Origin of the sequence: Fodinibius saliphilus (assembly GCF_005869845.1) — a bacterium.
Classification (GTDB): domain Bacteria; phylum Bacteroidota; class Rhodothermia; order Balneolales; family Balneolaceae; genus Fodinibius; species Fodinibius saliphilus.
Genome location: NZ_VAWF01000001.1, coordinates 1,384,115 through 1,441,785, shown reverse-complemented (window position 1 = coordinate 1,441,785; position 57,671 = coordinate 1,384,115). Strand labels below are relative to the sequence as shown.

The window sequence follows — 57,671 nt, the reverse complement described above, 5'->3', positions numbered from 1 at the left end:
AGGACACCTACTTTGCCACCTTCGATAAAAAACACACTACGTAAACTATTTAAATCATTAGCCGGTTACGGTTTTATGGGGTTTGAACAAATTATAATTTTATCAGTATTAGCATTCGCTTTCATTGCATTGGCATTTGATGTGTGGAGTCCTGATGCTGTGTTGGTAACAGCTTTGGCTATTGCTACCGCCAGCGGCGTGATTAGCTTGGAGGAGGCTTTCCTTGGTTTCGGAAATACAACGCTGGTAGCCTTGGGTAGCTTATATGTAGTGGGGACGGGACTTCGAGAAAGTGGGGCTTTGGATCAGGCCAGTGAATTTATTTTAGGTAAAAAAACCAGAAGTGTACAGCGTATATTGTTACGGTTATGCCCCAGTGTTTCTGTTTACTCGGCCTTTCTTAATAATACCCCTATTGTGGCAATGGGAATACCGGCGATACGGAGCTGGGCAAAGAAGAAAAATATCCCGGCTTCAAAACTGTTAATGCCTCTTTCTTATGCTGCTATTTTAGGAGGAATGTGTACGCTGATCGGTACCAGTACAAACTTGATTACGCATGGCTTATTACAAAGTCATGGATTCGAAGGGTTTTCTTTTTTTGAACTGGCATGGGTAGGAGTACCTTGTGCTATATCCGGACTTATTTATTTGGTTTTTGTTTCACCTAAGTTGACACCGGCTCGCCGAGATATTCGATATCAGGAAGAACTAAAGCGAAAGCTTTTGGTAGAGCTTGAAATAACCGATGGGGCAGAGGTTATTGGTAAGGAAGTTGGAGAAGCAGGTCTCACAGTATTTCCGGGATTTTATTTGTCACGTATTAACCGAAATGAGCAAGAGATTGCACCGGTACCCGAAAATGAAAAGCTGCGGGCGGGAGATCATCTTTTTTATGCAGCTGAAGGTGGTATCGCTGCAAAAAAGCCGAACCTGACCGGTTATCCCGGGCTTCGGCTTGCATTTCAACCGCCCCGAACTATAAGGCGCGATGAAAAAGACCGAGAGTTGCACCAGGTAGTTGTTAAGGAAGGATCACGATTGGTAGGCGCTACCGTGGGGGAGGCCAAACTGCTTGAACGATTTGGAGCTGCTGTAACAGGAGTCCGGAGAAAGGGAGAACGTATTGATGAGCCTTTGGGAGAGTTCGTATTGCATCCCGGCGATGTATTGCTTCTTGATACCGGTCGCGGTTTCCGGGGTGCCTATGAAGGTACGGAGGATTTCTTTCTAACCAGTGAAGCTGGTGGTGAAGTTCCCGGTGATGTATCGGAAATTAAAGAAGAACGCCCCGGTGGAAAGGATTTATATATTTCTATTGCTGTGTTAGTCGGTATCATTGGTCTTGTTGCTTTTGGATTTATGCATATAGCCCTGGCAGGAGTGTTGGGGGTTGCCGTTTTATTGGCTTTTAATGTTATAGAGGCCGGTGAGGCACGGCAATCTATCGATTGGACGGTACTAATTGTAATAGGTTCGGCCTTGGGCTTAGGTAGAGCCATGGAAGTGAGTGGTACATCGGTAATAATTGGGCAGGGATTAGTGGATTTGACGAGTATCTATGGTCCCAGGACGGTTCTTGCCGGGGTTGTTATAGTGACGGTAATACTGACGGAGCTTATTACCAATAATGGGGCTGTTGCCCTTATGTTCCCCATTGCCCTATCGATAGCTGAAACCCAGGGATTAGCGGCGCGTCCGCTCTTTATTGGGATTACACTAGCGGCCTCCATGTCTCTTTTAACGCCCATCGGTTACCAGACAAATCTGATGGTTTATGGACCGGGTAATTATAAGTTTACCGATTTCTTTAAGGTGGGTTTTCCGCTACAGCTCGTACTTTGGGCGGTCGTAATTATTTTGGTTCCGGTGTTTTGGCCGATGTAGGCGAAGGCAATTTTAGATAATGAATGTTGAGGATTGACGGTGGATGGGTTATTCAACGTCCGAGAGCCCCATTTTTTATCCACCCATCTTGTCATCCTGAACTTGGTTCAGGATCTCCCTGATAACAATTCGCTTAGTATCAAAAAGTAGCCGTCACGCATCATTGCCACGTCGTCCCGCCAATTCACTGTATTCCTCGCAATGATGGGCGCTAATGAGGCAATGAAGTGTCCTCATTGTGGCGCTAAGTAATGTGAACCGAAGGAGGTGCAGCTATGTATCCCGAAGTTTTATGTAGTGGCGGGGATGGCCATTTTTACCTTGTTCTAAAGCTATGTATTGGAAAAAACTGCTGGGGGAATCGTAGATTTTGTACTTGTTAACATACTTATTCATAGGATTGCTCTATTCCGGCAGTTGCTTTCCCCAAACCTTTTCCGCGATTCGCCCCAGACCCCGTTTGAAAACGCTATTATCTGAATAAAGTTGCCCCAAACGACATTAGAATTGTGAGCGGAGGGCAAAGCAGGCGGTTGGGTATTTTGTACCGGTGATAACCTTGAAATAATTTATGAGTGCCAAGGATCATCAAGGCTGGAAAGAAAAAGGTACTGTTTGTTACTGTTTTTCAGTGACAAAAAAAGTAATCAACGTAGAACGTGGTACAGCAAAAAAGTCACCGGATTAGAATTCGTTATGGGAATTTTTGTAGACCTATTAAAAGCTCATGAAAAGGTTCGCTAAGATCTAAAGAGTAAGGCAAACCTTTCGGCCTTAGGCGCTTATCATTTGTAGATTTGTAATTTGAAAGCACATCACAATTCTTTTTCTTTGTGCTCAAGAGAAAAAAAGACTTTACAACAGTTATAGCCATGACACTAGCCGGCTGGACGGTAATAGCCGTCATTTTAATATGCATTGTATTACTCATCAGTACGCGTATAGCGGCTGATGTCGTTTTTATAGGTGGACTGACGGCGCTAATAGTTACGCAGACTGTTCCAGCATCTGAGGCTCTTGTCGGTTTTTCAAACCAAGGGATGCTCACTGTAGCAGCCCTGTATGTGGTAGCTGCAGGCCTTAAAGAAACAGGGGCTATCCAATATGTAGTGGAGACGATAGTCGGCCGCTTCAACAGTATCCGCCGTACCCAGCTACGTATCATGGCACCGGTTATGGTTGTCAGTGCTTTTCTTAATAATACTCCCGTTGTTGCTTCTTTTATCCCGGCCTTGGAGGATTGGGCCCGAAAAAATCAAGTTGCTGTTTCCAAGTTACTCATCCCGTTGAGTTATGCTGCTATTTTGGGAGGGGCGTGTACCCTTATTGGTACCAGTACCAATCTTATCGTTAATGGCTTGCTTATTGAAGAGGCTTCGACACAGACGATCGGAATGTTTGAACCCGGCCTCATTGGGTTACCCTGTGCTATTGTTGGTTTTTTGTATCTCGCATTTTTTGGGGATAAACTACTTCCTGAGCGTGGTTCGGGCTACGATACCTTTAAAGATCCGCGAGAATATACCATTGAGATGATTGTGCAAGGAGACAGTCCGCTGCCCGGCAAAACGATTGAAGAAGCGGGTCTTCGCCACCTTCCGGAGCTATTCTTGGCCGAAATCTATAGGGATGGACATATTATTGCAGCCGTTGACCCTGAACAGGAATTGCGGGCTAATGATCGGCTCATTTTTACCGGGGTTGTGGATTCTATTATTGATTTGCAGCAGATCAAAGGGTTGACCCCGGCCACGGATCAAATATTTAAGCTCAACTCATCACGTCGCGAACGTCTATTAATTGAAGCCGTTGTTTCTCCGAGCCATCCGGTTAACGGCCAAACAATTAAAGATGGAGGATTTCGCAATATGTATGATGCGGTGGTGTTGGCTGTATCACGCAGTGGAGAACGGGTGAAAGAGAAGGTGGGAGACATTCGGTTAAATACCGGTGATACGCTGCTTTTAGAGGCGCATCCTACCTTTTTGGATCAGTATAGAAACTCTAGTGATTACTATCTAATAAGCGGAATCAGTGATTCTAGTCCACCTGACTACGAAAAATCGGGTTATGCATGGGCTATTTTGGGCGGGATGGTTGCTTCTGTCGCTTTTGGGTTGCTCTCCATGTTTCAGGCTTCTTTTTTAGCAGCCGGACTAATGGTAGCGTCTCGATGTTGCAGAACAGCTACAGCTAAAGACTATATCGATTGGTCAGTTCTGCTGGTTATTGCAGCTTCATTAGGGTTAGGAAATGCTTTGCAGGAAACCGGTGCTGCCTCGGTTTTAGCTGAAGGGTTTTTAAGCTATGCCAAGGGTAGTCCGTACCTGGCGCTGGCAGGAGTATACCTATCCACTTGGGTACTTACCGAAATGGTGACCAATAATGCAGCTGCGGTGCTGATATTTCCGATTGCCATATCGATGGCTGCTTCCTTTGGGGTAAGCTATATGCCCTTTGTGATGACTATTATTATGGCGGCCTCGGCCAGTTTTTCGACGCCAATTGGCTATCAGACAAACTTGATGGTATATGGTCCCGGGGGATATAAGTTTACCGATTTTACCAAGATTGGTTTACCATTAAATTTGATGGTAGCCGTAATTACAATATCTTTGGTGCCTCTGATTTGGCCGTTGTAGGAAAGCCAGTGTTGGATGTTGAAGGTAAATGTTGAGGGTTGGAAGTCGGGTGACTGGGGACTCCCCGCCATGGCATAACTAAAATGAACGTATTTTAAAATTTTTAAAAACATAAGTATGATGTTAAAAGAGATTATTGGAATAGCACAAGAGGCCGGCGAGGCGATGTTGAAAATATATAATGATGCGCAGGATGTAGAGATCAGCCGGAAGGATGATGACTCTCCTTTGACGAAAGCGGATTTGGCTTCACATCATATTATCGTTGATGCATTAAAAGAGCTGGATCCCGAAACGCCCATTATATCGGAGGAGTCCGGCGTGCCCGCATATGATGAGCGTAATGGCTGGGATACCTTCTGGATCGTGGATCCCCTTGACGGTACCAAGGAGTTTATCAAAAAGAATGGGGAATTTACGGTGAACATCGCCCTTATTGATGATGGTATTCCTGTGATGGGGGTGGTGTATGTTCCGGATAAGGAAACGCTGTATTATGCTGAAAAAGGAAAAGGATCCTTCAAGCAAGTTGGAACCGAAGCCCCGGAGCCTATTTACTCAACAGCCAGTACATCAGATGATGAACTTATAGCGATGCAAAGTCGATCGCATGGATCCGGAAAGCTGGTTGAACAACTGAAAGAAAAGGGGTTAAATGTAGTGAAAACAATTCCAGCCGGAAGTTCCCTTAAGTTTTGCCTGGTGGCCGAGGGGAAAGCGGATATCTATCCGCGTATGGGACCTACGATGGAGTGGGATGTTGCTGCGGGTGATGCTGTATACCGCTATTCGGCGCGAGAAGGTTCTCATTCATCACCCTTAACTTATAATAAAGAAGATTTGAAGAATGGCAGCTTTTTGATTGGCCTAAAAGATAATGTTGAATTTTGAGTTTTGAATGTTGGGTGGTAGGAAATGGTGAGTTTTGGATGGTGAATGTAAAGGCTTCTTAAAAATTTGTAAGCCTTGTTTCACTGAATGGTCTTACTACTGATACTAATAGTTAAATCAGTATAATAAGTCCATGAATAAGCCAAATGTAATTAAGGAAAAAAGTTTTAAATTTGCCCTCAAGGTAATTACTCTTAGTCAGCTTCTTGTAAGTAAAAATGAATTTGTCATATCAAGACAGCTTTTAAAAAGTGGAACTAGTATAGGTGCTAACGTTGAAGAGGCTGGAGCAGCTCAGTCAAAGAGGGATTTTATTGCTAAAATGGCAATAGCATCCAAGGAGGAAAGAGAAACCAAATATTGGTTACGTCTACTTAAACATGGTGAGTTCTTAATATTTGATGCAGAACAACATTTGAAAGAAATTAATGAGATTATAAATATACTGACTTCAATAGTGAAGACTTCTCAACAAAATCTGAAATAAATTCAGCATCTAAAATTCAACATTCATAATTTTTAATGATCTGTGGTCGTTCGTTGTCGGTTCATCGTCTGCAGTCATAATACCAACTTAACGCTTAAAACTTTTAACTTTACACTATGAGTGTACAACAAGAAAACAGCTTAAAACCCACCGTTCTCTGGTTTACCGGACTTTCGGGATCAGGCAAGAGTACTATATCTGAAGAAGTATATGCACAATTGAAAGAGCAAGGATATGAAGTGGAGCACCTGGATGGGGATGCGGTACGGGAAGTCTTTCCCAAGACCGGCTTTTCTAAAGAAGAACGGGATGCTCATGTGAAACGTGTTGGGTTTATTGCCAGTTTGCTACAAAAGCACGGCGTCTTTGTAGTTGCCTCCTTTATTTCACCCTACCAGGATGCTCGCGACTTTGTCCGTGATATGTGTGAGGATTTTACTGAAGTTCATATCTCTACGCCCCTTGAGGTGTGTGAAGAGCGAGATGTGAAAGGGCTATATGAACAGGCCCGCAAAGGGGAGATCGATAACTTTACCGGTATCAGTGATCCCTATGAAGAGCCTGAAAATCCGGAGATTGAAATCGATACGACCAATATTTCTGTAGAAGAGGGCGTACAGATGGTATTTGACTATTTGGAGTCACAAGTAGATTCATAGAGCATGTTGCGTGCTGAAGGTTAAATGTTGAGAGTTGAAGGTTGGATGTTGGGTGGGTTATTCCACGCCCCAGATCCCAATTAAAAACTATAAAAAAGCAGTCATTCCGAGCGGAGCCTAGCGAAGTCGAGGAATCTCCTTGAATAGATTCGCGTAATATCTAAAGAGCAAGAAAAATCCCCTCTTGGGAGGTGTGCTGAGGAACGAGGCGGGGTGGGTTCTGTAGATAGTAATAACTGTTTTGTTACTTTTTTTAATGATGGTCCGATAGTAGTCTGACCAGCAAATCTGGAAAAAAATATCTGTAGAATGGGGTATTGCAAAAGGCGGAAAAAAAGGGGCTGTTTGTTTTGTTACTGTTTTTCAGTGACGAAAAAAGTAACCAAAAAAGTCACTGGCTGAGAATTCTGTACCCGGCTCCAAACATGCGGCGGAAGTATTTTAATGGTCCATTACGATCGCTGCTTTTTTAGAGGATAACACCGGTATGAAATACTCCTGGCCGCCTTCTGTTTTCGGCACAGAATTCGTTATGCCGGAGGGAAACAAGCAACGTAGTTCCCGCGATTCGCCCTGGCCCCCGTTTTAAAAAGCCCCATTATTTAAATAAAGGTGCCCAATATGACATTAGAATTGCGAGCGGAGGGCAAAGCAGGCGGATGTGCATTTTGTACCAGTGATGATATTTGAAATACTTTATAAGTGTATCGGACCATCAAAATGCGCGCCTGCTGCCGGCCGGAGCTGTCCCGCAATTTGTAGTCTTGATCTTTTACGAGTCTTTTGGATCAAGCCAAAAGGCGGAAAAGAAAAAGGGGCTGTTTGTTTTGTTACTGTTTTTCAGTGACGAAAAAAGTAACCGGCAGAGAATTCTGTACCCGGCTTCGGCCTTCGGATGGGATAATTCTAATGGTCCTTCCCATTGAGAAATAGTATTAAAGAAATATACCGGTGTAGAATTATCCTCCTCATCCTACGGCCTCCACACAGAATTCCTTATGCCGGATGGGGACAAGCAACGCTTTCCCAAGCCTTCAACCCGGAATCCCATTTTTTAAAAAATTACCTTGTCATCCTGAACTTGTTTCGGGATTTCTTGGATTAGATTAAAATAGCATCTAAAGGAAAGGGAAAACACAACTCCCCAACGCCGGATAACATTTTTTGTCCCATATAATTTAAAAAAAGGCAATAAGAAGTAGTCATTCTTCATACTAATCCTTAACTTTAGCCGCTTTAGTACATCTGTCTAACATTTGAAAACCCAAATATGCATTTATATAAGTTAAATCATATCCGACAGCTTGAGTCGGAAGCGATACATATCATGAGAGAGGTCGCCGCGCAGTTTGAGAACCCGGTGCTGATGTTTTCCGGGGGTAAAGACTCCATTACGATGGCGCGATTGGCCCAGAAAGCCTTTTGGCCCGGAAAGATTCCCTTTCCTTTTTTACACGTAGATACGGGCCATAACTTTGATGAAACCATAGAATTCCGGGATAACCTGATGGATGATCTGGGCGTTGAGCTTATTGTAGCCCATGTCCAGGACATGATCGACGAAGGATTGGTTAAGGAAGAAAAAGGACCCAACCCCAGCCGCAACAAATTGCAGATCCCCACTTTGTTGAAAGCCCTGGAAGATCATGACTTTGATGCCGCTTTTGGTGGGGCTCGCCGCGATGAAGAGAAGGCGCGTGCCAAAGAACGATTTTTCTCACACCGTGATGAATTTGGGCAGTGGGATCCCAAGAATCAGCGTCCGGAGCTGTGGAATTTGTATAACGGACACAAAAGCCCGGGCGAGCACTTTCGGGTATTCCCGCTGAGTAACTGGACCGAAATGGACGTATGGCAGTATATCGCCGCCGAAGGTATCGATATCCCCAGCCTGTACCTGGCGCATACCCGCGATGTTGTGGAGCGTGAAGGTACCTACCTGGCGAAGTCGAAGTTTATTACGCTGACCGAGGAGGAAGAGTATGAGGAGAAGCAAGTACGGTTCCGTACTATCGGAGATATGACCTGTACCGGAGCCTTCAAATCGGATGCCGATACCATTCCGCAGGTTATTGAAGAGGTGGCCTCTGCCCGAATTACAGAGCGCGGTAACCGAACCGATGACAAGCGGGCCGAAGCGGCTATGGAAGAGCGCAAAAAACAAGGCTATTTTTAGAAAAGTTCAGTAATAAGTGTTAAGTGTTAAGTTTAAAGTGTTATGGCGTATCAGTCATTTGAAGATTTACAGGTTTGGCAACGGTCAACACGGTTGTCGGTTGATCTAACCAATCACCTAGTAGATTGCAAGGACTATGCGTTTAAGAACCAAGTTCTGAGATCGGTAATCTCGATACCTTCAAATATTGCAGAAGGTGCTGAACGTCAATCCGACAAAGAATTTCGTTATTTCTTAAATGTAGCGAAAGGTTCTGCGGCGGAACTTAGAACACAATTGTACATTGGAATGGAAACAAAACTCATTGATAAAGAACTTTCGAAAGAGATGATCAAAGAACTGAAAGAGCTTTCCTCAATGATGCAGGGATTAATTTCTAGTCTAGACGAGAAACTTAATACTTAACACTTCCGACTTTAAACTTTTATTGAAGTGACAAATAATTTTAAAATTTATCATTTGTAATGAGTAACAAAGAGAACGATGCCCAAAAGTATCTCGACATGGACCTGCTGCGTTTTACTACGGCAGGGAGTGTTGACGATGGAAAAAGTACCCTTATTGGAAGACTGCTGTACGATTCAAAATCGATCTTTGATGATCGAATGGAGGCCATCGAGGAATCCAGTAAGAAGAAGGGAGACGAATATACCAACCTGGCGCTACTCACCGATGGACTTTCGGCTGAGCGTGAACAGGGTATCACCATCGATGTAGCATACCGCTACTTTTCAACGCCCGAACGTAAATTTATTATTGCCGATACACCGGGACACGTACAGTACACTCGAAATATGGTGACCGGTGCCTCTACCGCCAATTTAGCTGTGATTCTGGTAGATGCCCGAAACGGCGTTATCGAACAGACCTGTCGTCATGCCTTTATCGCATCCCTGCTGCAGATCAAGCATATCGTGCTCTGCGTAAACAAGATGGACCTGGTGGACTACAGCGAAGAGCAGTTCGACAAGATTAAAAAAGAGTTCAAAACGTTTTCCTCCAAGCTGGACGTACCCGAGATTCACTACATTCCCATCAGTGCACTTTACGGAGATAATGTAGTAGAAGAATCAGATAATATGCCGTGGTACAAAGGATCTACCTTACTGTATACCCTGGAAAACGTGCAGGTGAGCGGTGATTATGACCATGTTGACAGCCGATTTCCCGTACAGTGGGTCACGCGTCCACAGTCTACCGAATACCCTGACTACCGGGGCTATGCCGGACAGATCGCCGGGGGCGTCTTTAAACCCGGGGACGAGATTATTGCCCTGCCATCCGGTTTCACATCCGAAATTAAAGAGATCCACACCTTCGAGAACGAGGAGGAGGAAGCCTTTGCACCCATGTCTGTAACGATGACCCTCGAAAATGATATTGATATCAGCCGGGGCGATATGATTGCCAAACCCGACAACCAGCCAACGGTAGGTCAGGACATTGATATGATGGTCTGCTGGCTGAACAAAGAGCCGCTCAATCCCAACGGGAAGTATGCCATCAAACATACTACCCAAGATGCCCGTTGCATTATAAAAGAGGTAAAATACAAGGTGAATATTAATACCTTGCACCGTGTAGAAGGGGATAAGGAGATCGGCCTTAATGATATCGGACGTATCAAAATTCGTACTACCAAACCTCTTTTCTACGACAGTTACAAGCGTAACCGTAGGACGGGGAGTATCATTATTATTGATGAATATACTCATGAAACGGTGGGCGCCGGGATGATTCTGTAAGGATAATTGACTGGGGACGGTAGACAATATGTAGGCCGTACTGCCAGTGCGGCCCTTTCACACTTTGATGATTTTTATAAAGTTATTTCGATCTATCCCCCCTGTTTAAAAGCAGTGTCATTACGAGGAAGAGTGTTTTCCTCTGACGACGTAATCTCCCGATAGCATTAAGTTATTGTACACCCGTTTTTTGATCGACCAAAAAACGGAGTGTTTCTAAACAAGTAACGCTTTCCCGTGATTCGCCACAGACCCCAATTTAAAAACTATAAAGAAGCAGTCATTCCGAGCGGAGCTTAGCGTAGTCGAGGAATCTCCTTGAATAGATTCGCGTAGGATCTGAAAGGCAAGACTCCTCCTTGTGGCTCTGTTTAGTGGTAGGGTTGCCAGTGCAAATCGAAGGAGGAATAGGAGGATGTTAGCACTATCTTCTCTGTCCATTTTTTGTCAGCATCCGACGGTGGTCGGACCAGCAGAGCTGGAAGAACTCACGTAGAATGGGGCACAGCGAAAAAACTGCTGGGGGAATCGTAGATTTTGTTCTGGTTAAAGCAGTGAGATTGGCTACTGCTCTATCTCGGTAGTTGCTGCTGTCACGCTTTTCCCGCGATTCGCCCCAGACCCTCGATTTTAAAACCAACATTTAAAAGCAATATCATCCTGAATTTGTTTCAGGATTTTCCTGAATAAGCTCGAGAAGTATTTAAATGGCAGGGAAAAGTCCCCCTTTTGGCATTATCTGAATGAAAGGCGTTGGAGGTACCAGAAGGGGGTAAGGGGGATGATACGCAATGTTTGTCGATAGGCTTAAAGCCATCTTCAAGAGATTGTTCATAAGTGATTGAGGGGGCAAATCTTTTAGATGCTACGCGAGCCTGGTGGGGGGAGATCCTTCGGCTGGGCTCAGGATGACACTGCTTTTTTAACGAAATGGTTTAAGGGGCATATCTTTTAGCGCTATTTTCCCGGGATTTAGAATGTAGGCCGTGCTTCCAGCGCGGCCATATCCACATTTGGACCAGTTGCCCTCCGCATTGGTATTCTTGGGTTAATTGCTTGATAGTAAGTATGGAACTTATGCACTCAGAATAACTACAATTAACCTATAAGTTTTCAGTAATTTGCTTTTTGAATACCAATACGAATCATTTATCTTAGCGCCTCATTTTATTAAGAGGTTTTTATTACCCCTTCAGTTTTTAAATCATAGAGTGACAAACAGATGAAACTAGCAGTAATAGGCACCGGCTATGTAGGGCTGGTCAGCGGCACCTGTTTCGCCGATTCCGGCAATGACGTAACCTGCGTAGATATTGATGCGAAGAAAGTAGAAGAGCTTAAAGAAGGGAATGTCCCTATCTACGAGCCCGGACTGGAAACAATTTTTGAACGCAGCATCCGCGAGGGACGCCTGCGGTTTACCACCGAAATGGAACAGGCCGTAAGGGAAGCCGATATTATCTTTTTGTGCCTGCCCACCCCGCCGGGCGGCGACGGCCAAGCCGACCTGTCGGCTGTGATGACCGTAGCCGAACAGATCGGCCCGCTGCTGGAGGACTATACCGTAATTGTGAACAAATCGACCGTGCCGGTAGGCACCGCCGACCGCGTGCGCGAGGCCATTGCCGAATCGGCCTCTGAAGAACTCTTTGATGTGGTCTCCAACCCCGAGTTCCTGCGCGAAGGCGCCGCCGTCGAAGACTTTATGAAGCCCGAACGCGTGGTCATCGGGGCCGACAGCGAGCGGGCCGCCGAGACCATGAGCACCCTCTACGAGCCCTTTGTACGCTCGGGCAACCCTATTATTACGATGGATCCGCGCAGCTCTGAGCTGACCAAGTATGCCGCCAACGCCATGCTGGCCACCAAAATTACCTTTATGAACGAAATTGCCAATATCTGCGAGCGGGTCGGCGCCAATGTCGACAACGTACGCCGCGGCATCGGTACCGACTCGCGCATCGGCAAGCGCTTCCTGTTTGCCGGCATCGGCTACGGGGGCAGTTGCTTCCCCAAAGACGTGCAGGCGATCCACCACACGGCCGCCGGGCACGGCTACGACTTTAAGATTGTGGACTCGGTCATGGAAGTCAATAACTGGCAGAAAACCTCGATTGTGCGCAAGATGGAGGACTATTTTGGCACCGACGACTTCAGCGGCATGACCTTCGGGATGTGGGGTTTGAGCTTTAAGCCCGAGACCGACGACATCCGCGAGGCCCCGGCGCTGTATATTGCTGAGGAGCTCGCAAGCAAAGGCGCCAGCCTGATCGCTTATGACCCCGAGGCCATCGCTACCTTCAAGCAGGCGACCAGCCAGGACGTGCTCGAGGCCACCACCTTTGTGCACAACCAGAAAGAAGCTTTAGATGACATTGACGCGCTGGTGATCTGCACTGAGTGGAACGAGTTCCGGCGACCCACGGTCGACAACTTTGCCGACGAAATGAAGCAGCCGGTCATTTTTGACGGACGCAACCTCTATGACCTGGACCGGGCCCGCAAAGCAGGCATCACATACATCAGTGTGGGGCGACCGGCAGTACACCAGCAAGAACTGGAATTCGCAGAGTAGATTGTTAAAGTGTTTAAGAATCTGTTGAATTGTTGAAGGTTTGCTCTGCGTCTAAGACTATAGAGGGTGGCGAGGCAAAGTGATTCTAATGCTACAACTTGAATACTTCTACAATGGAACGGTGTCATCTTTTATATATGCCGCCGTATAATCTGTTTAAATCTATGCAGAATTGTGGCTGATTAACCGGTAATATTCCGGTTGCGTCGCTGCACATTCTTGAGTATAATTGGTACTCATTTTTGAGGGTTTCGGACGCTTCCAATGGGAGTGACGTGGCGAAGCTGTAGGTTGGAGCGTTTAGATCTGCAACTTATATGTTATGTACTCTAAGTCTTGAGAAACTCAACATCGATAATTTAACATTTGTACAGTGCTCGACGCACTTATTTCCAGTCAGTTACGAGTAAAGCTTCTGCTGAAATTCTTTATAAATCCCGAACTAAGATCTTATTTAAGAGGATTGTCGGGAGAGTTTGAAGTCTCTACAAATGCGGTGAGGCAGGAACTGAACAATCTGGAAGAAGCGGGAATAATTTCCGCCGAAAAGGATGGGAACAAGAAAATGTTCAGCGTAAACCGTGATTATCCGCTTTATAGTGAAGTGCGGACCCTGCTGATGAAAACCGTTGGCATAGAACAGGTGATGGAAAAGGTGCTCAGCCGACTGGGAGAACTTAAGAAGGTATATTTGACCGGATCTCTGGCTGAGGGATTGGATGCCCCGACCATAGATCTGTACCTTATCGGTGATGTGAACCGGGAGTACCTGCACAAGATGACAAAGAAAGCCGAAGAATTGACCGGTAAAAAAATCCGCATGGCGGTCTTTACCGAGAAGGAATGGGGCCGGGAGCTAATTGAAAACGAAACGCACGTATTGCTATTTGAACGAAAATAGTTATTAAGAGGGTTTTGCGAACCTATTTCCATCTTGTCATTCTGAACTTGTTTCAGAATCTCATATGCAGTTGTTCGCGTTTAAACCAAGACCCTAAACTGAATTCAGGATGACAAGCTAGGTTTTGCAAAGCCTATATTAAATTAGTCACAGAAACAAATTGTTTATGACGCCTTCAAAAGGGAAAAAAAGATGGATGGCCGTTTATACTGCTCCAAGAGCGGAAAAAAAAGTGTGTGAGCGCCTGGAAGAAAAGGATATTGAAGTATATCTCCCCCTGCAAAAAGAACAGCGTCAGTGGAGCGATCGTAAGAAAATTGTGGAAACCCCCATTATCTCTTCCTACGTGTTTGTGAAATGTACCGAAGCCCGGCGTAGAAAAATATTGCAGACATACGGCGTGCTCAATTTCGTCTTTTACCGGGGCAAACCGGCTGTAATCCGTGATGAGGAGATGGAGCTGATGTGGAAGTTTCTAGCTGATTATGATTATATTGATCTAGAGGTAAAGCAGCTGGAACGGGGACAAAAGGTTACCGTAGAAAGTGGTCCGTTAAAAGGAAAAGACGGAGAAGTGGTCTACACCAAAGAGAACAGAGTTTGCATACAGCTTGAAAGCCTCGGCTTGCAAATACGGGCCGAAGTGGAAGGAGTGATGCTGAATGAGAAATGAAGGGTTGAAAAGACTGTTAAAGGTTGAAGGGTATAAAAGGTTGTTAAATGTTATACATTGAAAAAGTTGGTTACAGGTTACACGTTGAAAGTTACAGGTTAGTTTATTAGCATCATCCCCAACATTCAACCTTTAACTTGCAAACTGCAATATTAAAAACCTTCAACATATTTAAATTTATGGCGACTGTTGAGCGTTTTGAAGATTTAAAAATTTGGAAGCTGGCCAGAGAGCTGGTTCGTTTAGTTTATGAAGTAACCAACAAAGATGATTTTTAGTGTTTAGGTTGGGGGTTTAGGTTAAGAAAGCCTCTCAACCTCAATCTCAACCTTAATCCTTAGAAAATGGTTAAGAGCTTTCGTGATATGGAAGTATGGAAGTATGGAAGAAGGCTATCGAATTGTCCTTTCAGGTTTTTGAATTAACAAAATCGTTGCCTCGATCTGAAGACTACGGATTAATCTCGCAGATAAGACGATCGGCAAATAGTATTTCATCAAATATATCCGAAGCTTTTGGAAGAAAAACTAAAAAAGATAAGCGAAATTTTTATATTGTCGCTCGCGGTTCGGCCTTCGAAACACAAAGTCATCTGCTGTATGGCGGGAAAGTAAAATATTTTGATGAACAAATAGTTGATAAGCTGATTGAAGAATATGATGATTTAATTCACCAATTGAACAAGATCATGAAGAGCTTGAACTGAGTATTAAGGCTCAGGTTAAGTGTTAAAGTTAAGGTTTAGATTAAGGTTAAGGCTGAGGGTTTTCTCAACCTAAACCTCAACCTTAATCCTGAATACAATCGAATAACGTTTTATTGATCAGAAATTAGAATACAAATTACTAATACAGAACAAAGCTGAGCAAAGATAAGCCACATAACGATCATCACGACCCCAAGCCCCAGAAAGGGCAACAGTCTCACAATCCATCACCCCAAGGCTATTACGGACAGCCGCCCGAATACGGCTATCAGCCCATTGAAGAAGATGAAATTGACCTCATAGAACTGGCACAGACCTTCTGGGATGCCCGTATGAAAATTATAAAAATTACCGGGGCTTTTTTGGTGCTGGGACTTTTCATCGCCCTATTCAGCCCCAAAGAATACTCCACCTCTGCTACGATGATGCCGGAAATGCAATCTGCCCAAAGCGGGGCAAGCGGTTTGTTGCAGCAGTACGGGGGTATGCTGGGAATCAGCGGTAGTCAATTGAGCGGGGGACAAGAAGGAACGATCCCCCCGCAGCTCTATCCGAATATCGTACAGAGCCTGCCCTACCAGGTGGAGCTGATGAATACGGAAGTCCACTTTTCTAGGTATGATACGACAGCTACGGTGTATGACTTTTTTACGAATATTCATTCTCCTTCGATATTAGGATATGTCAAGCAGTTTACCATAGGCTTGCCCGGACAGATTATCGGGCTTTTTAAGTCGGAAGAACAGGATATAAACCCGTTGCCAAAAAAAGTGGATCGCGATTCAGTATTAAGACTGAATAGAGAGCAGATGGAAACGGTAAAAACGCTGCGGGAACGATTATCCATATCAGTGGACCAGGAAACGGGTATTTTAACACTAACCTCGGAATTTCCCGATCCACAGGCTGCCGCAGAAATCGGTCGTGTTGCTATTACTTTGCTTAAGGAGCAAGTGAAAGAATACCGAACCCAGAAAGCGCGACAGAATCTACAGTTTGTACAGGAGCAGGTAGAGGAAGCCCGCAAGCGTTTTGAAGAGGCGCAGCAACGTTTGGCGGAATTTCGTGACAGCAACCTGAACCTGGCGACAGCCAAGGCACAGAGCCGCGAGCAGGAATTGCAATCACAATATGACCTGACGTTCAATCTTTACAATTCTCTTTCACAACGACAGGAGCAGGCGAAATTAGACCTGCAAGAGGAAACGCCGGTGCTTTCGGTATTGCAGCCGGTGAGCGTTCCGTTAAATGATAATACTTCAGGTCTTCTTATTTTGATTGTATCCGGAATGCTGGGGGGGATTGTAAGTCTGGGTTGGGTACTGATTGAAAATTGGTGGAAGCATGAGCAAGTGCGGTTAGAGTCGTAAGTATTAAGTAGAACGCTTTAAGTCTAAAGTTTTTAATAAAGTGTTATCCTGACCCCCGATGTGTCGGGACGGGTTTTGTTTCAGGATCTGTAACTCTCCCTACGAAGGGGGTACCCCCGAAGGCGAGGAGGGATGTTTAAAAACCGGAATTGGAAATTAGATAAAACAAATTTTGTCAAGCACTGATACAAATCATTCATCAAAAACTGTCCTCGTCACAGGCGGAGCAGGCTTTATTGGTTCTCATTTGGTCGATAGGCTAATTGAGCAGGGTGACAATGTAATCTGTGTAGATAACTTTGATCCCTACTACGATCGCACCATCAAAGAAAACAACATTCGCGAGCACCGGAAACACGAGAACTACTGGCTGGTGGAAGAAGATATCCGAAATCTTGATGCGCTTCGTGAAAAAATTACTGAAGATATAGATGTGATTGTACACTTGGCAGCGAAGGCGGGGGTACGCCCCTCGGTAAAAGACCCGGTGGGGTTCCAGGAAGTAAACGTGATGGGGACGCAAAACATGCTGGAATTTGCCAAGGAGCGGGACGTCAAACAGTTTGTGTTTGCGTCTTCCAGTAGTGTATATGGTACCAATGAAAATGTGCCGTGGTCGGAGGATGATCACGTGCTAAAGCCTATTAGCCCGTATGCCAGCACGAAAGTAAGTGGGGAGTTGATGGGGCATGTCTATAGCGAACTCTATGATATGCGATTTTTGGCCCTTCGCTTTTTTACGGTGTATGGTCCTCGGCAGCGGCCGGACTTAGCGATCCATAAATTTCTACGGCTGATGAGTGATGGAGAGCAGATTACGCTTTATGGTGATGGCAGCAGCCGGCGTGATTATACCTATATTGATGATATTATAGATGGGGTGATGGCTGCTATTTCTTATGATGATAGCATGTATGAAATTATCAACTTGGGCAATAATCGAACGATACAGCTCTTGGAGTTGGTAGAAGCCCTTGAGGAGGCCTCTGGTATTGAAGCGGATAAAACCCATGCTCCGGAAGTTCCTGGTGATGTAAGACAGACATGGGCAGATATTTCAAAGGCCGAGCAAATGCTTGACTATAGACCAAGTTATGATTTACATAACGGGCTGTATAATTTCGTTAAGTGGTACAAATTATACAAAGAGGAAAATATAAGATTGTCATAGGTACTTAAGTGAGTAAATTTAGGATCTACTTCCGCTCGTCAAGTACAGCCTTTATTTCTACAATTGTAACAAAAGTTTCAGCTTTTGTTAGTGTTTGGATTCTTAATCAGGTACTTACAAAGGAAGCATATGGGAATTATGAATTCGCCTTTTCTCTGATAAGTATTTTGCTGATTTTAGGATCAGCAGGCTTTCAACATATTGCTATGTATCGTCTTTCAAGGATTGATGCACCACCCGAAAGTTTGGAGGGAGAGAGTTTAGCAGGGAAGCTGCTAAAATATAGCCTCATGTCTAGTAGTTTGGTTAGTTTGATCGTGGTTGGCGTAGCATTTATATGGAGCGGCTTAGAAAATAGCTTTTGGATAGTTGGGTTGACTTTATTAATTCCGCTTAAAGCTCTGCATGGTATTTATGATGCGTGGTTTAGAGCTCGACAGCTCATTGCTGAATCAATATTATACTATGAAATGCTTCCGGCCATTGCGAAAGTATGTTTTTTATGTATTTGCTGGCTGATTTGGCCCAATATTTATGTAGTTGTTGGAGCTATTTTGCTTAGTGAATTTTTGCCATTAACTGTTCGATATATAATGACTCCTTTAAATCTCTTTAGAGTTAATAAAGGGTCTGTTTTAACACTTTGGGATTTTAAATATGCTGGGCAATTAGCTATTACTACTGGTATTAGCAAAACAGTTAAGTATGCGGATATTTTAATGATGGGTATTCTTGCTACTAGTACACAAGTTGCTGAATACGTAATAGCTTCGAAGTTAGCATTTATCCTATATTTAGCACACGGTATTAATAATAAAATTTTAACACCCAGAATAGGTAATTTCTTGAGCAATCAAGATTTTGCATCAATTCATGAGGAGTATCACTATAGTAGAATTTTGACATTATCTTGCTCATTTTGTGGAGCAATTGTCTTTACATTATTCGGATATCAAATATTAGAATTATTTGGTGAATATGGGAATTCATACTCGACTTTGATGATTTTGTGTTCCACATACCTTTTGACAACAAGTTTTGGAATGTCAGGGGGGTATCTTAATATCGCTGGTTATTCAAACTTAACTCTTTATACAACTATATTAGTTCTTATCATTAACATTGGATTAAATTATTGGCTCATTCCTATTTTAGGGTCAGATGGGGCAGCAGTTGCAATGTTGGTATCTTTTGGGGTTACCAATATAATAACTTCTTTTCTTATCCTATATAAAGATGGAGTTAAAACTTATTCTATAAGTTTAACAATACATACTTTTTTTGCAGTAGTTATTTTGTTGTTTAGGGGTTTTATGATTTTCAATATTGTTATTACAACTTCTGTATTATTATTAATTCTTGTTTCTTTGTTATACTCAGAGAGAGATTTTCTAAGAAGGTTAATCAGTAATTTTAATAAATATTTAACATTCCAAAATGGAAATTGATGTTTTTCATATAGGTCCTCAGAAATCTGCCACAACATGGGTTTATAAATGTTTAAAAGAACATAATGAGGTTTTAGTACCTAATAATGATTCTATTCATTATTATGATATGTATTTTAATAATGGCAAAGAGTGGTATGCTTCATTTTTTCAAAAACAAAATTCAAAAAAAATAGTAATAGACCCTACTCCATCCTACATTAGATCACCTTGGGCACCTCGTCGAATAGCTGATGATTATCCTAAAGCGAAGTTTATTGTTTGTTTGCGGCATCCAATTGATCGCGCTTTTTCTCATTATTGGCATGAGAAAAAAAAGCAAAAAATTGCTTTTGAATTCAGTGAAGTATTAGAAAATTATGACTTGTATTCCTCTTGGATTGAACCGGGGCTATACGCAGAACATATTGAAAGATACCTTCAATATTTTAATGAGGATCAATTTCTTTTTTTAGATTTTCGAGATCTTAAAAAAGACCCAGAAAATTATTTAAAGTCCATACTTTCTTTTTTAGAAGTTGATAAAAACTTTAAACCAAGTTTCTTGGACAAAAAGGTTAATATAGCTTCTGGTAAACAGACACCTATAAACCAAGGATGGCTACATTTAAAGACTAGTTTAAGAGATTCTTTTATTGGTGGGGGATTACGCAAATTGAATTTAGATATTGTTGCTAGAAAATTAGAGCAGACACCATATCTGGGAAAAATTTTAAAGGATAAAGATGAATATGAAAAAGGTATTTCACCTGAATTACGTTCTGAACTACTCGAGATGATTGAGCCAGAAATTCAACGCTTAGAAAAGTTAATTGGTTGGGATCTTGTTCATTGGCGAAAATGAGCAACAGCCGTTAAAAGAATGTGTAATGATAGAAGTTTCTATGTTCCATCATATAATAAATGATTTGGATATTTTTTTGGGTCCGCAAAAGTTATATAGTGTTACTTCTCAAGAGTTAGAAAAATATTTAAAACACAGGTCTGATTATCAAAATACTGTAAATAATTTTGATATCGAAAATGATAAAGGGAAACTTATAACCTTTGATGATGGCTATAGAAATAACCTAGAGGCTTTACCACTGCTAGAGAAATATAATGCAAAAGCAATTATATTTATTACAACTGGTTTCATTGATAGAGAGGCGTATCCTTATGAAATTGAGTTGGCCCAAGCAATTGAAAAGTTTGATAGTCTTAGATTAAGAGACATTTCTGAAGTGTCATTAAAAAATGAGGAGCGTAAAGTACAAGTATATAACCGGTTACGTGAACCTCTAAAGAAAAGTACTTTTGAGGAAAAAGAAAGGTTCATGAATGAGTTGGCAGAACTAAACAATTACAAAAGAAGATCCTGTCAAACAGAAAGATTTCTATCCTGGGATGAGATTGTTAGGCTTGATGAAAACCCTTTAATAACGATTGGAGCACATACTATCACTCATCCAGTATTAACAGAACAATCAATGTGGACGGTCTATTATGAGATGCGCAAATCAAAAAAAAGAATTGAGGAAAAACTGGGTCACAAGATTTACCACTTTTCTTATCCCTATGGTGCAAATAACTTTGTCGTAAGGAATTTGGCTAGGCTTTCTGGATTTAAGTATGGCTTTACCACCAAAAAGAGACTTATAAAAAGAAGACCGAACTTAATGGCCCTACCCCGAATTGAAATTAAGAACCTATTAAAACAGTTAGGAAATTGACTGATATGAGAGTGTTAGTAGGGACATTATTTTCTGGTGAAAATGAATTTAGACAGTGTAAAGATTCCCTGCAAGATCAGGTTTTTACAAATTGGGATCATGTTGTTTATAAAAATCTACCCAATAAAAAAGCCCATGAAACGCTTTATAGAAAGTTTATGGACGAGGCAGAAAATTACGATCTGTTTGTAAAGCTTGATGCTGACATGGTTTTTATGAGTGAACAGTCACTATCCAAGATTGTTGGTACTTTCCAAAATTATAAACATTTAGATCATGCATTACTGGGGGTAAAAGATTGGGCTTCTAATTCAATAATTGATGGATTGCACATCTTTAGTAATCGTGCCACTTGGACTAAAAACGATGAGAATTTGTTTGTTGATCCAAGTCCTAAAGTCCCCGGGAAAAAATTTTATACTCATAATGAACCCGCACCTTTGGTTGTACATAGCCCTAATCCATCTAAGAATCAAGCTTTTAGATTTGGTTATCATAGAGCTTTAAAGCTTTTGCAAACTGATAGAGTTGGTTTTAGCTTTTTAAGTTCAAGAATGCAGTTCAAACTTCTTTCTAATATTTGGCATCAATATTACATTAAGAGAGATGTAATACGTGGAATTATATTATTTGGGGCTGATTATGTAATTAGAAATGAAGCATCTCCAGATCTTTATAGTAATGACAAAGAAACACTATATCAGATATTTGAAAATGAATATCCTGGTAAACAAAAAGTGTTCAATGATTTAAAAAAGAATTGGGCAAACTGGTTAAAGAGATATAAGATTTATCTAAATGAAGTAGGTTTAAGGAGTGTTTTAGGTTCAGCATTAAAGGAAATCCCCAGAAAGAGTTTGAAAAATGTGTATATGAAAGTTAGCCCAAGATACATTTAGTTATTCAATTTTAAGATGTTTGAAGTTTATTAACCCTTTCTTTTAGTATTTATTTTTAAAAAAGTATAAAGTTACGAATGAGTAAGCTAATAGTTTTTGCCTGTTTTTGGAACGAAAAAGAATGGATTGATTTATCCTTAAAACAATTAAAAAAACTAAATCCGGATGAGGCAATTTTATGTGATGGTTGTTTTGATATGGATAAACCAAAACATAGTACGGATGGTACTTATCAAAGGATAAAACAAGAGGTGAGGCAAAATGAAAATTATAAATTAGTAGATCCAATAAGGGTGAGTTTTTTAAAATATCCACAAACCTTGTTGAAAATTTTAAGTAATGATGAGCATTTTAATAAGTTCATTTATCCATATTGGTATATATTGTTGAGTTTGTACCAATATTCAAACTACAGGGTTAATCAGGCGTTAACCTTTAATTATATGGCTACGGTGTCTGGTTTATGGAAGGTTGGTAATTGGGTGACTACTTATGATTGTGATCAATTTTATAGTGATAATATGATTGAGAATTTCAACAATATTGATAAATATGAAGAATATAATTTATTGACAGCCAATGAACTAACATTTTTTGAATCATTTAGCAGGTATACTGAAGACTATGAACATAGGAAGCGTAGCAATATGCCTCATAGAATTTTAGAAGATACGTTTTTTATACCTACTAGAAGAATAGTTTTTTTTGAAGGGTTAAAGAAAAAGATTTATGAAGAGAACACTAATTCATATCATTTAGGAAATTATTTTCATTATAAATTTGATAGATCTGGGAGATTAGCTGAGGCTTACGAACTCGGAGATAGACAATATGAAAAACCAAATTTTAATGAATATAAATTTAAGGAAATTCAGAAAGAAGAACATCCGACAATAATAAGAGAAGAAATATCTTAAATATTTAAATCCAGATATTTCTCATTCGAAGTAAATAATTATCCACTCTATACAACAGGTATAAAAAGAAAAAAATGCTAATTTTTTGTGAAGGAAAATAAGGCAAGACTTTACTTAATATTTACATATATACTTATCTTAGCTGGATCAGTTGTTGATTTAGGTACGGGATATTTTACAGAGTTTTTGAATTATAGTGCTTTAACACCTGGGGTTCTTTTTCGAGGAGGTGTGGTCTTACCTGTTTTCTTGCTTTGGTGTTTAAAAAGCAAATCAAGTTCACTGATCCCCCTTTATCTTGGTATGCTTTGTGTTTTAAGTGCAGTTTTTTTGGGCTTGTCTGCAGGATTACAAACTAGCTTAATCTCAAAAATTAGCGGTTTGTTAAAGGTAGTTTACCCATATCTTGGATTAGGTGGTCTTATTTATATTCATAAATACAAAAGATATTTCCATACAAATGAAATATGGACTTTAGGGTATTATTATGGGGTTATAGTGATTATTGGTATTATTTTCTTTACTTATGTAGGATTAGGAATCCAAAGTTACTCTCATCAACTATACACTTCTTCTGGTTTATATGGGGCAGCAAATGATACTGGACTAATCTTATTAATAGCGTTTTGTTTTTTTCTTTATTACAACATTAGCTTTCAAAGTTTCAAAGTATCAAAGTTAATTGTTATATCACTTCTTTTTTTATTTTCTGCTTTTCTTATTAATACGAAAGCGCTTTTTATAGGTATACCTGTAAGTTTTATAGTAATAATGGGATATAGTATCTTTGCAAAAGAGGTAAAGAGTGCAAGTTTCAAAGCAGGTATTTTTTTAATTACTGCACTATTTATAGGAGCAGTTTGGTATATAGTTCAATATTTACAAGACCTTGGGTTGACTTATACTCTAAGTCGAATTACCGAATTAGCAAGTGGTAATTTTGGATTTAGAAATTATGCTTTTGGTATTGAACAAATTCAAAACTTTTCATTAACTGAACACTTATTTGGTTCACAAAGGAACTTCTTAATTATAGAAAGTGATTTGATTGACATTTACGGAAAGTTTGGTATGCTTTTTTGTCTTACCGCATTTGGAATACCTCTATTCTTTCTCTGGAAAATATTTAAACACTTTTTGATAAAAAGATCTTTGCAAGACTTAGTGCTAGTGATTGGCCTTTCTTTTTACTTACTCCATGGAGTAATTGCTGGTCATGCTTTAGTTAGTGCACAGGTAAATAATATAATTATACTAGTTTATTTTTTAATTTGGCTAAGATTAAAGAGGTAAAATATTAGTAGTAGAAATATGAGAGAAAAAATTCTTTTGATTGGTCCTATACCTACAGAATTAGGTAGTAATGATTCTGGTGGTGTGGCAATTGTGGTCTGGAATTTGGCAAAAAGTTTAATGCGTAGAAATAAGAATGTTTCTATTGCTGCTACTGGGAGATATTTTAAAGGATATCAAAAAAGAGAGGGGATAGAAATATATGGAATTGGTATATCTATTAGGGCTTTATTTGTAACTATATGGAATTTGCTCGCTAATCTCCCAGTCTTTAAAAGAATATCTATAAAACAGGGTATAAAACTGTTGTACTCTATATATTTTTTATCTTATATAAGGAAAAAGGTAGACTATGATATTATTCATGTACATCATGTTATTAATGAAATACCAAGAGCTGCCAAACTATTGGGTATTAGAACAAAAATAGTTGCTACTATACATAGTTATCATTCAATCATAATGGAAGAGTCAAAACAGAAAATTGACCAAGAGAAGTTGATGATAAATGCACAAATGGATTGCATAGATCATCTGACTCATGTATCAAAATCAGTTAGAAGGCAAGGTAGAGATTTAGGAATAAAATGGAGTTGTAAAGATGATGTTATATATAATGGTATTGAATTGGATAAGTTGAAAAACATAAGCCGTACGAAAAATGAAAACTTTATTTGTTTTGTAGGATCATTGATTAACAGAAAAGGAATTTTTGAACTAATAAATAGCTTTAGCCTTTTAGACAAATCATCGCTGGATCTTAAGATAATAGGAGATGGGGAATTTAAGAAGGAAGTTGAAAATGTAAAGAATAGTCAAATCCAATATCATGGTATACTTAGGAATAAAGAGGTAATTGATTTAATAGGAAAAAGTAGAGCACTAGTAGTTCCAAGCAAGAGTGAAAGTTTTGGTCTAGTGTATTTAGAAGCACTATCTGTAGGAACACCAGTCATTGGATATGCTGCTGTATTAAAAGAGTTTAAAGAGTATTTAGATTTGGATAATAAATTGAATGATTGGTTGATAGAATATGACTATAAAGAGCATGATTGCAATGAATTGAAAGAAAAGATAAGAACAGTTATAAAAGTCAAAGACAAGACTAATTATAAACATCAAAAAGAGGTTATTACAAACTTAGTTCGTAATAACCTTTCTTGGGATGTAGTTTCAAACGAATATGTTAAATTGTACAAAGGTTTAAGTAGTGGGTAATAAATCATTAGATTTATTTATAATAGGAATGCCTAGAAGTGGTACCAAGTTGTTGAGAGGGTTACTAAATAATCATCATGATATTTTTATACCTGAAGTAGAAACTCTTTTCATTCCCAAACTTTTAAATAAATATGGGTCTCAAATTCTTTCAGAATCGCAGGTTATTGATGTTATTTCTGAGATAAAAAAATCATTATTCTTTTTTTATTACGAAAAAAGGCATGATTTTAATTTCGAAGCACTAAAAGTAGATAGGGTAAACATTAAAGAGTTTATCGACTATTTGTTTAATGAGTTAGCAAGTCAAAGAGGTATAAGCGCTTCTATTTTAGGTGATAAGTCTCCTAACTATATCAATCACATTGAACTATTGTTGCAATGTTATAAATCTGCCAAGTTTGTCCATATTGTAAGAGATCCTCGCGATTATGTATTATCTATGGAAAAAGCTTGGGGTAAGAACAAATACCGTGCCGCTTACCGCTGGAAAAAAAGGGTAAGAAATATAATAGATTTAGAAAATGAGGATCGAATAATGGAAATTAGGTATGAAGATCTAATTTCAAAACCTGAAGAAACTCTAGAAAAAGTTTGTCTTTTTTTAGGTGTCCATTTCCAAAGTGGTTTAGTTCAACTTGAGAATTCAATTGAAAATTTAGGATCTGCTAAGAGAGCTAGCATAAAGGCTTCAAATTCAAAAAAATATTTGGACCAGCTATCACCTCAAGAAATTCAAGAAATTGAAGAATATTGTCATCCTATCTTAAAGGAGTATTACAAAAATGAGAATAAAAATATATCCGAAAAAATTCCTGGTAGACTTACAGAAAAGTATTGGGAAATTTACGATGGGATTAATTTATTAAATTTCAATATAAAAACTCATGGTTTAATAAGAGGAATAGAAAAAATTTTAAAAGCAAATAAGGCAAAGTAAAAATATAGCCTATTTGTAGTAGGTAATATTTTTTAGATAAGTATGGATGTTATTAGTTCTTTCAAAAAAGTTAAAAATTACTGTGAAAATGAAGAATTTAAAGGATGGGATCCTTATGATGGGTTAAACTCAAAAATATTTCAGGCTACGCCGTTAAAAAAATCCAAGTTCGCTCGTCTGGCATGGATACAGTTTTTTAAACGTAATCCCATCAATCTTCGTCCATTAGTAAATGTGCCTAAAGAATACAATCCCAAAGGGTTAGGGCTTTTTTTGACAGGTTATTGCAACTTATACCAAATTGCATTATACGGGAATGTAAGGTTTGGCACACAAGATGAAATAATAGAGAAGATAAATCACCTTGCTAATCTGTTAATACAGTTACAGTCTGAAGGTTATTCTGGATCTTGCTGGGGATATAATTTTGATTGGCAGGCTCGTGGTGGATTGTACTTTCCCGCCGAAACGCCCAATGTAGTGGCCACTACTTTTGCAACTTATGGTTTGTTAGATGCCTATTCCATTTTGGATAAAGAGAAAATTAAGAATACTGCTGTAACTTCGGCAGAGTTTGTTATCAATGATTTAAGCAGAACCGAAAAGAAACAAGGATTTTTATTTTCTTATGCTCCAAAGTTTGGAAATAATACCGTATATAATGCCTCACTATTGGGCAGTAAGCTGTTAGCAAGAGTTTATTCTATAACCAACGAAGAAACTTATAAACACGCAGCAAAACAATCAGTGATGGCTTGCTGTAATGCCCAAAATGAAGATGGTTCGTGGTATTACGGGGAATTGCCTATTCAAGATTGGATTGATAGTTTTCACACCGGTTTTAATCTAGAGGCATTGTGTGATTATCAGAAATATACGGAAGATAGATCTTTTGAGGATAATTTAAAAAAGGGATTTCAATATTATTTGGAAAATTTCTTCTTAGAAGATGGGACACCAAAGTATTATCATAATGAGGTATATCCGGTTGATATACATTCACCGGCCCAGTTTCTTATTACTTTGGTCAAAACAGAACGATTTGAGGAACATAAAGAATTAGGCGAACGAGTTTGCAATTGGACTATTGAAAATATGCAGGATGAGGATGGATATTTTTATTATCAGATTAAGAGATTGTTCAAAAATAAGATACCCTACATGAGATGGAGTCAGGCGTGGATGTTCTGTGCTTTATCATATTATCTAAAAAATGAATATGTGGATGGTTGAAGAAGTATTATTGAATGGATATAAAATCTACCCTTTTGATAGCAAAGACCATTTTTTAGATCATCTAGAAAATGGGAACTTCGGTAATATTCTGGTAGCCCTTAATGCTGAAAAGTTGGTAAAGGAAGATCGTGAACTAAAAGTATTAGTAAATAACAATATTGGTTATCCAGATGGAATTGGGGCTGTTTGGGCTTTAAAACGGAAAGGGCATAATTCTGAGAAAATACCCGGGGCAGAATTTTGGCTTGATATCATCCAGAGACACTACAATGATAAAACGTTTTACTTGGTTGGAGGTAAACCAGAGGTAATAGAGCAAACGGTTGACCGGCTAAAAGAAGAGTACCGAGGCATTGATATTGTGGGGTATTGCAATGGATACATGGATAGTCAGGAACAAGAGAAACTGATAGAGGATATTAATACTAAAGAGCCTGACATTGTTTTTGTAGCTATGGGGAGTCCTAAGCAAGAATTTGTAATGGAGAAAATGAAACGAAAACATCCTGCTTTATACATGGGATTAGGTGGGAGTTTTGATATTTATTCGGGGAGGAAAGAAAGAGCTCCTAAAATACTTAGGAAAATGGGACTTGAATGGTCTTATCGACTTTTTAAAGAACCGAGAAGGATTTTCAGACAGACCAGTCTCATAACCTTTTTTTATAAATTAGTTACCAATAAGCTTTAAAAGAATATTAATTAATGAAAATTATTAACGTAGCCAGCGCTAGACCAAACTTTATGAAAGTGGCACCGCTGCTAGAAGAGTATAAAAATCATCAAGAGATAGAAGCGAAACTGCTACATACCGGTCAGCATTATGACTACGAAATGTCTAAAATATTCTTTGACGAACTGGGCATTCCCAAACCGGACTTCCATTTGGGCGTTGGCAGTGGCAGTCATGCCGAGCAAACAGCCAAAGTGATGACCGAGTTTGAAAAAGTATTACAGGATGAGCAGCCCGACTGGGTGGTTGTGGTCGGGGATGTAAATCCCACCATGGCGTGTACCATTGTTGCCAATAAAATGGGAATAAAAGTTGCCCACGTCGAAGCTGGTTTGCGGAGCTATGATCGTGATATGCCGGAGGAGATCAACCGCGTGCTTACCGATAGTATTGCCGATCTTTTGCTGACGCCCTCTATCGATGGCAATATGAATCTGATCAAGGAAGGCATTGGGGAAGAAAAGATTCGCTTTGTGGGCAACATTATGATAGACACGCTCTTTAACATGCGTAAGCGGTCTGATGAATCAACCATCCTTGGAAATTTGGGTATTAGGGAGAAAGAGTATGTGCTGGTTACCCTGCACCGTCCCTCAAATGTAGATCAGGAAGAAACATTAAGCAACTTTGTGGATATCTTAGAGGAGACCTCACAAGAACTGCCGATGGTCTGGCCGGTGCACCCGCGCTCAAAAAACAATGCTGAGAAGTTTGGCCTTTGGGAGCGACTGCAGTCCATTGATGACTTGCACCTGCTTGAGCCGGTGGGTTACCTGGATAATGTAAACTTAATGAGTAATGCCCGGTTGGTGGTGACTGATTCCGGCGGTATTCAGGAAGAGACAACAGCGCTGGGCGTTCCTTGCCTGACGGCCCGCGAAAATACCGAGCGTCCTATTACCATTACCGAGGGCACGAATACGCTGGTAGGTACCGATCCGGAGGTGATTTTGGATCATATTGAGAAACATCTGCAGAATGGGGTAGCTGGGAATAAGGAGCTGCCTAAGCCGCTCTATTGGGATGGGAATACGGCGAAGCGAATTGTGAAAGCTATTTTGGAAGCTTCTAACTAAAATATGATTAGCTGCAATAATGGCGATGTCCATTTTTTGTCAGCAAAAAATAGACGAAAAAACTGCTGGGGGAATCGTAGATTTTGTTCTTATTAAAGTTTTCAGCACTGGGATAGTTCTTCAGCGTTAGTACTTATGCTAAGAACATGCTTCCCGTGATTCGCCCCAGACCCCGGTATAAAACCCGTAAAGTTGGCAAAAAAATTAATGTCCCTCTTGAAGAAGAGGGAATGAGGGTGATTGAAGGAAAGGGCTAATTGTAGAATTAAAAATAAGCTATGGCTAGCAGGGTAGATGCTTTTTAATGGCCCTTGTTTTATGAGAAATGATCAACATCAGGGAGTGGTACAAAATGCATATTCAATATCCCTTGGCTACAGTACATAATTCTTATGCCCAGTTGAAACCCGTGAAGGTGTCAAAATGTAAACCGTCCTAATAATTGTGAGCGAAAACGAAGGAAGCGGTTGTGCATTTTGTACCGGTGACAACCTTATTAACTGGCTTGATATTTGGAAGGATCATCAAAATGAACGCTTCCTGTAGATTGAGCTGAATCACAATTTACAGACGGTCAATTTTTTGGTTCGTTTTTTCTTGATTGAAAAAATGAACAATAACAGATCGCTTCACGACTTCTACGATACAGAGAAAGAGTAAGATAGAAGGTTACATAATGATATGATCTTTGATTAACCAAAAGGGCAAAAAAATATTTTTGATCTTTAATGTACACTTTCTTTAAACTTCCCTATCTTCAGCATCGAAACTAATAATCATCTTTTCTTATAATGACTACAGACACACCTGATACCATTCAGCAAGAAGAAGTTAAAACAGATCGTTTGCAAGAGCTACTGGGAAAAATAGAAACACGAGACTACACGGTCGGTATTGTGGGACTCGGATATGTGGGACTTCCCCTGATGTGGACCTTCCATAGCAACGACATGCCGGTGTTGGGCTTTGATATTGATACCGATAAAATTGACTGCATTGAGCAGGGTAAACCCTATATCAAGCATCTTGGAAAGGATATGATGCAAAAGCTGGCTGATAGTGAAAAGGCTGATGCGACTACAGACTTCAGTCGTATTCCTGATGCGGATGCTCTCATGTTATGTGTGCCTACTCCTTTAGATCATCACCGGGAACCGGATATGCAGTACGTGGAAAAAACGTGTTTGACCGTGGGTGAACATTTGAGAGAAGGCCAGCTGGTCATTTTAGAATCCACAACCTATCCCGGTACCACAGAGGAACTGATTATTCCTATTCTGGAGTCCAAGTCAGGTCTTACGGCCGGTAAGGATTTTTATGTAGCTTACAGCCCGGAAAGAGAAGACCCGGGAAATGTAGATTTTAATACCTCAAAAATTCCCAAAGTGGTGGGAGGTCATGGAGAAGAGGCCATTGAGCTGGCATGTGCGCTCTATAATACGTCAATCGTTGAAACAGTACCGGTATCAGATACTAAAACAGCAGAAGCCGTAAAGATTACAGAAAATGTGTTTAGAGCAGTAAATATTGCTCTTGTGAATGAGTTGAAGGTTATATTCAGTGATATGGATATTGATGTGCATGAGGTATTGGATGCAGCTGATACCAAGCCCTTTGGATTTATGAAGTTTGTTCCCGGTCCGGGTCTGGGCGGGCATTGTATACCAATTGATCCTTTTTACCTAACTTGGAAAGCACGGGAGTACGAGCAGAATACGCGCTTTATTGAGTTAGCCGGTGAGATTAACACTGCTATGCCTCAATATGTGGTGGACCAAACACTTAAAGCTTTGAATGCTCATAAGAAAGCGATGAATGGAAGTAATGTTTTGGTTCTTGGCTTGGCTTATAAGCCGGATGTTGATGATATGCGGGAATCTCCGACCTTTAAGATTATGGATCTGTTGAAAGAATATGGGGCAGAGGTGTCGTACTACGATCCTCATATTCCCGAAATTAAACCGACCCGGGAACATGCAGAGTGGACGGGTGTAAAAAGCGTTGGCTGGTCAAAAGAAAATATTTCAGCCTTTGATGCTGTTATTATTTCAACCGATCACTCCGATATTAATTACCATGAGTTAGGAAAGTGGAGTAATTGTATTATAGATTCACGTCATGCGATGAAGGGGATAGAACCTCAAAATGAAATTCATATCTGGAAGGCTTAGCCATAAAATTCCGGTTTTTGAATAAAAATTGTATTCGTTCCATAAATGTCTTACTTTTTTTGGCAAATGGTCAAGTAGAGATATGCCAGCTTAAATAATATCATATGGAACAATTGTTACTGTTGAACGAGGGTATGGCAATAGGAGTTGCTTTTTTATTTGCCTGTTTGGTCTCATATTTTGCCATTCCGGTAATTATCAGGGCGGCCGAAAAAAAGCATCTTTTTGACCATCCCGATCACGATCGAAAATTGCATTCAGAAGCGATTCCTACACTGGGTGGCATAGCTATATTTTTTTCTTTTCTGTTAACGTTTGCTCTAAGCCCGCTCTCTGCAGGTATGGAGGGCTTTTCATACCTGGTGGCAGCTTTACTGATTCTGTTTTTTGTAGGTTTAAAGGATGATTTGGTTGTTCTATCTGCACGGAAAAAATTGATAGCACAACTTTCGGCTGCCGCTTTGGTTATATTTGGGGGAGATATACTTATTTCAAATTTCTATGGTGTTTTTGGATTAGCTGAGATACCCTATTGGGCAGCTGTTCCCGTTACCTTTTTTACTATTATTGTAGTAATTAATGCCGTTAATCTAATTGACGGTATTGATGGATTAGCCGGAGGGATTGGAACTATAGCTTCATTGTTATTCGGCATCGTATTTTGGTATACCGGGCATCTGCCGATGGCAGTATTTTCTTTCTGCCTGAGTGGGGCTTTAGCCGGCTTTTTGTATCATAATTTCAGTCCCGCCTCTATTTTTATGGGGGATACCGGTTCCATGATTTTGGGATTCCTTTTGTCAATACAAGCGATTGAGTTTATAGGATTAAGCGGTGAACCTGGTTTTGCTGCTATTTTTGGTAATGCTTCCCCGATTTTACCGGCAGCAATTTTAGGTTTTCCTTTATATGATACCTTACGGGTGGTTTTACGCAGAGTTCGAAGAAAAAATTCGATCTTTCAACCGGGGCAAGACCATGTGCATCATGAGCTGTTGAGAATGGGATTCTCTCATAAAAATGCTTCACTCTTACTCTATGCCAAGAGTATCTCCCTGGTTGCGGTTACCGGTCTTTTAGCCCTGCTGGGGATGAATGTAAACCTACTCTTGGGTTCTGTAGTATTCGCCAGTTTATTTGTTTTCCCTACTAATGGCCTGAAACGAAGAGTTATTTCTATGATGTTTGGGTTCGACTGGCTGGCTTATCGTAGTGAAAAGTGGGGTATCGAATTTGATCATAATAACACCACTGATTTGACGGTTGCAAAGGAAGAAGCTGATATTGAGACTGAGCCTGTTAGTGAGCAGGAAGAAATTGAGGAGATAGACAGGATTGCTGTTTAAGGTTTTGGGTTGATGATATTTTAAGGCATATCCGAAAGGGTGTGCCTTTTTATTTTTTGTCTATTTTTTTCAAAATCTGATTATAAAATTAAGGAAAGTTTAAGGGTTGAATGTTGAATGAAGTTTGGCCAACTGTGGTAAATGGGGGACCGGTTATTCCACGCCCCGAAGCCCAATTTATAAACTATAAAGAAACAGTCATTTCGAACGGAGTTTAGCGAAGTCGAGGAATCTCCTGGAATAAGTTCGCGTAGAATCTAAAGAACAAGAAAAAGTCCCCTCCATCGGAGGGGTGCCGAGGTACGAGGCGGGGTGGGTTCTGTAGATAGTTAATAACTGTTTTGTTACTGTTTTTCAATGACGATCCGCCGATTGTCGGACCAGCAGAACTGGAAGCTTTCTGTAGAACGTGATACACCAATAGGCGAGAAAGCACAAAGTGGATTATTATTAAAGAGTGTGTCCATTTTTTGGCAGCAAAAAATAGACGAAAAAACTGCTGGAGGAATCGTATATTTTGATCTGTTTTTAGTTTTAAATAAGGGATTGCTATTCCTCATTAGTTCTTGTGCTAAAACACTTTTCCCGCGATTCGTCCCAGACCCCGGTTTTAAAACCATTTTTGTCCGAATAGGGTACCTTAAAACGACATTAGAATTGCGTGCGGAGGGCAAAACAGGCGGTTGGGTATTTTGTACCGGTGATGACCGTTGAAATAATTTATGAGTGCCAAGGACCATCAAAATACGCGCCTGCTGCCGGCCAGAGCTGTCCTGCAATTCGCAGTCTTGATCTTTTACGAGCCTTTTGTATCAAGACAAAAGGCGGAAAGAAATAGTATCAATGATCTTGTTTGTTCCATTTTTGGAGCGAGGCAAAAACGGAACCCAAAAACGTCGCCGGCAGAGAATTCTGTACCAGGCTTCGGCCTTCGGATGGGATAATTCTAATGGTCCTTCTCATAGGGGAATTGTATTGAATTATTAAAGAACCGGTATAGAATTATCCTATTCATCTTTCAGCCTCCACACAGAATTCGTTATGCCGGTGGGATAAACAAGCAATGCTTTCTCAAGCTTTCGCCCCAGCCCCCGTTGTGAACCCATTTTTAAGAGCAATATAATCCAGACTCTTCAAAACGATGCGCTTTGATCCTTTAAAGTTAAACATCCGGATAAATAGCCAATAACAAATAACCAATACCGAATACCAAAAACCCAAACAACAAAAACGCAGTGTAATTTTTAGCTGATATTTGTTACCTTTGTCATCGATTGTAACCGAGTCTACTCTCGACCGAGAGATGGGATGAGCCTAATTATTCAAATAGATCATTATTTAGCAGATGGCGATTAAAAAACAGCTATTCAGTACAGCAGCAGTCATATTTTCACTACTATTTATCTTGGTAGCCAATACCGTTGCACAGGATATTGGTTCTATTGATTTCAAGAACTTAAAGGCCTCTGAACTTTCTGACCAGCAGATTAAACGGTTATGGGAGCGGGCCCAGGATCGAGGATACTCTATTTCCCAGCTGGAGCAGCTGGCGCTGGCCCGCGGGATGTCCCGTTCGCAGGTGAGTGCCTTTGTACGGCGCCTCCGCGAAGTGCGCATGCAGAGCGGCAACGGTCAGGGAAAGGCACAGGAAACCGGACAGCTGCGTTCGGTAACCACGGATACTACCGGACTCTTTCAGCTCCAGAAGCAGCGGGCCGACAGAGCCAGAAGTCGCATTTTCGGGGCCAACTTGTTTCGCGGTAAAGAGATTAATTTCACGCCCTCACTGAATATTCCAACTCCCGAGAATTACCAGTTGGGTCCGGGTGATGAGCTGGTGATCGATATCTGGGGAGCGGCCGAGCAGACCTATCGCAAAACGGTATCTCCCGAGGGTACTATCACCATCGCCAATCTGGGTCCCATTTACGTGAATGGTCTTAGTATTGAGAAAGCGCGCGATCGCTTGCGATCCAGCTTAAGTCGCATCTATTCTGGATTAAAGGCCGATGAAGATGCCGCCACCGATACCCATGCCCGTATTTCGTTGGGGAATATTCGCAGCATCAATGTGACGGTGCTGGGAGAAGTACGGAAGCCGGGTACCTATACATTACCATCGCTGGCTACCGTTTTTAATGCCCTTTATTCTGCAGGGGGACCCGATTCTACGGGGACCTTCAGGGAGATTGAAGTGTTGCGGGGAGACAGCACGGCCGCGACCTTTGATATGTATGATTTCCTGGTATATGGTAACCAGGAGGATAATATCCGCCTGCGTGATCAAGATATTTTGAAGATTGATCCCTATATATCCCGGGTTGCGGTAAGCGGTAAAACCAAACGTACCGGTCTGTTTGAACTGAAAGAAAATGAGACGGTAGAGGATCTGGTTGCCTTTGCCGGCGGTTTTGCCAACGGAGCCTATACCAAGCGTATTAAAGTGTATGGAAATACGTCCACGCAGAAGCGTATTAATGATATTCAATATCCCGAAGAAAAAGGGTTTAACATACAAAACGGTGACAGCGTATTCGTAGGTAAAGTGCTTGATCGTTATGCGAATCGCGTGACGATTGAAGGGGCGGTATTTCGTCCCGGGGAGTATGAGCTGAAAGATTCCACCAGCCTCTATTCGCTGATTCAACGCGCGGAGGGCGTTCGTGAAGATGTATTTATGAACAGGGGACTGATCTACCGTGAGCAGGGAGATTTAACGACAGAAGCCATTCCTTTTAGCGTACGGGATATTATTGCCAATCCCGAAGAACATGACATTATGCTCAAGCGTAACGATATGGTACAGATCTCTTCCATCTTTGATCTGCACGATGATTACCGTGTCGATATTGTGGGAGCGGTTCAAGAACCGGGCAACTACCGGTATGCCGAAAATATGACTCTGGAAGATATTATCCTGCAGTCTGATGGGTTCAAGGAGTCGGCTGCCCCTTATCGCATTGAGGTATCGCGACGTATTACCGGGGGAGATTCTACCTTTGTACCGCGGGAAACGGCAGAGATTTTTCGTTTTCGTGTGGATGAAAACCTGGAACTTGGAGACAAAGCGTCAGACTTTACACTAAAGCCTTTTGATAAAGTGTTTGTACGTAATTCGCCTTCTTACTTTGAACAGCAAGAGGTCAAAGTTGAGGGCGAGGTGTTGTTCCCGGGTCAGTATACGCTGGATCAGAAGTATATGCGTATTTCTGATCTGCTGCAGCGTGCGGGGGGATTGAGCCAGTATGCATATCCACGGGGGGCTAACTTGACGCGAAGATTAGAGCAGCGTATCGATACCACGGAGATTAATATTCCGGACTCATTATCGAGAGGCAGTGAACTTCAGCGAAACACAACCAAGGTGGGGATCAATCTAAAAGAGATCCTTGAGAATCCGGGTTCTGATCAGGATCTTATTTTGCGTCCCGGTGATGTGCTGGAGATCCCTAAAGAGCTGCAAACGGTACAGGTTTCGGGCGAAGTGTTATATCCGATAAGTGTTCGGTATCGAGATAATATGTCGGTTAAGGAGTATCTGCGTGCGGCCGGTGGTGCTACGGATCTCGGGAAACCGAAGGATGCCTATGTGGTGTATGCCAATGGGGAGGTAGATCGTGCCCGGAAGATTCTGTTTTTCCAAAACTACCCGAAAGTGCGTCCCGGTGCTACGATATATGTGCCGAAGAAACAGCAGAAACGAGAACTGACGACGCAGGAGCGTATTGGTATTTTATCAGCTATTGTGTCGATGGCGGCGATCGTGAGTAATACGATATTTCAAATACGACGTAATTAAGGGTATGGAAATGTTGAGTGTTGAAGGTTAAATGTTGAATGTTGGGTGGTTGTTGACCGGGGACGGGAGACGGAGGACGGGTTATTCAACACCCCGGACCCCCATTTTTTAAAATCAATCCCCGGTTTTAAAACCATTGTTGTTTGAATAGGGTACCATAAAACGACATTAGAATTGCGAGCGGAGGACAAGGCAGGCGGTTGGGTATTTTGTACCGGTGATTAACAGTAAAGTAGTTTTTGTTAGTCCAAGGACCATCAAAATATGCGTCTGCTGCCGGCCGGAGCTGTCCTGCAATTCGCAGTCTTGATCTTTTACGAGCCTTTTGTATCAAGACAAAAGGCGGAAAGAAAAAGGTGCTGTTTGTTTTGTTACTGTTTTTCAGTGACGAAAAAAGTAACCAAAAAAGTCACCGCCTAAGAATTCTGAAACCGGTTTCGGCCTTCTGATGGGATAGTTCTAATGGTACTTTTCCTTAAGTAGTAGCAACAAAGGAATATACCGGTATAGAATTATCCTCCTCATCCTATGGCCTCCACACAGAATTCGTTTTGCAGGAGGTAAATAAGCAATGCTTTCCCAAGCTTTCGCCCCAGCCCCCAATTTAAAAGCTATAAAAAAGCAGTCATTCCGAGCGGAGCCTAGTGAAGTAGAGGAATCTCCTTGAACAGGTTCGCGTAGGATCTAAAAGTGAGGATAATTCACCTCTACGAGAGATACTTGATTTCACTTTGGTATTGTTTTCGGGAATCTTCTATCATTGGTGTTATCAACTTTATGACTAGACGGTTATATGATGGGTGCTGAATCTTATTTAAAAGAGCTTTTTCTTAAGGGGCTGGAGGTATGTTCGCCTGAAAATGCGGTAGCTGAGGCACTGGTGTTGGAGCGGAGGAGATTGAAGATCTCGGCTAAGGAGTACGATCTTGGTGATCGACCCATTTACCTATTTGCGGTGGGAAAGGCGGCCGTTCCAATGTACATGGCAGCAGATGAGGTGTTAGGTGAACGGATTGATAGAGGTTTCCTAATCTACCCGGCACATGGCAATATCCCTGAATGCAGTGCTGATACCGTAATAGGTGCTGCGCATCCCACCCCAAAAAACAGTAGTTTGAAAGCGGGGAGGCAAGCTGTTGAATTTATGAGGGGGCTTCCCGAGAACGCCTTGGTGGTAACGCTTATTTCCGGGGGGACTTCATCGCTGATGTGTTTGCCTGCCGGGGAGATTGCTATCGGTGATCTTAATACTACTTTTGAGCTGCTAAACAGTTCTGGTGCTACAATCAGCGAAATAAATACAGTGCGGAAGCATTGTTCACAAATCAAAGGGGGGCAGCTTTTGAGCTATCTCAATCCTTCTGTTACGGTTGTTGACCTGGTTATTTCTGATGTGCCGGGTAATGAGTTGGCCATTATTGGGAGCGGTCCTACGGTGGCGGATCCTACTACGTTTGAAGATGCGGATAGGGTGCTAAAAGAGCATGGTTTGTGGGAGAAGATTCCCGATACGGTTTCTGATTATATTTTACGGGGAATTGCGGGGAAGGTGCCGGAGACGTTGAAGCGGGATTCGGAATTCTTCAAAGGGCATGACTCGTATGTGATCAGTTCGGCGAACCATTTTGCTAAGGAGATAGGTACGATAGCAGGGGAAGAGGGTTTGGAGGTGTATATTGCTGATGAACCGTATAATATGGATGTCAAAAAGGTTGCCAAAATGGTTGCGGGGGAGGTCTCTAAAAACAGGAGTACAGCAAGCAAAAGGCTGTTTGTTTTTTATGGGGAGAGTACGGTGTCGGTGAAGGGCGAGGGAAAGGGGGGACGGAACCAGGAGTTGGCACTTTATGGTGCTTTGGAAATTGACGGCTGGGAAGGGCTCTCTTGGCTATCGGCCGGTACTGATGGTATTGATGGACCTACGGATGCGGCGGGGGCTGTTGTGAGTGGAAAAACAATTTCTTTGGCTCGTGAGAAGGGAATGAACCCTGAATCGTTTTTAGTGAATAACGATTCATATCATTTTCATAAGCGGATGAATACGCTATTAAAGACAGGGCCTACGGGGAACAATTTGATGGATATTGTGCTGGTGCTTGTTAAAGGTGAGGGCTAATTGCTGGGTGTTGTCTGTGGACGGCTGACAGAAAACCGGCTATTCACGGTCCGGGATCTCCGGCTAAAACTTTAAAAAGCAATGTCATCCTGAGCGCAGCTTAGGGGAGTCGAAGGATCTATTTTTGTTTGTTCGCGTAGCATCTAAAGAACAAGAAAAAGTCCCCTCTCGGGAGGGGTGCCGAGGTATGAGGTGGGGTGGGTAGAATAGGGCATGTTTGGGAATTTACTTTTATGAATAAAGAGGGGGCTAAGTAGACGCTAGATTTTCGTCTTTTCTCTTATCGTTTGTCTGTTCATTTTTTGTTACCAAAAAACGAACCAAAAAAGTACCGGGGGAAAGCTAGATGTTGATCTTTCTGTAGCCGAATAGCAGGAATTGCTCTCCCTCATTAGCCAATATTGTAAAACAACTTTCCCAAGCTTTCGCCCCGGACCCCCGATTTAAAACCACCTCTTCTACACAGGGGGCCCAAAACGACATTAGAATTGGGAGCGGAGACCAAAGCGGGCGGTTGTGTATTTTGTACCGGTGATGATTCTGGGAATAGCTTTTAAAAGTTCAAGGACCATCAAGATATACGCTTGCTGCAGGTCGAAGCTGGTTCTCAATTCGTAGTCTTGATTTTTTACGAGCCTTTTGGATCAAGCCAAAAGGCGAAAAGGAAATTCGCACCACATTTACTCATGTCCATTTTTTCAGCATCCGCCGATAGACGGACCGGCAAAGACGGAAGAACGAAAAAACTGCTGAGGGAATCATAGATTTTATACTTTTTAAAATAGTTGTTCAGCGGGTTGCCTTGTCTCGGTAGTTGCTTTTCCGACATGTTTCCCACGATTCGCCCCAGCCCCCCCATTTTTTAAAAACCAACCCCCTATCATCCTGAACTTGTTTTAGGATCTCCTTTTGTTTGTTCGCGTAGCATCTAAAGAACAAGAAAAAGTCCCCTCTCGGGAGGGGTGCCGAGGTATGAGGCGGGGTGGGTAGAATAGGGCATGTTTGGGAATTTACTTTTATGAATAAAGAGGGGGCTAAGTAGACGCTAGATTTTCGTCTTTTCTCTTATCGTTTGTCTGTTCATTTTTTTAATGACGATCCGCCAGTAGTCGGACCAGCAAAGTTGGAAGAACCAAAAAATTGACCGGCTAAGAATTCTGTATTTGCTTCGGTTTCCACACAGAATTCGTAATACCGGGTTGCTAAGCAAACAACGATTTCTCACGCTTTTGGCTAGTCCCCGGATTTTAAAAAACTAGAAAAAGCAGTGTCATTACAAATGAACAGCGATTTTCCGGTTTGCGTAGGATCTGAAGCTCTCTTCCAATGTTCACCCCACTTGCTTCCCTCTACCAGTAGAGAGGGAAACTTGATTTACTGCTTATTGCCGTTATTGGGGGCAATGAGCCAGGAAGGTATTGTCGGTATTACAATAACCCGGCTTTTATGCACGAAAAAATTATATTTTCGAGCAATTTGGTTTATCTTTGCGAGTTAATTATTCTCTGTCTGATTTTAAATCCCTAACCACAGATATCTATGATTTGGCAGGACGGCATCTATTTATGGTTCTTGTTGATTATTCCCATATTAATAGCTGCAAGTTGGTGGTATAATAAGCAGCTTGAGGAAAAAAGAGATAAGTATTTCGGATCCGAACTTTTTGAGAAATTACGATCTGGCTTTTGGCCGCTTGGCAAAAGGATTCGTAATGCCAGTATTTATGGAGGGATCGCTCTCTTAATCATCGCAGCTGCAGGGCCTAAGTTAGGGACAGAAGTCCGTGAAGTTAAACGACAGGGGGTAGATCTTCTTATTGCCCTGGACTTGTCAGCAAGCATGAATGCCGAGGATGTAAAACCGAGCCGACTGGAAAAAGCTAAGTATGAGATTACCCGTCTTATCGATCGCCTCAACGGCGACCGGGTTGGGCTTATCGTTTTTACCGGAGAAGCGTACTTGCAATCACCAATGACCCTTGACTATTCGGCGCTTCGTCTGTTTCTCAATATTGCCGAGACCGATCAGATGCCTTCTTCTACTACGAATTTTAGTGCCGCAATGGAGACTGCTTCTGAAGCATTTGGTTCAATAGAGGAGGATAAAAAAACGAAGGCGGCAAAAGTATTTATGATTATCTCTGACGGCGAAAATCACGGAGATTCCTATGATGAGGCTTTACAGCAGTTGAAAGAACAGAATGTTTCGACATATACCTTGGGGATTGGCTCTGATGCAGGAGGAACTATTCCACTCTATGATGATTCCGGTTCGCTAATGGGATATAAACGGGATGAAAGCGGTAAGGTGATAACGTCGAAGCTTGAATCCCAGGTATTACGTTCTATTGCTGAAAAAGGTGACGGTAATTACTATGAAATTAGAAGTGGAGGTTCAGGGATCGATGCTTTTCTCGGTCGTCTTGATGAACTACAGCAGGGCGAGTTTGCCAATCAAGAGTATGCAGATTTCAAGAACCAGTACCAGTGGTTGGCGGGTATCGGCTTACTTCTTCTGGTGATCGGGATGGTGTTTCCCAAATACCGATTTGATAAGAAAGTTACTGACTAACAAAGCACCAAGATCGTTGATCACGTTTTTCAAAAAAATTACGAAAACAAAGGCACTTTATTACTGATTAACAAGACACTATGATTAAACTTTTTATTTCTGATATTGATGGTTGTATTTCTGAGCCTTTTACGACTCCCAACTGGGATCTGCTTGCCCAGGTACGGAGACTTAATGAACAGAGCAGGCAAGATATGGCGGTTCCTCCATTAACACTGTGTTCCGGGCGTCCGATGCCGTATGTAGAGGCTGTTGCCCAATGGCTGCACGTGGATTTGCCTTGTGTTTTTGAGAGTGGAGGGATATATGAGCTGGAAAGCAACAGGGTGGAATTTTTGAGTTCTTTTGATGAAGAGGCTGAAAGGCAGATTACGGATCTGAAAAAGTGGCTTGATGAGGAGATCATACCCCAATATTCTGATATGGTGATTGAGTTTACCAAAAAAATGGATGCCGGTATCATCCACCTTGATACGGAAATTATTGATGAGCTTTGTCCTATTTTTGAGGATTATGTTGATGAGCACTATCCGCGTTTTGAAGTTCATAAAACGGAAATATCAATTAATATCATTTTAAAGAATAACAACAAAGGAGCAGGCATTTCCAAACTCTGTGAGCTAATAGATGTCTCACCGGATGAAGTAGCTTATATTGGAGACAGCAGTGGTGATATTCCGGGGTTAGGGGTGGTAGGTCATGCATTTGCTCCTCAAAATGCTGCGGATATTGTCAAGGAAAAGGCAGAAGTGCTGGATGCCTCGGTCACAGATGCAGTGCTGATGGCTTATCGGCGTATCATTCAGCATAATAGAAAGGTACTGGCGGAGGTAGGGTAGCGTTTGAATGTTGAATTTTGGATGATGGATGTTAAATGGTTGTTCTGTTTTCTAATAAAAGCAATGCCATCCCGAACTTGTTACTCGTAGCATTTATAAGCAAAAGGAACTTCTCCTTGTGATTCTGTTGATGGTAAGGCTATCACTGTAAATCGAAGGAGGTTAGTACAATTATCTCGGCCGTTGCTTTTGCAACATATTTCCCGCTTTTTTACCACCTCTTCTGCACCGGGTACCGCAAACGACATTAGAATTGCGAGCGGAGGGCAAAGCAGACAGGTGTGTATTTTGTACCGGTGATTAACAGTTAAGTAGTTTTTGTTAATCCAAGGATCATCAAAATACGCAACTGCTGCCGGCCGGAGCTGTTTCTGTAATTCGTAGTCTTGATTTTTTACGAGCCTTTTGGATCAAGCCAAAAGGTGGAAAAGAAGCTCCCACCATATTTGTCTTGTTCAATTTTTAGAACGACGATCCGCCGGTAGTCGGCCCAGTAAAGCTAAAAAGACCACGTAGAATGGGACACGGTAAAAGGCGAAAAGAAAAAGGTTTGTTACTGTTTTTCAGTGACGAAAAAAGTAACTCAAAAAGTCACCGGCTGAGAATTCTGAATTCGTTATACCGGGGGGTAAACAAGCTAATGCTTTTTCAAACTTTCGCCTCAGACCCCAAATTATAAACCCTAGAAAAGCATCATCATCTCCATTTTAATGCTTTCCTCGGGATAGAAGTTTTACGGATGAGTGACAACGTGAGAGGAACTAGAGGGGATAAATATCTTTTTAATTGATACTTCCTTCCTCTTTCTTTTTTAATACCTCAAAATAATGTTCAATCAGGCGCTGGTAATCCTCTGAAAACTGAGTACGGTCAGGATCATTGAGTAACTTTCGAATTCGTTTTTGTAGTTCCTCAAGGGTAATATCGGGTGGCGTAGCCTGTTGCTGCTCTTCGGCTGTTGTGGCTTCGCGACGGTCTTCTTTGCCTCGCTCCTGAACGGCTTTTTCAGCACTTAACATACGTGATAAAATATTTTGTTGGCGCTGTATAAGTTGCTGATCCAGCTGTCCGCCGCGCAAATCATTGATTGCATCTTCCATCTGTTCCGACATCCGTTCCAGTTCACTGAGAACGCGATCTCCGGACTCAAGCTCTCCACTTTGTTGCATCTTTTTAAGTTGTTTCCGGATTCTGTTTTGCTGCTTCGAAATTTGGTTAAGACGATTCATCTGATCTTTACTGAGGCGATTGCCCTGAATATCATTGATCATATTTTGAATCTGTTGGTTCAGCTTCTGCTGCTGCCCCGACATCTTTTGCATCTGTTCAATCATCTGTTGCATGCTCATGCCTCCGCCTGAACCACCGCCCTGTTGGTTTTGTAGCTGATCCAGTAGAGAAGCAATCATCGATGAGAGTTCATTGATGCCCCCCAGCGATTGCCGTTGTGTATAAATGGCGTTCGATTTATCGCGTTCTGATAGTGTATGTACAGCACGACTAAGCGTATTTTCTACCTCTACTTTTTTCTTGTTGATACGATTAGAAAAGCTGGGGATATCTGATGAAAGTTTAAACAGCGAATCGGAAAGCGTGGTGAATTGTTGAGAGATATTTTTTTCATTGCGCGCTTTCTGTACAAATGCTTGCGAACGGGGCGGCAGGTTTTCGGTCTCACGGGTTAACTCTTCTTGGTTCTTTGACAGATTAATCAGCGAATAGAGAATATACTTGAGAGCTCTACTGTTAACTTGTTTACGCTGCTGATTCATTTGCTGTTTCGCAGACTTCATTTGCTGCGCCATCTGCTGCATCTGCTTTTGAATGTTGCGTTGCTGCTGGCGTGTTTGGGGATCCGATTTTGGTGCTTGTTTCTGTTTTTGTAGCTGTTCTATATTATTCTTGAGCTCTTCTTTTGTTTGTTCCATCTGGCTGCGGGAGTCCTTTTTTAGCTTTTGGATCTCCTCTTTTGCCTTTTTGGGAGCATTCTTATCGAGTTCTTCGATCTGTTTCTGTAGTTTTTTAAGATCTTTTTGTACTGCTTTTTGCTGTTCCAGATCTTCCGTTGGTGACTGTTCTGATTGGCTGATCTGTTTTTCTTGTTTAGCCAGCTCTTCCAACGATTTGGCCATCTTGTCGAGATCGCTGTTAAGCTTCAAAGATTTAAACAGCTCTTTAGTCCTGTTGATACGTTGCTTGTAGAGCTCTTCATTAAATTCATAATTTTCCAGTGCCTTCCGCATCTGCTCCGGACTCATCTCTCCCAACGATTTTTGCAGCTTCTCCAAGGCTTTTTGGAGTTCTGGATCATTGATCTCTTTCATTAGCTTTTGCAGTTCATCGTAGGCTTTCAGCGTCTCCGGAGACATAGCCTGACTGTTCTCAATTTCTTCGCGTATTTTTTCAAACTTATTATTGAGGTCCTTAACCTTTTTATCTATTTCTTGTCGTTCTTTTTCTACCTGATCTAACTGTTTCTTTTGTTCCCAATTTGTTTCTGGGTTCTTCTTGAGATTCTTTTTGAATTTGTCGTATTCTCGTTCCATCTGTTCAAAAGACTTTGAGATATCATCAAGTGATTCTGTCACTTTCTCTTCTTCGGATTCCAGTTCATCCATATATTCTGTCATAGAAGGGAAAGAGATTACCATCTTTTGTGAGCGCCCCTTTTTGTAGCCATTGTACCGGTCATTATCGGTAACTTCGATCCAATACGTTATTACATCCCGGGGCTTGGGGGTAAGTTCCGGAATAGCCCAGCGGTATTGTGCTTGCTGACTTATTTCTGGCCGACCCAGAGAAATGCTGCCACGGGTGGGTTCCTTTTTAAAGGCTTGCTGTAGCTCATATTTTAAAGAAGCAGATGTTAAACCAAAGTCATCTCCGGCCTCATATTGAAGGAGGACATCTTCAGCAGTTTTCATCTGCCGATTATTTTCTGGGCTGGTAATATTAACATAGGGTGCTTGATCTTGCCTTGGGCTAATTACAAAGCGAAAATTATTCTTATTGGAAAGCCCGGCCTCACCGGTCATTGTAAATGAAATGGTATCAGTTTGTGTAACTTCCCATGCATCAGATATAGTAAGCGAGTCTGTTGCAGCGCTGTATCCAAATAGGGTATCAGCTTGAGCACTATGCCTGAGGCGAATTTCTTGAACAGTTTTGTTGGTAGTAGCTTTTAATGATAGCTTTGATCCTTGGTAAGCCTTTACCTGGGAAAAGGGGTAGCTGTATGAGGTGGTGTCGAGGCGGGTATAGGAGGGAGGTATAACCTTTACGGTTAACTGCTCTAGTCTCGGTCGTAATTGCACTGAGATTTGGTATTCAGCGCTTTTAAAGCCATCCATTATAAAATGGTATTGCCCCGAGGTGGTTAGCGAAATAGGAGCAAAAGATGCTTGTTTATTTTCAGTATTAATTGCTTCTCGTTTGCGATAATCGTCCTCAATATTTGTTTTAAATGCCAGGCTTAGATTTTCGGGGATCTCAGCGTCAAATTTTATTTTGGGAGTAATTGATTCTCCCTGTTCAATAGTTACGGTACCCGGATCTACGGTAAAGCTATAGGGATTGGGTGGGGCATAATTTGCCCAGAAGTGTGTCGTCCGATGTAAAGCTTCGGATTGCCAGTTTGAAAACATGATAAGAAGTATCAGTGTAGCAGCCAGCCCCGATATGCCTGCACGGTAGTAATTGTGAGAAGGCCGTTGCTTCAAAAAAGTATTCAGCAGTGTTTTTACTTTTTCTTGGTCCAGCGCCCCGATATTTTGCTTTATCGCAGCCTGTTGAAGTGGTAAGTCTTTTTTGTTGGTATCGTAGTAGAGGTCCAGCGCATTACTGAGTCGGGGCAGAGCATGCTTCTTGCTAAACTGTTGGTAAAATTGTTTGAATGATGGTGAATAAAATTTGTCGGAGAGAAAGTATACCGAAGCAGAGGCAGTTAGTAGGATAAATATCCCCAGCGTAATTTTTACTGAAGCAGGTAGAAAAAGATAAAGCTCCAGGAGCCCGGCACCGAGAAATCCCAATAATAGAATAGCAACAAATATGATGCTTAGTGTAAAGCGTTGTTTTCGCAGCAGATGTTGATGTTTCTGCTTTAATGCCGTCAGGAATTGTTGTATCGATTGGTATGTAGGCTCATCCAAAGGTGATTTCATATAGCTGATATTCAAGCGATGGTTAGTGGACGTCGGGCTAAACTGCCAGTGCCGGAATGGTATAACGAAAATTCATGCCATCACATTTTATAAAAGATAACAGTTTTAACATCATTATAACATCATCAGCTGTAATAGCGTGTCATTTTTTTGATCAGAGGGCTTTGAAAAACAGAGATCAATCAGAAAGCCAGTTTTACTAAAATTATTGATCAATCATTGAGGTCTGACAATGTTAGCTGCTGATCCACAGTATATTTGCCATTCTCTTTTTTAGCAGTCACAAGTTCTTGTTGGGCATCGTGTTCCAGGAATAAATACCAGCCTTCTTCAACAGCCTGATCCAAGTATCGTTCTTTTTCGTTGAGCGTTTTAACCGGATACATATCATATCCCATAACCCAGGGCAGGGGCAAATGAACGTGAGTGGGAATGAGGTCGGCCATAAATACAACCGTTTTTCCCTCTGCGGTGAGGCGTGGAAGCTGCTGGCTGATTGTATGTCCGTTTACCGGCAAAGCATCAAGTCCCTCTTCGTAGGTATGGTGTTCATCAACAAGGGTAAGTTTATCCCAGTTTTTAATAGGTGCGATATTGTCATCTAAAAAGCTGGCTTTCTCACGGGCATTGGGATCGGTAGCTGTTTGCAGGTGCTTTTTGGTAATATGGTAGCGAGCATTGGGGAAGCGGTGCTTTAACTCGTTTTGTTCATTGTAATAAGTAGTACCGCCACAGTGATCAAAATGCAGGTGTGAAAAAATAATATCCGTAATATCTTCCGGTTCAAAGCCATGATGGCTTAGAGAGTCTAGCAGATTACTGTGATCATGATCAATCTGATATATAGATTCAAATTTTTCATTAAACTTTGTACCTGATCCATTATCAATAAGATATACACGGTCGGTATTTTCAGAGGTGATGAGCAGACAGCGCATGGCCATATTGATCCGATTTTTCTCATCTACATCAATATAGCGTGACCAAAGCGTTTTGGGCACAACGCCAAACATAGCTCCTCCGTCTAAACGAAATCGACCTGTTTCTATGCTATATAAGTGAAAAGGACCCAGTTTGACATCAGATAGTTGCATTACAAAAGCGTGTGGAGGTTTGAGATAATTTGTTCGCGAGTGATCAGTGAAGCAGTATTAAAAGTGGGGAGTGATCTTAAAGTTTCTCGAGGAGTTTATTCAGAAAAAGGCGAATCTCTTTGAGATCCTTTTTAACGCTGACCGGTATTTTTTTATCCTCTTCAAGCCCTTCATTTTCGAGTACTTGCTGAGCTCCTTCTGTGCTGTACTTTTTTTCCTGGATGAGTTCTTTGAGCTTTAGAACAGTCTCAATATCTTCCTCTTTATAAATACGGTTGCCCGCTTTATTTTTTTTGGGATTAAGTTCGTTGAAAACCGTTTCCCAATAGCGCAGAACGTGGGCTTCCACTTCTGTAATATCACTGACTTCACCGATGGAATAATAAAGTTTTTTCATAGGAGATCTAAAAGCGTATCTTTATTGCTAATTATACATGATCTGACGGATTATTTCTAACTCTTTGTCATAAAATAAGTAACAAGACGTTGCCTGAACAAAAATCTAATAAACGAGAGGTGGAACTTAGTATTGTTGTTCCCCTATACAATGAAGAGGAATCGATCAAAGAACTGGTCGAAAAAGTAAATGAAGCTCTTAGTGAGCAACATGAGTTTGAGATTGTATTTGTTGATGACGGTTCGTCTGATGGATCTTGGCAGGCTATTGAGAAAATGACCCAAGAATATTCAAATACTTTTGGTATTCAGTTGCAGCGTAATTATGGTAAAAGTTCAGCATTACAAGCCGGCTTTGAGAAAGCTCGCGGCAGTTATATCGCTACGATGGATGCGGACCTGCAGGATGATCCCTTTGAAATTCCGGAGATGCTTCAGCAGCTCAAAGAACAGCAGTTGGATATTGTAAGCGGATGGAAGAAGGAGCGACACGATCCGATCTCCAAGACGGTGCCTTCCCGGTTTTTTAACCGCGTAACCTCTCTGGTCACGGGTATTAAGCTCAATGATTTCAACTGTGGGCTTAAAATATACCGGCGTGAGGTTGTTGATCATATCTATCTTTATGGGGAACTACATCGTTATATTCCGTTTTTAGCTAAACTTGAAGGATTTGATGCTATTGGTGAAAAAGTGGTAAAACACCATCCCCGCAAGTATGGTAGTACTAAATTTGGAGTCGGTCGGTTTATGCACGGTTTTTTGGACCTGTTGACCCTGCTGTTTGTAAATCGTTATCTGCAGCGTCCTATGCATTTTTTTGGTACGCTGGGTTTCCTGTTTCTTCTACTTGGCGGGGCTGTTAACTTGTATCTGTCAATCGATAAAATATTTTTTGGAGAACCGTTGGGAGATCGTCCCCTTTTATTGCTGGGGGTCATGCTTATGGTATTGGGAGCCCAGATATTTTCCATCGGCTTCCTGGGTGAGCTCATCCAAAAGCGCAGCGAAAAGCAGCAAAAACCTAATATTAAAGAGATTATTTAGCCACTAAATGAGTCGCATTGCTTACGATCCGGTTAAAGACCGTTTTGCCAACATAATACGTCGGTTCCGTTTTCTACGTACAGCTTTTTATATGATTCTGGATCTTTTTTTTCTGCGTAGCTGGTATGTGCGAGCTATAATGAGAAAGTTTGGGACAATATTGGACCAAGAGGGCAGTTGGACACTGCTGGATGCCGGTTCCGGTTTTGGACAGTATGATCGTTTTTTGCTGCAACAGTTTGACCATGTTAAAATTAAGGCAATTGATGTTAAAGATGATTACCTGGAAGATTCAAGAGCTTATTTCCAGAAAGAGATAGCTGAAGGCCGTATTGAGTTCAAGCAAAAAGATCTACTTGATATTAATTATGAACGGGAGTTTAATTTCGCTATCTGTATTGATGTACTTGAGCATATTGAAGAGGATGTCAAAGTAATGACAAATATACAGCAAGCGCTGAAAGAGAGGGGGTATTTTTTAATGCACTCTCCGTCAATTTATTCTGAGGAGGATGCGGATGGAGATGCCTCTTTTGTAGATGAACATGCCCGTGCCGGTTATGGTAAAGAAGATATCAAAGAAAAGTTGAAAACGGCCGGATTTAAACCGTTACATGTTGCCTATACATACGGAGATAAAGGTCATATGGCATGGGAAATGCTCATCAAGTATCCTATGCTTTGGCTCAACAGAATCAAGCTGTGGGCTCTTCCGGTGATGGCAGTCTACTATGTTTTTACGCTTCCCTTAGGACTTTCCCTTATGTGGCTGGATCTTAATGAACCTAACCCCCAAGGTACTGGTATTTATGCCTTAGCCCGCAAAAAAGATACTCCCAATTAGATCTTGAATGACCTAACCGGGAGTGGAGGATAGAATTCGGTTGTGAGATTATTTTACAGATGTTAGTTCGTCTTCTTTTACTTTGGATGCCTCATATACCAGTAGGGGCACTTTGGAGTAGAAAGCCATCTCTTTAGAGTGATTACGATTTGTGAGCTTTTCCCAGAACGTTTTCTTATATCGAACCATCACTAACATAGAGTTGGGATGCTCAATTAAAAAGTCGGCCGCACCCGGAAAGAAATCGTATTCATACTTTAAATTGAAACTAATATCAGGATAGGCTATTTGTTCTTTTACCAGCTCTCGGAAGCCTCTGAATTTGATTTCACTCTCCAGATCCCGATGATCGGTAACATGAAGCACATCCACTGAAGCATTAAACAGTTTCCCAAAGGCAATAGTCTGTTTCAGTGCCCCGAGGTCACCACTTTTATAGTCGGTGGAAAAAGTAATTTTACTCAACTGTTCCAGCGTACTGCCATTGGGAATTGCCAGTACAGGACTTTCCGAATTCTTTATAACACTGGAGGTAACACTGCCAAAAATATTATTGCGATCTCCTGTTACCCCTTTGGTTCCCATTACTACCAAGTCGGGCTGCTCCTCTTTAATACGACTTATAAGACTGGTAGTAGGTTGGCCCGATTGCAGGATAGTTGAGATATCCAGCTCTGCATAGGCTTCTTTTTTACTCAAATTGCCTATTAACCGTTGAAACAGATCGGAGGTGTCTTGAATGGTTTTATCTCTGCTTCCTTCGAAGCTGGGCAGCATATCCATCGACTCTTGGCTGCTGTGAAAAAGGGTTAGTTTAGCGCCAGAACGGTGAGCTATTTCAGCAGCAAAGGGCAGGGCACGATTTGCATTTTTGGAAAAATCAGTAGGAAATAAAATGTGGTTTATTGATGAAGTCATAGTACTGGAGGTTAAGTTATGGCCATATTTTTTTATTTAGTAATAAAGGACATCAAAATGTTGCTTTTTCAATAAGTTTATGAAGATTACTCTCTTCTGGATATTAAAAGTTTAGATATCAGTATTAGTTGGATAAAAGTTGCTATATAAATGGTAACAGACATAAAATTCCGCTTATCGAAATAACGAGAATCATCCAGATTAACTGCGTGCTTTTACGGTAACCCACCCATGAAATAAAAAGGCCTGCTTTGACCATAGTATTAGTAATAACTGCAATGATGATACCCAGCAGGGCTACACTCGATTCCGTACCGTTTTTCGCCATTCGCGAGAGCGTAAGAGTAATAGCATCTACATCCATGAGGCCGGAGAAAAGACTGAGCAGGTAGATGCCCCTGTCGCCGTACCATTGTTCCATGGCTGTAGCCAGAAGAAGAATTAGCCCTAACAGTATGCCAAATTGCAGAGCTGTTAGAAACTGGAGTGGGTTTTTAATATCCAAAGGCGGATGTTCCTCATCTAAATCTCGGTGTTGTCTCCAGAGCCAAATACCACCGCCCATACTTAATATTAGCATCACCGTTAACGGCACTATAAGAGGGTATAGTAGCGTTATATTGACAACCGCAACCTCAATACCCACCCGGATAAACATAATGGAAGAGGCAACAAGGACTCCGGCAATAAATATTCGGCTGGCAGACTTTTTTTGCTGCCGTGCGAACTGGGCCAGGCTAATAGTTACGGCTGTTGAAGAAGCGAGTCCTCCCGTGATGGCTGTTAAAATTGTACCCTTATCTTTACCGGTATATTTAATAAGGATATATCCGATAAACGATAGGCCCGAAATGAGTACAACCATCCACCAGATCCAATAGGGATTGATGGTATCCCAGGGACCATATCCTTTGTTAGGCAGCAGGGGGAGTAGAATTACTGAAATAACCAGCAGTTTAATAGCACCATATACCTCTTTTACTTCAATCACTTTAAGCCACTTGTGCAGGGTCGGTTTTAAGCTCAGTAATGCTACAACAATCACTGCAACTCCAAGTGCATAACCATGATAGCCAAAAGCGGCCCAGCTACCCAGCGAGAATGTAAGAAGCAGGGCTACCTCTGTCGTGATACCAAGATCTTTCTCTTTATTTACCTTGACTTCGGTGATGTAGGACGTAATAACCAAGGCTGTGATTCCAAGAAAAACGACAGCAAAAATCCATGCATCAAGGATGTTGCTTAATTTTGCCCATACTCCACCCAGAAGGCCTACCAAGCTGAAAGTGCGAATACCTGCTACCCGATCTCCTTCATCTTCCAGGCGCCCACTCCACCCCCGTTCTATACCGATAAGTAAACCGATACCGAGGGCTGATAGGATATCCCAAATAAGGGTTAACTCTTGTTCCATAGTTAAAAGAGTATTCTTTTTACTTGCTGAATGATAAAAACATTTCAGGTTTAAAAATAGTTAAAAAGACCTTATTGGCTTTAATTGTTTTTTCTTTTATAAGAGACTCTCTTTTGTTCTCTCCTTACATTCTTTACTTACTATCATTTAGGATTTAGGATATCCATTTTTTGTCAGGGGCCCCGATAGGCGGACTGGCAGAGTTCATCCTGAACTTGTTTCAGGATCTTCATGAAAGAGTTATACATTGAATTAAAAGGATAAAAAAAACCTTTTTTAGATATAGGAAACGAATAAGGCAGGATATTCTTGTAATGGAAAGGCGATTAACAAACAATTCTATAATTGGAATTATCCATCTTCTAAAAACAAAAAAGCCCTTGCAAACTTATATTTGCAAGGGCTTTTGTATTTGAGTACCGCGTACGGGATTCGAACCCGTGCTACCGCCGTGAAAGGGCGGCGTCCTAAACCCCTAGACGAACGCGGCATAAAGTCAGTAAAAAAGCTTTGTCGACATTCCGTCAACAAAGCAAAATCGAAGGCAGCAATGATACACTATTTTAGGTATTAATACAACCTAAAGCTTCTAAAAAAAGTGGGAGCCTGATGGGATTTGAACCCACGGCCTCCAGGGCCACAACCTGGCGCTCTAACCAACTGAGCTACAAGCTCCGTATCAGTACCGCGTACGGGATTCGAACCCGTGCTACCGCCGTGAAAGGGCGGCGTCCTAAACCCCTAGACGAACGCGGCATCTAGTTTCGAAGAGGCGACGGGCGGGATCGAACCGCCGTAGGAGGTTTTGCAGACCTCTGCCTAACCACTCGGCCACGTCGCCATATTTAAGGCGTCTTCAGTACGCCCGACAGGACTCGAACCTGTAACCTACTCCTTAGAAGGGAGTTGCTCTATCCAGTTGAGCTACGGGCGCTCCTGTCTGTCTTTTGATATTGATCTCAATTATCTCTTTCAAAAGACATATTGTCGGGGAGACAGGATTTGAACCTGCGACCCTTCGCTCCCAAAGCGAATGCGCTACCGGACTGCGCCACTCCCCGTGTTTCAGAAAGATGTCAAATATAAGAGTCTTATAGTCTCAAATCAATTTCAAATTGAAATGAATTTACTCCCTAAGCTTTACAACTAATTCTTCCATAAAACCAATACCATAGGCCGTAAGCTGGATAAATGAAGCAACTGAACTGAGTATGCCTATTTCTACACTTTTATTTTTTATGGATGCATGTGCAAAAATTAAAATGAACAGTGCGAGGAACGGAATTATTGATATTTTGAAAAAGAATGGGGCCCAAAATGGGAGGGTTAGCAATACCAATGTGACAAGGGTAAAAAGTGCGGGAATGGTATGAATGAGTTTTAATTCTGAGGGATAGAACCGACTTATATTTATACGGGCTCTGCCAAAAAAATGAAGCTGGTGGAAAAATTGTGATAAATCTGTTCGGCGTTTGTGATAAACATATGCATCTGGGATTAGACCCGTGGTAAATCCGTGTTCTATTATTCGAATGCTAAACTCAATATCCTCACCCATCCTGGTAATACGGTAGCCGCCGGTCTTTTTATAAACTTCTCGTGAAATACCCATATTAAAACTACGTGGATGGAAAGTCCCTATATGTTTCTTGTTGCCTCGGGTACCTCCGGTAGTGATAGGGGAGGTCATGGCATAGCTTATCGCTTTTTGGGTGGGCGTAAAACTTTCATGCTCACGATCAGGTCCGCCAAAAGCATCAAGCGGATGTTTTTTTAAATATTGGGTGACTGTTTCAAAATAATGTTCTGGAATCAGGCAGTCAGAATCAAAAACAATAAAATAATCACCATTTGCACGCTCAAAGCCATAGTTTCGACTAAAACCCTGACCAGAGTTTTCTTTGTAAAAGTAGCGGATATCAAGAGATTCTTCGTACTGTTTAACAATATCCTTGCATGGCTCTTCTGATCCATCTTCAATAATGAGTACTTCGAAATTTTTATATGACTGTTTGGTAAGACTTTCCAGCAGTTCATCTACCTCTTCGGGACGGTTATATACAGGAATTACTACAGAAAATAACATAATAGATTTTTAAAATTTTGAATAGAGCAAAACTACAAATAATTATTATAGAATTATAGTTGATCGGTTCTGAAACTCTGGTAAATAATTACGTTCTTTAAAGGTCAAATTTTTAACATGAAATGTACACTGATTTATGGTTACCCATATTTTTCGAGCGTTAATTTTGTTATTGCTGCCTGTCACTGTATTTGGGCAGTCTCTTGATCTGTCTGTTGTTCCACCTACTACAAATAATTCTACTTCTACCTTTTTGTTGGATGATTCAGAGGTCGTTATAAATTCAACAGCTATTCGATTTCTAGAATCTGGTACTACAATCAATAGTTATGAGGTTTTGGGAGTTTCACCGGCTAATACCATCATTAGTGTATTGAAACGAAGCGGGGAGAAAGGTCAAATATCAGTTTATAGTCCGGATGGAGAAAAGCTAGATGAGTTTTCTTCTATTATTTTAGGGGATAATGATCCTTCTATTGCCGTTTATCCTGCTGATAATGGGGATGTTTTGCTCCGCGATAATATTGCTAATTTCACATTTTATGGACGCTCAGGAAATATATCGGATAATATGTCGAGCAGTTCACAAAGTAAGCAAGGAGAACAAATTTCAGAAGTGGCAATAAGTAATGATCAGAAGACGATGATTATTTATAGTCCTAAAATTAAAAGGGATAATAACTTTGCCTCACAGGTTAAATTGAAGATGGCTAACGGGCGATTTCGGGATATTCATTACAGTAGTGACCGGTATATTAAAAGTTTAGAACTTTCTGATGACGGTAATGTGATGGCAGTAATAACTGCTAAGCAAGGTTCTGACGACCAGGCAATTATTATGGATCGTTTTGGTAACGAGTTAAACACGATTACAACAGATAAGAATTTAATTGGAGCTTCTTTTTCTGCAGATCATGAATTTATCACCCTGTATTCCGGTGGGCGGGTAATGGTACATAATGTGCTGAGTGGAGAAAGCCTGGGTGCTACAAGTTTTAGGTCTCCGGTATTTCTTGCTGATTATTTTGCAGAAGATAACCTAATTTTAGCTGTAACAGGCAATTATACTACAACAGCCGGTGTACTCAGCAATGTTGAGTTTCGTGGAATTAACTTGAAGAAGAGGTCTATAACAACTGAGGAATTTGGTTCTTCTGTTGGTTTTTTAAAGGCTTCAGATGCTTCTATTGAACGTCTGTCGGCTGATAATTATCAGTTGAACGGTGGAAGCAAAAGAGTCCGCATTAAAGCAGACTTTTAAAATCAGAGGTAAAATATACTTCATTAAAAAAGGCCTCCAACCGGAGGCCTTTTTGTTTTTTAATATTAAGTCCGAAAGGAGTTATTCAGAAGTTTTAGCTTCAGATTTTGACTCTTCACCGTCATCAGTATTACCATCTTTTGAGGTTGTCTTTTTTTCTTCATCCTCATCGGTACTTGCCGAATCATCAGCTTCATTCCAGTCAAATGTTAGTCCATCTCGCGACTTATTCATTTTTATCCTGATTTCTGAACCTTCGGTATGATCAGCTTCAAGCAGCTCTTCGGCAAGCGGCTCTTCAACATATTTTTGAATGGCACGCTTCAACGGACGAGCACCATACTTCTGATCAAATCCTTTATCACTTAAGAAGTCTTTGGCTCCTTGTGTTACCGTAACTTCAAAACCAAGATTATGAATACGTTCGAAGAGATCATCAGAAAGAATATCGATAATCTGGAAGATATCTTCTTTCTCAAGCGAACGGAAAGTGATGACATCATCAATACGATTTAAGAATTCAGGATTAAATACCTTTTTAAGGGCATCCTGTATTGTCGATTTCATCTGTTCGTAGTCGAAGCTTGATTCCCCGGTAGAGAATCCAATTCCTTCTCCAAGATTACGAATATCACGAGCTCCAATATTAGAAGTCATGATGATAATGGTATTACGGAAGTCTACTTTACGCCCCAAACTATCTGTGAGAATACCATCGTCAAGAACTTGTAGTAAGATATTGAAGACGTCAGGGTGTGCTTTCTCAATTTCATCGAGAAGAACAACACTATATGGTTTACGACGAACTTTTTCAGTAAGCATACCACCTTCTTCATAACCAACATAGCCTGGAGGTGCACCGACAAGTCGTGATACGGAAAATTTCTCCATATACTCACTCATATCGATACGAATGAGCGCATCCTCTTTGTCAAAGAGATATTCAGCAAGAACTTTAGCCATTTCTGTTTTACCCACACCAGTAGGCCCAAGGAATATAAATGAACCAATAGGACGTGTAGGATCTTTAAGTCCGGCACGTGTTCGCTTTATCGCTTTAGTAAGTTTAACGATAGCTTCGTTCTGGCCAATAATCTGTTTGGAGAGTTCCTCCTTCATCTTGACCAACTTCTTGCTTTCACTTTCATTGATCTTACTAACGGGTACGCCGCTCATCATACCTACAACATGAGCTACGTCTGCTTCTTCAACATCGTAAACAATCTCCTCAGATTCTTTCTCCCATTTCTTTTGGGCTTCCTCCAGCTCTTCATTTAAACGTTTTTCTTTATCCCGGAGGCGAGCAGCTTCTTCAAAACGCTGCTTCTTAACCATGCCGTTTTTCTTATCGCTTGTTTCCTCAATTTTTTCTTCAAGGTCGATAATATGCTGTGGTACATGGATATTGGAAAGATGTACACGAGCACCTGCTTCATCCAGCGCATCAATTGCTTTGTCGGGCAAGAAATGGTCGGTCACATACCGATCTGTTAAGCTAACACATGCTTCGATTGCTTTATCTGAATAGGCGACACTGTGGTGATTCTCGTATTTTTCTTTAATCTGAGAAAGAATTTCAATGGTTTCTTCAGGAGTAGTTGGATCAACCATGATTTTCTGGAAGCGTCGTTCCAAAGCGCCGTCTTTTTCAATATGCTGGCGATATTCGTTAAGCGTAGTTGCACCAATAGCCTGAACTTCGCCGCGAGCGAGTGCAGGTTTAAGCATATTTGAGGCATCAAGCGATCCGCTAGCACCGCCGGCGCCAACAATAGTATGAAGTTCATCAATAAAGAGAATCACATTCTTTGTCTTCTCGAGCTCTCCCATTACTGCTTTCATTCGCTCTTCAAATTGTCCACGGTACTTGGTACCGGCAACAAGTGCAGCAAGGTCAAGAGCGATCACCCTTTTGTCATAGAGTACACGAGAAACTTTTCGTTCAATTATACGCGAGGCCAACCCTTCAGCAATTGCTGTCTTACCAACACCGGGTTCCCCAATAAGTACGGGGTTGTTTTTCTTTCGTCGGCTTAAAACCTGGGCAACACGTTCAATTTCATCTTCTCGCCCTATGATGGGATCGAGTTTTCCATCTTCAGCTAATTGCGTTAAGTCACGGCCAAAATTATCGAGTACAGGAGTTTTTGATTTTTCCATTTTCTTTTCTCTGGAGCTTCCGGACGATTGTGAACCTTTAGATGAAGATAGACTGGCAGAAACAGAGCTTGAGTCAGCACTTTTTTCATCC

At 41.3% G+C, this 57,671-nt stretch carries 44 protein-coding genes and 6 tRNA genes (1 of these 50 cut by a window edge); 36 read left to right on the top strand and 14 right to left on the bottom strand.

Annotation, left to right across the window (positions count from 1 at the left end; translation table 11 throughout):
• Window positions 1–75: 75 nt before the first annotated feature.
• The 31 genes from FCN14_RS06065 (at window position 76) to FCN14_RS05910 (ending at window position 38,787) form a co-directional block, all read left to right on the top strand.
• Window positions 76–1,887, top strand: a complete 1,812-nt coding sequence (locus FCN14_RS06065) for an SLC13 family permease (RefSeq protein ID WP_138430293.1) — start codon at window positions 76–78, stop codon at window positions 1,885–1,887.
• A gap of 833 nt (window positions 1,888–2,720) precedes the next feature.
• Window positions 2,721–4,529, top strand: coding sequence for an SLC13 family permease (locus tag FCN14_RS06060; RefSeq protein WP_246043107.1), 1,809 nt, complete (start codon window positions 2,721–2,723; stop codon window positions 4,527–4,529).
• Between the two features lie 117 nt (window positions 4,530–4,646).
• Complete coding sequence (gene cysQ / locus FCN14_RS06055; protein ID WP_212747576.1) at window positions 4,647–5,420, top strand: 3'(2'),5'-bisphosphate nucleotidase CysQ; 774 nt, start codon at window positions 4,647–4,649, stop codon at window positions 5,418–5,420.
• Window positions 5,421–5,553: 133 nt separating this feature from the next.
• Window positions 5,554–5,907: a four helix bundle protein gene (locus tag FCN14_RS06050; RefSeq protein ID WP_138430291.1), complete on the top strand. Its 354-nt coding sequence runs from the start codon at window positions 5,554–5,556 to the stop codon at window positions 5,905–5,907.
• A 116-nt stretch (window positions 5,908–6,023) separates the two neighbouring features.
• Complete coding sequence (gene cysC, locus FCN14_RS06045; protein ID WP_138430289.1) at window positions 6,024–6,566, top strand: adenylyl-sulfate kinase; 543 nt, start codon at window positions 6,024–6,026, stop codon at window positions 6,564–6,566.
• Window positions 6,567–7,252: 686 nt separating this feature from the next.
• Window positions 7,253–7,492, top strand: a complete 240-nt coding sequence (locus tag FCN14_RS06040; RefSeq protein WP_138430287.1) for a hypothetical protein — start codon at window positions 7,253–7,255, stop codon at window positions 7,490–7,492.
• Window positions 7,493–7,836: 344 nt separating this feature from the next.
• Window positions 7,837–8,742, top strand: coding sequence for a sulfate adenylyltransferase subunit CysD (gene cysD / locus FCN14_RS06035; protein WP_138430286.1), 906 nt, complete (start codon window positions 7,837–7,839; stop codon window positions 8,740–8,742).
• A gap of 42 nt (window positions 8,743–8,784) precedes the next feature.
• Window positions 8,785–9,147 carry a four helix bundle protein gene (locus tag FCN14_RS06030; protein WP_138430284.1) on the top strand — a complete coding sequence of 121 codons (363 nt, stop codon included), beginning with the start codon at window positions 8,785–8,787 and terminating at the stop codon, window positions 9,145–9,147.
• 59 nt (window positions 9,148–9,206) lie between these two features.
• Window positions 9,207–10,487, top strand: a complete 1,281-nt coding sequence (cysN, locus tag FCN14_RS06025; protein WP_138430283.1) for a sulfate adenylyltransferase subunit CysN — start codon at window positions 9,207–9,209, stop codon at window positions 10,485–10,487.
• 1,222 nt (window positions 10,488–11,709) lie between these two features.
• On the top strand, window positions 11,710–13,062 hold the full coding sequence (locus tag FCN14_RS06020; RefSeq protein ID WP_138430281.1) for a UDP-glucose dehydrogenase family protein: 1,353 nt from the start codon (window positions 11,710–11,712) through the stop codon (window positions 13,060–13,062).
• A gap of 373 nt (window positions 13,063–13,435) precedes the next feature.
• Window positions 13,436–13,963 carry a winged helix-turn-helix domain-containing protein gene (locus tag FCN14_RS06015; RefSeq protein ID WP_138430279.1) on the top strand — a complete coding sequence of 176 codons (528 nt, stop codon included), beginning with the start codon at window positions 13,436–13,438 and terminating at the stop codon, window positions 13,961–13,963.
• A 166-nt stretch (window positions 13,964–14,129) separates the two neighbouring features.
• Complete coding sequence (locus FCN14_RS06010; RefSeq protein ID WP_138430277.1) at window positions 14,130–14,636, top strand: UpxY family transcription antiterminator; 507 nt, start codon at window positions 14,130–14,132, stop codon at window positions 14,634–14,636.
• A gap of 373 nt (window positions 14,637–15,009) precedes the next feature.
• On the top strand, window positions 15,010–15,342 hold the full coding sequence (locus FCN14_RS06000) for a four helix bundle protein (RefSeq protein ID WP_138430274.1): 333 nt from the start codon (window positions 15,010–15,012) through the stop codon (window positions 15,340–15,342).
• A 155-nt stretch (window positions 15,343–15,497) separates the two neighbouring features.
• Window positions 15,498–16,712 carry a Wzz/FepE/Etk N-terminal domain-containing protein gene (locus FCN14_RS05995; protein ID WP_138430272.1) on the top strand — a complete coding sequence of 405 codons (1,215 nt, stop codon included), beginning with the start codon at window positions 15,498–15,500 and terminating at the stop codon, window positions 16,710–16,712.
• Window positions 16,713–16,884: 172 nt separating this feature from the next.
• Window positions 16,885–17,883, top strand: a complete 999-nt coding sequence (locus FCN14_RS05990) for a GDP-mannose 4,6-dehydratase (RefSeq protein ID WP_138430270.1) — start codon at window positions 16,885–16,887, stop codon at window positions 17,881–17,883.
• Window positions 17,884–17,891: 8 nt separating this feature from the next.
• Window positions 17,892–19,331: an MATE family efflux transporter gene (locus tag FCN14_RS05985; protein ID WP_138430269.1), complete on the top strand. Its 1,440-nt coding sequence runs from the start codon at window positions 17,892–17,894 to the stop codon at window positions 19,329–19,331.
• Window positions 19,321–20,175, top strand: coding sequence for a sulfotransferase family protein (locus FCN14_RS05980; RefSeq protein ID WP_138430267.1), 855 nt, complete (start codon window positions 19,321–19,323; stop codon window positions 20,173–20,175). The genes FCN14_RS05985 and FCN14_RS05980 overlap by 11 nt, the downstream gene beginning before the upstream one ends.
• Window positions 20,156–21,043 (top strand): polysaccharide deacetylase family protein, encoded by an 888-nt coding sequence (locus FCN14_RS05975; protein ID WP_138430266.1) that lies wholly within the window; start codon window positions 20,156–20,158, stop codon window positions 21,041–21,043. Before FCN14_RS05980 ends, FCN14_RS05975 begins: the two co-directional genes overlap by 20 nt.
• Window positions 21,040–21,942, top strand: a complete 903-nt coding sequence (locus FCN14_RS05970) for a hypothetical protein (RefSeq protein WP_138430264.1) — start codon at window positions 21,040–21,042, stop codon at window positions 21,940–21,942. The genes FCN14_RS05975 and FCN14_RS05970 overlap by 4 nt, the downstream gene beginning before the upstream one ends.
• Window positions 21,943–22,019: 77 nt before the next feature.
• Complete coding sequence (locus FCN14_RS05965) at window positions 22,020–22,859, top strand: hypothetical protein (RefSeq protein ID WP_138430262.1); 840 nt, start codon at window positions 22,020–22,022, stop codon at window positions 22,857–22,859.
• A gap of 87 nt (window positions 22,860–22,946) precedes the next feature.
• Window positions 22,947–24,152, top strand: a complete 1,206-nt coding sequence (locus FCN14_RS05960) for an O-antigen ligase family protein (RefSeq protein ID WP_138430261.1) — start codon at window positions 22,947–22,949, stop codon at window positions 24,150–24,152.
• Window positions 24,153–24,170: 18 nt separating this feature from the next.
• A complete protein-coding gene (locus FCN14_RS05955) occupies window positions 24,171–25,370 on the top strand; it encodes a glycosyltransferase family 4 protein (RefSeq protein ID WP_138430259.1) in 1,200 nt (399 codons plus the stop codon).
• Complete coding sequence (locus tag FCN14_RS05950) at window positions 25,363–26,310, top strand: sulfotransferase family protein (RefSeq protein WP_138430257.1); 948 nt, start codon at window positions 25,363–25,365, stop codon at window positions 26,308–26,310. Before FCN14_RS05955 ends, FCN14_RS05950 begins: the two co-directional genes overlap by 8 nt.
• Before the next feature lie 42 nt (window positions 26,311–26,352).
• Window positions 26,353–27,543 carry a delta-aminolevulinic acid dehydratase gene (locus FCN14_RS05945; RefSeq protein WP_138430256.1) on the top strand — a complete coding sequence of 397 codons (1,191 nt, stop codon included), beginning with the start codon at window positions 26,353–26,355 and terminating at the stop codon, window positions 27,541–27,543.
• On the top strand, window positions 27,536–28,237 hold the full coding sequence (locus tag FCN14_RS05940) for a WecB/TagA/CpsF family glycosyltransferase (RefSeq protein ID WP_138430254.1): 702 nt from the start codon (window positions 27,536–27,538) through the stop codon (window positions 28,235–28,237). The genes FCN14_RS05945 and FCN14_RS05940 overlap by 8 nt, the downstream gene beginning before the upstream one ends.
• Window positions 28,238–28,251: 14 nt before the next feature.
• Window positions 28,252–29,355 carry a non-hydrolyzing UDP-N-acetylglucosamine 2-epimerase gene (gene wecB, locus FCN14_RS05935; RefSeq protein ID WP_138430252.1) on the top strand — a complete coding sequence of 368 codons (1,104 nt, stop codon included), beginning with the start codon at window positions 28,252–28,254 and terminating at the stop codon, window positions 29,353–29,355.
• A gap of 791 nt (window positions 29,356–30,146) precedes the next feature.
• The gene (locus tag FCN14_RS05930) at window positions 30,147–31,526 is read left to right on the top strand and encodes a nucleotide sugar dehydrogenase (RefSeq protein WP_138430250.1); all 1,380 of its coding nucleotides are present in this window, start codon (window positions 30,147–30,149) and stop codon (window positions 31,524–31,526) included.
• A 104-nt stretch (window positions 31,527–31,630) separates the two neighbouring features.
• On the top strand, window positions 31,631–32,872 hold the full coding sequence (locus FCN14_RS05925) for an MraY family glycosyltransferase (protein ID WP_138430249.1): 1,242 nt from the start codon (window positions 31,631–31,633) through the stop codon (window positions 32,870–32,872).
• A gap of 357 nt (window positions 32,873–33,229) precedes the next feature.
• Entirely contained in the window at window positions 33,230–33,586 is a 357-nt protein-coding gene (locus FCN14_RS05920; protein ID WP_138430248.1) for a hypothetical protein, read from the top strand.
• Window positions 33,587–34,217: 631 nt separating this feature from the next.
• Window positions 34,218–36,671 carry an SLBB domain-containing protein gene (locus FCN14_RS05915; RefSeq protein ID WP_138430246.1) on the top strand — a complete coding sequence of 818 codons (2,454 nt, stop codon included), beginning with the start codon at window positions 34,218–34,220 and terminating at the stop codon, window positions 36,669–36,671.
• Between the two features lie 793 nt (window positions 36,672–37,464).
• Window positions 37,465–38,787, top strand: a complete 1,323-nt coding sequence (locus FCN14_RS05910) for a glycerate kinase type-2 family protein (protein WP_138430244.1) — start codon at window positions 37,465–37,467, stop codon at window positions 38,785–38,787.
• Between the two features lie 628 nt (window positions 38,788–39,415).
• Here FCN14_RS05910 and FCN14_RS05905 read toward each other — a convergent pair.
• Window positions 39,416–39,616 (bottom strand): hypothetical protein, encoded by a 201-nt coding sequence (locus tag FCN14_RS05905; protein WP_138430243.1) that lies wholly within the window; start codon window positions 39,614–39,616, stop codon window positions 39,416–39,418.
• Window positions 39,617–40,326: 710 nt separating this feature from the next.
• Between FCN14_RS05905 and FCN14_RS05900 the strand changes: the two genes are divergently transcribed.
• Both FCN14_RS05900 and FCN14_RS05895 read left to right on the top strand, forming a co-directional pair.
• Window positions 40,327–41,358, top strand: a complete 1,032-nt coding sequence (locus tag FCN14_RS05900) for a vWA domain-containing protein (RefSeq protein WP_138430241.1) — start codon at window positions 40,327–40,329, stop codon at window positions 41,356–41,358.
• Window positions 41,359–41,438: 80 nt separating this feature from the next.
• A complete protein-coding gene (locus FCN14_RS05895) occupies window positions 41,439–42,197 on the top strand; it encodes an HAD hydrolase family protein (RefSeq protein ID WP_138430239.1) in 759 nt (252 codons plus the stop codon).
• 782 nt (window positions 42,198–42,979) lie between these two features.
• On the opposite strand, the gene FCN14_RS05890 is transcribed toward FCN14_RS05895, so the two are convergent.
• From FCN14_RS05890 to FCN14_RS05880, 3 genes are all read right to left on the bottom strand, one after another.
• Window positions 42,980–46,360, bottom strand: coding sequence for a DUF4175 family protein (locus FCN14_RS05890; protein ID WP_138430237.1), 3,381 nt, complete (start codon window positions 46,358–46,360; stop codon window positions 42,980–42,982).
• Window positions 46,361–46,572: 212 nt separating this feature from the next.
• A complete protein-coding gene (locus FCN14_RS05885) occupies window positions 46,573–47,454 on the bottom strand; it encodes an MBL fold metallo-hydrolase (protein WP_138430235.1) in 882 nt (293 codons plus the stop codon).
• Window positions 47,455–47,530: 76 nt separating this feature from the next.
• Window positions 47,531–47,851, bottom strand: coding sequence for a MerR family transcriptional regulator (locus tag FCN14_RS05880; protein ID WP_138430233.1), 321 nt, complete (start codon window positions 47,849–47,851; stop codon window positions 47,531–47,533).
• Between the two features lie 89 nt (window positions 47,852–47,940).
• Between FCN14_RS05880 and FCN14_RS05875 the strand changes: the two genes are divergently transcribed.
• Both FCN14_RS05875 and FCN14_RS05870 read left to right on the top strand, forming a co-directional pair.
• Entirely contained in the window at window positions 47,941–48,897 is a 957-nt protein-coding gene (locus FCN14_RS05875; protein WP_171032828.1) for a glycosyltransferase family 2 protein, read from the top strand.
• A gap of 7 nt (window positions 48,898–48,904) precedes the next feature.
• Entirely contained in the window at window positions 48,905–49,741 is an 837-nt protein-coding gene (locus FCN14_RS05870; RefSeq protein WP_138430231.1) for a class I SAM-dependent methyltransferase, read from the top strand.
• Window positions 49,742–49,789: 48 nt separating this feature from the next.
• Here FCN14_RS05870 and FCN14_RS05865 read toward each other — a convergent pair whose 3' ends face one another.
• From FCN14_RS05865 to FCN14_RS05825, 9 genes are all read right to left on the bottom strand, one after another.
• The gene (locus FCN14_RS05865; RefSeq protein ID WP_138430230.1) at window positions 49,790–50,659 is read right to left on the bottom strand and encodes a universal stress protein; all 870 of its coding nucleotides are present in this window, start codon (window positions 50,657–50,659) and stop codon (window positions 49,790–49,792) included.
• A 142-nt stretch (window positions 50,660–50,801) separates the two neighbouring features.
• The gene (locus tag FCN14_RS05860; RefSeq protein WP_138430228.1) at window positions 50,802–52,073 is read right to left on the bottom strand and encodes an MgtC/SapB family protein; all 1,272 of its coding nucleotides are present in this window, start codon (window positions 52,071–52,073) and stop codon (window positions 50,802–50,804) included.
• Window positions 52,074–52,490: 417 nt separating this feature from the next.
• Window positions 52,491–52,563 (bottom strand) — tRNA-Glu (locus FCN14_RS05855).
• A gap of 111 nt (window positions 52,564–52,674) precedes the next feature.
• A tRNA-His gene (locus FCN14_RS05850) sits at window positions 52,675–52,748 on the bottom strand.
• An 8-nt stretch (window positions 52,749–52,756) separates the two neighbouring features.
• Window positions 52,757–52,829: transfer RNA gene (locus FCN14_RS05845), tRNA-Glu, on the bottom strand.
• A 14-nt stretch (window positions 52,830–52,843) separates the two neighbouring features.
• Window positions 52,844–52,914, bottom strand: a tRNA-Cys gene (locus FCN14_RS05840).
• 19 nt (window positions 52,915–52,933) lie between these two features.
• A tRNA-Arg gene (locus FCN14_RS05835) sits at window positions 52,934–53,007 on the bottom strand.
• Window positions 53,008–53,060: 53 nt separating this feature from the next.
• Window positions 53,061–53,134, bottom strand: a tRNA-Pro gene (locus tag FCN14_RS05830).
• Window positions 53,135–53,199: 65 nt separating this feature from the next.
• A complete protein-coding gene (locus FCN14_RS05825) occupies window positions 53,200–54,159 on the bottom strand; it encodes a glycosyltransferase family 2 protein (protein ID WP_138430227.1) in 960 nt (319 codons plus the stop codon).
• 136 nt (window positions 54,160–54,295) lie between these two features.
• Between FCN14_RS05825 and FCN14_RS05820 the strand changes: the two genes are divergently transcribed.
• Window positions 54,296–55,420, top strand: a complete 1,125-nt coding sequence (locus FCN14_RS05820) for a hypothetical protein (RefSeq protein WP_138430225.1) — start codon at window positions 54,296–54,298, stop codon at window positions 55,418–55,420.
• Window positions 55,421–55,501: 81 nt separating this feature from the next.
• Here the strand turns inward: FCN14_RS05820 and FCN14_RS05815 are convergent, their stop codons facing one another.
• On the bottom strand, window positions 55,502–57,671 hold the 3' portion of the coding sequence (locus tag FCN14_RS05815; protein ID WP_138430223.1) for an ATP-dependent Clp protease ATP-binding subunit. 443 nt of this gene lie beyond the right edge of the window; the window shows 2,170 of its 2,613 coding nt (coding positions 444–2,613); its start codon lies beyond the right edge, outside the window; it ends in the stop codon at window positions 55,502–55,504.

What these genes read in the sequence shown, in the direction of transcription:
- FCN14_RS06065 (WP_138430293.1), top strand. Translation starts at nt 76, where the DNA reads ATGGGGTTTGAACAAATTATAATTTTATCAGTATTAGCATTCGCTTTC.
- cysQ (WP_212747576.1), top strand. Translation starts at nt 4,647, where the DNA reads ATGATGTTAAAAGAGATTATTGGAATAGCACAAGAGGCCGGCGAGGCG.
- FCN14_RS06050 (WP_138430291.1), top strand. Translation starts at nt 5,554, where the DNA reads ATGAATAAGCCAAATGTAATTAAGGAAAAAAGTTTTAAATTTGCCCTC.
- cysC (WP_138430289.1), top strand. Translation starts at nt 6,024, where the DNA reads ATGAGTGTACAACAAGAAAACAGCTTAAAACCCACCGTTCTCTGGTTT.
- cysD (WP_138430286.1), top strand. Translation starts at nt 7,837, where the DNA reads ATGCATTTATATAAGTTAAATCATATCCGACAGCTTGAGTCGGAAGCG.
- FCN14_RS06030 (WP_138430284.1), top strand. Translation starts at nt 8,785, where the DNA reads ATGGCGTATCAGTCATTTGAAGATTTACAGGTTTGGCAACGGTCAACA.
- cysN (WP_138430283.1), top strand. Translation starts at nt 9,207, where the DNA reads ATGAGTAACAAAGAGAACGATGCCCAAAAGTATCTCGACATGGACCTG.
- FCN14_RS06020 (WP_138430281.1), top strand. Translation starts at nt 11,710, where the DNA reads ATGAAACTAGCAGTAATAGGCACCGGCTATGTAGGGCTGGTCAGCGGC.
- FCN14_RS06010 (WP_138430277.1), top strand. Translation starts at nt 14,130, where the DNA reads ATGACGCCTTCAAAAGGGAAAAAAAGATGGATGGCCGTTTATACTGCT.
- FCN14_RS06000 (WP_138430274.1), top strand. Translation starts at nt 15,010, where the DNA reads ATGGAAGTATGGAAGAAGGCTATCGAATTGTCCTTTCAGGTTTTTGAA.
- FCN14_RS05980 (WP_138430267.1), top strand. Translation starts at nt 19,321, where the DNA reads ATGGAAATTGATGTTTTTCATATAGGTCCTCAGAAATCTGCCACAACA.
- FCN14_RS05965 (WP_138430262.1), top strand. Translation starts at nt 22,020, where the DNA reads ATGAGTAAGCTAATAGTTTTTGCCTGTTTTTGGAACGAAAAAGAATGG.
- FCN14_RS05955 (WP_138430259.1), top strand. Translation starts at nt 24,171, where the DNA reads ATGAGAGAAAAAATTCTTTTGATTGGTCCTATACCTACAGAATTAGGT.
- FCN14_RS05945 (WP_138430256.1), top strand. Translation starts at nt 26,353, where the DNA reads ATGGATGTTATTAGTTCTTTCAAAAAAGTTAAAAATTACTGTGAAAAT.
- FCN14_RS05940 (WP_138430254.1), top strand. Translation starts at nt 27,536, where the DNA reads ATGGTTGAAGAAGTATTATTGAATGGATATAAAATCTACCCTTTTGAT.
- wecB (WP_138430252.1), top strand. Translation starts at nt 28,252, where the DNA reads ATGAAAATTATTAACGTAGCCAGCGCTAGACCAAACTTTATGAAAGTG.
- FCN14_RS05930 (WP_138430250.1), top strand. Translation starts at nt 30,147, where the DNA reads ATGACTACAGACACACCTGATACCATTCAGCAAGAAGAAGTTAAAACA.
- FCN14_RS05925 (WP_138430249.1), top strand. Translation starts at nt 31,631, where the DNA reads ATGGAACAATTGTTACTGTTGAACGAGGGTATGGCAATAGGAGTTGCT.
- FCN14_RS05920 (WP_138430248.1), top strand. Translation starts at nt 33,230, where the DNA reads ATGACGATCCGCCGATTGTCGGACCAGCAGAACTGGAAGCTTTCTGTA.
- FCN14_RS05915 (WP_138430246.1), top strand. Translation starts at nt 34,218, where the DNA reads ATGGCGATTAAAAAACAGCTATTCAGTACAGCAGCAGTCATATTTTCA.
- FCN14_RS05910 (WP_138430244.1), top strand. Translation starts at nt 37,465, where the DNA reads ATGATGGGTGCTGAATCTTATTTAAAAGAGCTTTTTCTTAAGGGGCTG.
- FCN14_RS05905 (WP_138430243.1), bottom strand. Translation starts at nt 39,616, where the DNA reads ATGTCGGAAAAGCAACTACCGAGACAAGGCAACCCGCTGAACAACTAT.
- FCN14_RS05900 (WP_138430241.1), top strand. Translation starts at nt 40,327, where the DNA reads ATGATTTGGCAGGACGGCATCTATTTATGGTTCTTGTTGATTATTCCC.
- FCN14_RS05895 (WP_138430239.1), top strand. Translation starts at nt 41,439, where the DNA reads ATGATTAAACTTTTTATTTCTGATATTGATGGTTGTATTTCTGAGCCT.
- FCN14_RS05890 (WP_138430237.1), bottom strand. Translation starts at nt 46,360, where the DNA reads ATGAAATCACCTTTGGATGAGCCTACATACCAATCGATACAACAATTC.
- FCN14_RS05885 (WP_138430235.1), bottom strand. Translation starts at nt 47,454, where the DNA reads ATGCAACTATCTGATGTCAAACTGGGTCCTTTTCACTTATATAGCATA.
- FCN14_RS05880 (WP_138430233.1), bottom strand. Translation starts at nt 47,851, where the DNA reads ATGAAAAAACTTTATTATTCCATCGGTGAAGTCAGTGATATTACAGAA.
- FCN14_RS05870 (WP_138430231.1), top strand. Translation starts at nt 48,905, where the DNA reads ATGAGTCGCATTGCTTACGATCCGGTTAAAGACCGTTTTGCCAACATA.
- FCN14_RS05865 (WP_138430230.1), bottom strand. Translation starts at nt 50,659, where the DNA reads ATGACTTCATCAATAAACCACATTTTATTTCCTACTGATTTTTCCAAA.
- FCN14_RS05860 (WP_138430228.1), bottom strand. Translation starts at nt 52,073, where the DNA reads ATGGAACAAGAGTTAACCCTTATTTGGGATATCCTATCAGCCCTCGGT.
- FCN14_RS05825 (WP_138430227.1), bottom strand. Translation starts at nt 54,159, where the DNA reads ATGTTATTTTCTGTAGTAATTCCTGTATATAACCGTCCCGAAGAGGTA.
- FCN14_RS05820 (WP_138430225.1), top strand. Translation starts at nt 54,296, where the DNA reads ATGGTTACCCATATTTTTCGAGCGTTAATTTTGTTATTGCTGCCTGTC.